Annotated in this window: 49 protein-coding genes and 1 pseudogene (2 of these 50 only partly in view); 35 read left to right on the top strand and 15 right to left on the bottom strand. The window is 59.2% G+C overall.

Translation table 11 applies throughout. From position 1 onward, the window contains the following. From HKK54_RS06470 to fic, 8 genes are all read left to right on the top strand, one after another. Window positions 1-752: the 3' end of a hypothetical protein gene (locus HKK54_RS06470; RefSeq protein WP_169386397.1), read on the top strand. Its footprint begins 1393 nt before the window's first position; the window shows 752 of its 2145 coding nt (coding positions 1394-2145); its start codon lies beyond the left edge, outside the window; it ends in the stop codon at window positions 750-752. Further along, complete coding sequence (locus tag HKK54_RS06475) at window positions 749-2290, top strand: hypothetical protein (protein ID WP_169386398.1); 1542 nt, start codon at window positions 749-751, stop codon at window positions 2288-2290. Before HKK54_RS06470 ends, HKK54_RS06475 begins: the two co-directional genes overlap by 4 nt. Continuing rightward, window positions 2283-7766 carry an ATP-binding protein gene (locus HKK54_RS06480; protein WP_169386399.1) on the top strand — a complete coding sequence of 1828 codons (5484 nt, stop codon included), beginning with the start codon at window positions 2283-2285 and terminating at the stop codon, window positions 7764-7766. The genes HKK54_RS06475 and HKK54_RS06480 overlap by 8 nt, the downstream gene beginning before the upstream one ends. A gap of 24 nt (window positions 7767-7790) precedes the next feature. After that, window positions 7791-8225 (top strand): very short patch repair endonuclease, encoded by a 435-nt coding sequence (locus HKK54_RS06485; RefSeq protein ID WP_169386400.1) that lies wholly within the window; start codon window positions 7791-7793, stop codon window positions 8223-8225. A 258-nt stretch (window positions 8226-8483) separates the two neighbouring features. Further along, a complete protein-coding gene (locus HKK54_RS06490) occupies window positions 8484-9101 on the top strand; it encodes a deoxynucleoside kinase (RefSeq protein WP_169386401.1) in 618 nt (205 codons plus the stop codon). Continuing rightward, a complete protein-coding gene (locus tag HKK54_RS06495; RefSeq protein WP_169386402.1) occupies window positions 9094-11271 on the top strand; it encodes a hypothetical protein in 2178 nt (725 codons plus the stop codon). Before HKK54_RS06490 ends, HKK54_RS06495 begins: the two co-directional genes overlap by 8 nt. Continuing rightward, window positions 11258-11524 carry a DUF3850 domain-containing protein gene (locus HKK54_RS33945; protein WP_202026890.1) on the top strand — a complete coding sequence of 89 codons (267 nt, stop codon included), beginning with the start codon at window positions 11258-11260 and terminating at the stop codon, window positions 11522-11524. Before HKK54_RS06495 ends, HKK54_RS33945 begins: the two co-directional genes overlap by 14 nt. Before the next feature lie 576 nt (window positions 11525-12100). Beyond that, complete coding sequence (fic, locus tag HKK54_RS06505; RefSeq protein WP_169386403.1) at window positions 12101-13222, top strand: protein adenylyltransferase Fic; 1122 nt, start codon at window positions 12101-12103, stop codon at window positions 13220-13222. A gap of 123 nt (window positions 13223-13345) precedes the next feature. Here fic and HKK54_RS06510 read toward each other — a convergent pair whose 3' ends face one another. After that, on the bottom strand, window positions 13346-13657 hold the full coding sequence (locus tag HKK54_RS06510) for a DUF6124 family protein (protein WP_010174728.1): 312 nt from the start codon (window positions 13655-13657) through the stop codon (window positions 13346-13348). Between the two features lie 402 nt (window positions 13658-14059). Here HKK54_RS06510 and HKK54_RS06515 point away from each other — a divergent pair, with 402 nt between their 5' ends. From HKK54_RS06515 to HKK54_RS06550, 8 genes are all read left to right on the top strand, one after another. Beyond that, entirely contained in the window at window positions 14060-14704 is a 645-nt protein-coding gene (locus tag HKK54_RS06515) for an NAD(P)H-dependent oxidoreductase (protein ID WP_169386404.1), read from the top strand. Beyond that, complete coding sequence (locus HKK54_RS06520) at window positions 14643-14999, top strand: MerR family transcriptional regulator (RefSeq protein ID WP_169386405.1); 357 nt, start codon at window positions 14643-14645, stop codon at window positions 14997-14999. The genes HKK54_RS06515 and HKK54_RS06520 overlap by 62 nt, the downstream gene beginning before the upstream one ends. Window positions 15000-15199: 200 nt before the next feature. Further along, entirely contained in the window at window positions 15200-16144 is a 945-nt protein-coding gene (locus HKK54_RS06525; RefSeq protein WP_169386406.1) for an ATP-binding protein, read from the top strand. A 19-nt stretch (window positions 16145-16163) separates the two neighbouring features. Next, the gene (locus HKK54_RS06530) at window positions 16164-17414 is read left to right on the top strand and encodes a hypothetical protein (RefSeq protein ID WP_169386407.1); all 1251 of its coding nucleotides are present in this window, start codon (window positions 16164-16166) and stop codon (window positions 17412-17414) included. After that, a complete protein-coding gene (locus HKK54_RS06535; RefSeq protein ID WP_169386408.1) occupies window positions 17411-19363 on the top strand; it encodes a hypothetical protein in 1953 nt (650 codons plus the stop codon). The genes HKK54_RS06530 and HKK54_RS06535 overlap by 4 nt, the downstream gene beginning before the upstream one ends. A 10-nt stretch (window positions 19364-19373) precedes the next feature. Further along, window positions 19374-20018 carry an OmpA/MotB family protein gene (locus HKK54_RS06540; RefSeq protein WP_169386409.1) on the top strand — a complete coding sequence of 215 codons (645 nt, stop codon included), beginning with the start codon at window positions 19374-19376 and terminating at the stop codon, window positions 20016-20018. A 44-nt stretch (window positions 20019-20062) separates the two neighbouring features. Further along, entirely contained in the window at window positions 20063-20803 is a 741-nt protein-coding gene (locus tag HKK54_RS06545) for a DUF3944 domain-containing protein (protein WP_102369978.1), read from the top strand. Continuing rightward, entirely contained in the window at window positions 20803-21699 is an 897-nt protein-coding gene (locus HKK54_RS06550) for a hypothetical protein (protein ID WP_169386410.1), read from the top strand. Before HKK54_RS06545 ends, HKK54_RS06550 begins: the two co-directional genes overlap by 1 nt. A 51-nt stretch (window positions 21700-21750) precedes the next feature. Here the strand turns inward: HKK54_RS06550 and HKK54_RS06555 are convergent, their stop codons facing one another. Next, entirely contained in the window at window positions 21751-21984 is a 234-nt protein-coding gene (locus HKK54_RS06555; RefSeq protein ID WP_102369980.1) for a hypothetical protein, read from the bottom strand. 122 nt (window positions 21985-22106) lie between these two features. Between HKK54_RS06555 and HKK54_RS06560 the strand changes: the two genes are divergently transcribed. The 10 genes and pseudogenes from HKK54_RS06560 to HKK54_RS06605 all read left to right on the top strand — a co-directional run bounded on the left by HKK54_RS06560 (window position 22107) and on the right by HKK54_RS06605 (window position 35962). Then, entirely contained in the window at window positions 22107-22979 is an 873-nt protein-coding gene (locus tag HKK54_RS06560; protein WP_010174717.1) for a WYL domain-containing protein, read from the top strand. A 204-nt stretch (window positions 22980-23183) separates the two neighbouring features. Beyond that, window positions 23184-27791, top strand: coding sequence for an RHS repeat-associated core domain-containing protein (locus tag HKK54_RS06565; RefSeq protein WP_169386411.1), 4608 nt, complete (start codon window positions 23184-23186; stop codon window positions 27789-27791). Then, window positions 27788-28177, top strand: a complete 390-nt coding sequence (locus HKK54_RS06570; RefSeq protein WP_169386412.1) for a hypothetical protein — start codon at window positions 27788-27790, stop codon at window positions 28175-28177. The genes HKK54_RS06565 and HKK54_RS06570 overlap by 4 nt, the downstream gene beginning before the upstream one ends. A gap of 226 nt (window positions 28178-28403) precedes the next feature. Beyond that, window positions 28404-28550 (top strand): annotated as a pseudogene (locus HKK54_RS33950) (sigma factor-like helix-turn-helix DNA-binding protein); the annotation flags it as partial. Continuing rightward, on the top strand, window positions 28547-29479 hold the full coding sequence (locus HKK54_RS06580) for a FecR family protein (RefSeq protein WP_169386414.1): 933 nt from the start codon (window positions 28547-28549) through the stop codon (window positions 29477-29479). The pseudogene HKK54_RS33950 and the gene HKK54_RS06580, both read left to right, overlap by 4 nt. A gap of 89 nt (window positions 29480-29568) precedes the next feature. Then, on the top strand, window positions 29569-30708 hold the full coding sequence (locus HKK54_RS06585; protein ID WP_169389256.1) for a Fic family protein: 1140 nt from the start codon (window positions 29569-29571) through the stop codon (window positions 30706-30708). An 88-nt stretch (window positions 30709-30796) separates the two neighbouring features. Then, the gene (locus tag HKK54_RS06590; protein ID WP_010174693.1) at window positions 30797-31039 is read left to right on the top strand and encodes an exodeoxyribonuclease VII small subunit; all 243 of its coding nucleotides are present in this window, start codon (window positions 30797-30799) and stop codon (window positions 31037-31039) included. Beyond that, complete coding sequence (gene ispA, locus HKK54_RS06595) at window positions 31036-31923, top strand: (2E,6E)-farnesyl diphosphate synthase (protein ID WP_010174691.1); 888 nt, start codon at window positions 31036-31038, stop codon at window positions 31921-31923. Before HKK54_RS06590 ends, ispA begins: the two co-directional genes overlap by 4 nt. Before the next feature lie 110 nt (window positions 31924-32033). Then, window positions 32034-33932 (top strand): 1-deoxy-D-xylulose-5-phosphate synthase, encoded by a 1899-nt coding sequence (gene dxs / locus HKK54_RS06600; protein WP_010174689.1) that lies wholly within the window; start codon window positions 32034-32036, stop codon window positions 33930-33932. A 134-nt stretch (window positions 33933-34066) separates the two neighbouring features. Further along, a complete protein-coding gene (locus tag HKK54_RS06605) occupies window positions 34067-35962 on the top strand; it encodes a TonB-dependent receptor domain-containing protein (RefSeq protein WP_169386415.1) in 1896 nt (631 codons plus the stop codon). Window positions 35963-36069: 107 nt separating this feature from the next. On the opposite strand, the gene HKK54_RS06610 is transcribed toward HKK54_RS06605, so the two are convergent. The 10 genes from HKK54_RS06610 to nrdR all read right to left on the bottom strand — a co-directional run bounded on the left by HKK54_RS06610 (window position 36070) and on the right by nrdR (window position 43473). Then, window positions 36070-36867 (bottom strand): cobalamin-binding protein, encoded by a 798-nt coding sequence (locus tag HKK54_RS06610; protein WP_169386416.1) that lies wholly within the window; start codon window positions 36865-36867, stop codon window positions 36070-36072. After that, window positions 36867-37286: a nuclear FMR1 interacting 1 family protein gene (locus tag HKK54_RS06615; protein WP_010174683.1), complete on the bottom strand. Its 420-nt coding sequence runs from the start codon at window positions 37284-37286 to the stop codon at window positions 36867-36869. The genes HKK54_RS06610 and HKK54_RS06615 overlap by 1 nt, the downstream gene beginning before the upstream one ends. Beyond that, a complete protein-coding gene (gene ribA, locus HKK54_RS06620) occupies window positions 37283-37900 on the bottom strand; it encodes a GTP cyclohydrolase II (RefSeq protein WP_010174681.1) in 618 nt (205 codons plus the stop codon). Before ribA ends, HKK54_RS06615 begins: the two co-directional genes overlap by 4 nt. A 128-nt stretch (window positions 37901-38028) precedes the next feature. Next, window positions 38029-38982, bottom strand: coding sequence for a thiamine-phosphate kinase (gene thiL / locus HKK54_RS06625; RefSeq protein ID WP_169386417.1), 954 nt, complete (start codon window positions 38980-38982; stop codon window positions 38029-38031). A gap of 18 nt (window positions 38983-39000) precedes the next feature. After that, entirely contained in the window at window positions 39001-39501 is a 501-nt protein-coding gene (gene nusB, locus HKK54_RS06630) for a transcription antitermination factor NusB (protein WP_010174665.1), read from the bottom strand. Further along, on the bottom strand, window positions 39498-39974 hold the full coding sequence (gene ribH, locus HKK54_RS06635) for a 6,7-dimethyl-8-ribityllumazine synthase (RefSeq protein WP_003209986.1): 477 nt from the start codon (window positions 39972-39974) through the stop codon (window positions 39498-39500). The genes nusB and ribH overlap by 4 nt, the downstream gene beginning before the upstream one ends. Before the next feature lie 90 nt (window positions 39975-40064). After that, window positions 40065-41156, bottom strand: coding sequence for a bifunctional 3,4-dihydroxy-2-butanone-4-phosphate synthase/GTP cyclohydrolase II (gene ribBA / locus HKK54_RS06640; protein WP_169386418.1), 1092 nt, complete (start codon window positions 41154-41156; stop codon window positions 40065-40067). 16 nt (window positions 41157-41172) lie between these two features. Next, window positions 41173-41835 carry a riboflavin synthase gene (locus HKK54_RS06645; protein WP_010174663.1) on the bottom strand — a complete coding sequence of 221 codons (663 nt, stop codon included), beginning with the start codon at window positions 41833-41835 and terminating at the stop codon, window positions 41173-41175. Between the two features lie 34 nt (window positions 41836-41869). Continuing rightward, window positions 41870-43006, bottom strand: coding sequence for a bifunctional diaminohydroxyphosphoribosylaminopyrimidine deaminase/5-amino-6-(5-phosphoribosylamino)uracil reductase RibD (gene ribD, locus HKK54_RS06650; protein WP_169386419.1), 1137 nt, complete (start codon window positions 43004-43006; stop codon window positions 41870-41872). After that, complete coding sequence (nrdR, locus tag HKK54_RS06655) at window positions 43003-43473, bottom strand: transcriptional regulator NrdR (protein ID WP_010174661.1); 471 nt, start codon at window positions 43471-43473, stop codon at window positions 43003-43005. Before nrdR ends, ribD begins: the two co-directional genes overlap by 4 nt. Window positions 43474-43612: 139 nt before the next feature. On the opposite strand from nrdR, the gene HKK54_RS06660 reads away from it, so the two are divergent. From HKK54_RS06660 to trxA, 3 genes are all read left to right on the top strand, one after another. Continuing rightward, window positions 43613-44071: a YbaY family lipoprotein gene (locus HKK54_RS06660; protein WP_169386420.1), complete on the top strand. Its 459-nt coding sequence runs from the start codon at window positions 43613-43615 to the stop codon at window positions 44069-44071. After that, complete coding sequence (locus HKK54_RS06665) at window positions 44068-44724, top strand: class I SAM-dependent methyltransferase (RefSeq protein ID WP_169386421.1); 657 nt, start codon at window positions 44068-44070, stop codon at window positions 44722-44724. Before HKK54_RS06660 ends, HKK54_RS06665 begins: the two co-directional genes overlap by 4 nt. Before the next feature lie 152 nt (window positions 44725-44876). Next, a complete protein-coding gene (gene trxA / locus HKK54_RS06670; RefSeq protein WP_010174655.1) occupies window positions 44877-45749 on the top strand; it encodes a thioredoxin in 873 nt (290 codons plus the stop codon). Window positions 45750-45752: 3 nt separating this feature from the next. Here trxA and HKK54_RS06675 read toward each other — a convergent pair whose 3' ends face one another. Continuing rightward, entirely contained in the window at window positions 45753-46100 is a 348-nt protein-coding gene (locus tag HKK54_RS06675; protein WP_169386422.1) for a hypothetical protein, read from the bottom strand. Between the two features lie 135 nt (window positions 46101-46235). On the opposite strand from HKK54_RS06675, the gene HKK54_RS06680 reads away from it, so the two are divergent. The 5 genes from HKK54_RS06680 (at window position 46236) to HKK54_RS06700 (ending at window position 50303) form a co-directional block, all read left to right on the top strand. Then, window positions 46236-46847: a DUF2796 domain-containing protein gene (locus HKK54_RS06680; RefSeq protein ID WP_169386423.1), complete on the top strand. Its 612-nt coding sequence runs from the start codon at window positions 46236-46238 to the stop codon at window positions 46845-46847. Window positions 46848-46997: 150 nt separating this feature from the next. Further along, on the top strand, window positions 46998-47708 hold the full coding sequence (locus HKK54_RS06685; RefSeq protein WP_010174649.1) for an ABC transporter ATP-binding protein: 711 nt from the start codon (window positions 46998-47000) through the stop codon (window positions 47706-47708). 1 nt (window position 47709) lies between these two features. After that, complete coding sequence (locus tag HKK54_RS06690) at window positions 47710-48975, top strand: ABC transporter permease (protein WP_003210004.1); 1266 nt, start codon at window positions 47710-47712, stop codon at window positions 48973-48975. 11 nt (window positions 48976-48986) lie between these two features. Further along, complete coding sequence (locus HKK54_RS06695; RefSeq protein ID WP_169386424.1) at window positions 48987-49508, top strand: DUF3299 domain-containing protein; 522 nt, start codon at window positions 48987-48989, stop codon at window positions 49506-49508. A gap of 96 nt (window positions 49509-49604) precedes the next feature. Further along, window positions 49605-50303 carry an OmpW/AlkL family protein gene (locus HKK54_RS06700; protein WP_010174644.1) on the top strand — a complete coding sequence of 233 codons (699 nt, stop codon included), beginning with the start codon at window positions 49605-49607 and terminating at the stop codon, window positions 50301-50303. A 166-nt stretch (window positions 50304-50469) separates the two neighbouring features. On the opposite strand, the gene HKK54_RS06705 is transcribed toward HKK54_RS06700, so the two are convergent. Next, window positions 50470-51354, bottom strand: a complete 885-nt coding sequence (locus HKK54_RS06705; RefSeq protein WP_010174642.1) for a sugar nucleotide-binding protein — start codon at window positions 51352-51354, stop codon at window positions 50470-50472. A gap of 200 nt (window positions 51355-51554) precedes the next feature. Here HKK54_RS06705 and HKK54_RS06710 point away from each other — a divergent pair, with 200 nt between their 5' ends. Beyond that, window positions 51555-55835, top strand: a complete 4281-nt coding sequence (locus HKK54_RS06710; protein ID WP_169386425.1) for a DEAD/DEAH box helicase — start codon at window positions 51555-51557, stop codon at window positions 55833-55835. A 116-nt stretch (window positions 55836-55951) separates the two neighbouring features. Here HKK54_RS06710 and HKK54_RS06715 read toward each other — a convergent pair whose 3' ends face one another. Then, window positions 55952-57671: the 3' portion of a mechanosensitive ion channel family protein gene (locus HKK54_RS06715; RefSeq protein ID WP_169386426.1), read on the bottom strand. The gene runs 398 nt beyond the window's last position; 1720 of the gene's 2118 nt are visible here — the last part of the coding sequence; its start codon lies off the right edge, out of view; the stop codon is at window positions 55952-55954.

Raw genomic sequence — 57671 nt, forward strand, 5'->3', positions numbered from 1 at the left:
ACATTCGCTTTAGTCGCTCCCTCGCCGGCGGAATAGAGTTCATCCGCAAATATAAAGTGTTATCGCGAAACGAGATTGAGCTACTCAAGCGACTCTCCAATGCAGACGAAATGCTTTCTATGCCAATTGTCCGACGAAGGAGACCCGTCGCAGCCAGTCGTGTTCAACATTTACTTCGCGACTTTGCTTGCCGCCTAGTCCGCAGAAGCATTTGCACCCGAACGGCAGTAGTTGCCGATTTCAAGATCCTGCAGGCTTTCCAACTAGTCGTCGAAGAGAATGACAAGCACCAGCTTTACGAGGTTGTGCAGCAAGTGAAGGGCCTGCTGAATACCGGTCAGGAATTCGAGGTCTCGCTGACCACTACATTTGGACAACCACTTCCACCCAAGCAACGTCAGGCGACATTGGTTGTGCCTCTACGTCAGGTCAGGATGCTGCCCCAGAACACTTCAGGGCGACCTCGCTCCCCAATCTGTTACCTCGGAGTCGGCCATGTGCAATCGGCGCAACCAATCCCTCTTACCTATGACTTGTTCAAGGCAGTGAAGGAGCTAGAAAGGGGGTTATCCCCTGCCTCCCTCCCTCGTACAGTCTTGGCCCTATTGGATACAACAAAAGCTCGTCTTTCTGGTTCCATTGTCCGGGATGAGGAACTTCTCGAGCATGCCAAAATTCGTATCGGGTCAGACGGCACTGTAGTAGCTCGTTCATGGGATGGCTTAGTTGCGAGCAAGGAGGAGGTCGTATGAGCCTTATGGAATTCAAGCAAGCACCTTGGCGCTTCTCCAATAGCATTTATCAGAAGTCGGCCCTAGCTATGAGCCCTGCGCCGGAATACGCAAGTTCAGAGGTCCTGCTAGCCTCGCTCTACCGGACGATAGGCTTTGGATCAGCGAGCGAAGGCAGCGTGCCACAGGCGGGACGAGATCTAGATAGGCGCATACAGAAGCTTCGAGAAAAGAGCCAACTGCCGCCAAGTGGAGCGGTGATTGGCGTGGATGCCTGGCATACCGTGCTTCACGGGATATTGGAGAGCCCAAAACTTCCTAACCAATCCTCTAAACGCTTTGTGCAGGTTACTCCTCTCGTACCAGGAGCAGCGATCTTCTCCGGCTCCGCTCGTCTAAGTAGCAACTCCTGGCCTGCCGGCAGCTTGATACGCCGGATGGTCTGCCTGGGTTCAAAGGATCAGGAATCAGCGCAGCGCCTTTGGGAACATCTCTTTGACTCTCTAAGTGTCAATGATAAAGACGACTTCTTCGCCCGCTGGCTTGAGCAGGAGACATCGTCGTGGAATCAAGGCGGAGGTACATGGTCTCTAGTGCGGATTCCGGAAGAGGAAGCGGCAACACTGACGGCATCCGACTTTCAGGAAATTCACTTCCTGCCAGCCAGACGATTTGCCAAAGACCTGCAAGCCATCATGCAGGCGAAAGACTCCATGACTCGCCGGCAATGGACTAGTTTATTAGAGGCTGTGTTGCGTCTAGGAGCAGTGTCCCATGTAACGTGGTTATGTGACGTCCACGCGAGAATTTGGAGCTGTCTCTCTACAGCACTTAACGAAGGCGCGGCGCCGAACGAGCAAGAGGTGAGGATCGCAATTTTCCCTGAGGCCCCGCAATACATGGCTTACGGCGGAAAGGCTCTTCAAGGTATCAAAGACAAGGTTTCCAGCTACCTAAACGCCAGGCTGGGGATCAATACGCTCCTTTGGTCACTCAAGCAAATAGGAGCCCCCTACGAGGGCGACTTCTCCTCAAGTAAAGGAGTTGCCGCACTTTGCCAGCATATCCAAAACCATAGAAATACACTCCTTCGCGCAGGGACTCTCGAAACCATTATCGATATACGCGAGCAAGAAGCTCGCGCGTTGCTATGCAGGAAAGGCATAGGCTCAAATCTGCTCGAGTTCGCGAGGCACGCGCTAGGGCAACGCCAGACTGCAGTCCCGTTGCTCAGAGGGTATGACCAGGGATATATCCTCAAGAAGAAAGGGAGCAGTCCATCCAGTCCATGGATCGTATCCCTTGGACCTGTAGCTGTGTTGGCTCTAGTCCACTGCGCCCTCGCCGGGATGGGTGGACCTCGCTCAATCCATAGACTAGGGCTACATCTCGAAGCCTACGGCGTTACCGTAGATAAGCACGATATAGCCAGGAATGACTTGGGGCACCAGCTAAGGATGCTCGGTCTTGTGCTCGATAGCCCAGATGCCGAGAGCGGCATGCTGCTATTGCCACCGTTCCACACGAGCCAAGTCCTTCAGGAATACGAACATGAATAAACTCGCAAACTGGCTCGCAACAATTGTCCGTGAAAAAGCGTCGGGGGCAACGCAGGGGCTTAGCGGCAAGAAATTTGAGTACCGGCTGATTTTCCGCGGCCCACCCCTCGAGATTCTCGAGCAAGTGTACGAGGAGCTCGCCCGTGATGGGGGAATTCAAGTTATGTCTGGGATAGACGGTAGTATGGTGACTCTACCGGTACTGCTCCAGTATCCAACCGACGAGATGAATAGCCATAAGCTTCGTATCGGGGAGTCTGGCAAATGCGATAACGACCACTTGCTGGATGTACGAAATGATCCAAATAATTCCAGTTTCGTTGCGCTAGTTCCTGCTGGCCAGCACAACAACCTTTCGATCGAATCTTCAAGTGATGTCTTCGGCATGAGTGCCGATCTCGAAAAATGGTGGGACGACGGTTTTGTGCAGCAATCGGTAAATGTGGCACTGACCGTCGCAGGTATCGTAGATTCGCAGAGAGACGATGCGAAGCAATTAATCCGTGCAGCTGCAAACTCCATCGACGAAGTGGATTCAGAACACGCCAACCACGCCGCTTCATGGCGCATGCTATCTCGCATATTTTCGATAGAGACCGCCCAACTACATCTCTCATCTGGAAATGCGCTTGCTCTGGCATGCGGTCTCCCCCCAATGGCAGACAATGGGGTCTCGTCGAAGGCACAGCTCTCCGTCATAGCTAAAATTGCAGATGAGCTTGCGGATGGTTTCAAGACTGGTATTGAACGTCTAGCACACGGTGCCCCTAACGATATTGTTCAAGCTCTTCGAGAATTGCTCCACCACCTTCAAACAAGCTGCGACGTACCTACAGCCTTTGAACGAGCAACCCAGGCTTTTTATTTGCCAGGGAAAACTCTATCCCTAGTTTCTCCGCCCCGTTGGTGGACGTTGCTAACTATAGAGCAATGGACTGATCTGCTTGCCGACGAGCCCGATGAAGTCATCGGAGAGATCAGCATTCGATGCACGAATAGTATTATTCCCGCAACCAAGGGCTTACCAGCGATCGTGCGCGACAAGGTGGAACTAGCCATCTCTACGAGCGAAAGCGGTCAACCAGAAGAGTTTCTACTGACGGGAGGTTCCTATGGTAAGGCGCCAACCCCGTTACTAGCATCCTCTAGCGGAATTAATGAATACACAGATCGTCTCCCTCCCGCACATAAGACACCGATAACCTATAAGGTCACCTCTACGGGGTGTAAGCCTGCAAGTATCCGGGTTATTTCCTTAATAAACTGGAAGCCAGGGATACTGGTAACCTGCCGGCTAGCGACAAAACTATCGCCGCCTAAGAAACCTAGTAAAAAGACTGCAGCGATGGACTGGGAGACATCCCTTTCGCTGCCTGGTTCGGGTCGATATGAGCTGCGTCTCCATCTGTCACCAGGAGCAACCATCGGCAACGTGGAGGGAATGCCTGACGATGCTACTGAACTAGAAGGGCAGCAACAATCCCTCGACGCGCGCCTCGTAGGAGAGGATGAATATCTAGTAGAAGTGGAGGCCGACGGTAAGTATCAATTAGATATAGCCTTCAACCTCTTGGGCGATACCTCCCCTCAAACTTGCAGAGTTTACCTTGCTTGCGATGAGGCAAAGGAGGAAGGCTGCCGGAGCGAGTTCGAGCGCCTAATCAAGTTGAACCGTCGACATCTCGAAAAATTCGATACCAAGGCCGTCGTGCATCTGGACCGGAATGCGCGCGCCTCAAGCCTGCAGTCTTGGATACTTGAGGAGCAGAACGTAGCCGAATCGTTCAGACCCCTAGTGATAGCAGATGACTACGTATCTAGTTGGGTTCCACCCAACTGGAATGCCCCTAATGGCCCCATTCTCTCGCAAGGCCGCTTCCTGCATGACCCGCGCCCCAATATCCTGAGCTTCCAGCCACCAAATGGATTCGTGGAAACTCGCCAAGAGATTGCAAAATACATACGAGGCGAAGACCAAGCGGGGCTCATCGAGTCTGCGACGCTAGGAGCCTGGCTCTCGGAAGACACTGAGTTTCGCGTTCTCGCCGAAACCTATCTCGATGCTTACATGTCTTGGCTCGACACTGACCCGGACATTGCTTGTTGGATAGATACCGTTGCAGTCTGCTCGCTAGAACTAGACGAACGAACCCTGAGTAGAATTCCAGAAGCAATCATCCTTTCCCCCCTTCATCCATTACGACTTGCATGGCATTGTCTTGCTCAGAAAGTCCTACGGGACGAGGTGGAAGGCGATTCACCCTTGCCCTGTCCGGCGGCAAGTATTTTTGACCCAGATTGTGTTCCCGACCTGCTGACCATCTCGCTTCAGTCTCCGAGTGGCGTTGAGCGGATAGACTTCTTGTCCGTCGAATGCAGTTCCGACTACTGGTCTGTTCTTTGGAATGGCTCTCGCCTGGGCCAGCTACCAGCCCGTACCCGCCGCCCCCCATTCGACAACACCTTCGGCCTAACTGTCGGCGGTATCTCAAGTGGATTCAGCCCCGCTCAGGTTTCGCGCGCACTCGACGATGTAACCAACCTTCTTGCAGCAAAGCCCATTATCAGTCTAGTAGTGTCTAGCGCAGGCGGTACCACCGATGCCTGCAACGAAGGTTTGACCAACTGGTGTACAAAGCGGTTTGGTAACGGAGGCGCGAACACACCTATGCAAAGCGTCGGTGCGAAGATTTTGGAAGTTTTCGACACTAGGCTTTCAGGAAGGCCTGACCAGGCCACTATCGCCAACCTCTCCGAGGACACCGATAACCACGTTCGCTGGTATGACAAACAACCGTTAGGCGCCACGCCGGATCTAGGCATTATTGCACAACTGGATTCGGCAGAACCTGGCTCCAAGGATGTAGGCATGCTCTCACCGATGGGCGTTGGCGGCCTAATCAGACACAGGGTCAGGCGTCAGCTTCAAGGCTCATTCTTAAGTGAATCCCGTCAAGGCCGGCAGATGCCTCCCTCTGGCGAACAATTCGCCGACAAGGTTTCAGCATGCATGCTTATGGTTGAACGGATGAGGGACCGTAAGGTTGGCCTGCAGTTCTCGCCTAGCGTCCACGCAGTGTCCGACATGCTTAAGGAAAATAGCGCCGGCTATGTTGCAGTCTCGTCTTCTGCAATTGACCCAGCTTGCTTTTTGGGTGGTTGGATCGAAGGCACTTACCTATGGGACTACGACCTCCCTTCGTACTCCCATCGCGCAGGCGATACCAGCGGCTACTACCTCTTGTCACAGGTCAAGCAAGCCGATCGTGATGCCTTACGCCGTGTTCTGAAGCCCCTTCCAGGATGCGACAACTTAGACGACTCAAAGATCGAGCAGATTCTCCTAGAGGTCGCTAGAAGAGGAATCCCCACCGTTCGCGGTCTCTCCGGAGACGATACAGGCGCTACAGGCGACCTGGGCTTATTCCTAGCGGTCCGACTCCTTCAAGACCAGTTCCGGACCGAAGGAAACCTGAACAGCTTGTTACCAGTGCTCGCGGGTTCGCCAGAGGAAATCACAATCGCAATAATCGTTCCCGTCGACCCGTTCAGAGGTTATCTTGCCGACCTTGCACGCTCCCTCGGCAAGGAGCGCAAAGACACCTCCCTTTCACGCCCCGACCTGCTTGTCGTCGGCGTGCGAATCAGCAGCGGCAAAGTTCACCTGCATCTGACGCCGATAGAGGTCAAGTGCCGCCAAGGAAGCGTGTTCGGAGTCACCGACTCCGTCGAAGCCCTTTCTCAAGCCAGAGCACTCTCAAAACTCTTGCAAGCCATCGAGGAACGCGCCAACAAATCTTTGGCATGGAGCCTGGCCTACCAACATCTACTACTCTCGATGATTGGCTTTGGCTTACGAGTCTACAGTCAGCATCAGGCAGTAGAAGGACATTCTACCCGCTGGGCCGGGTACCACGAGCTAATCGCCGCAGCGATCCTCGATCCTGACTCGAGACCTACTCTAGACTTACGGGGACGACTTATCGTCGTCGACGAATCAAGCCTCAGCGGCCCACATAATCGTGATGGCGACAATTTCGACGAGACGATTGTCATTTCAAGTAAGGATGCAGGTCGTATCGTACTCGACGGTGATCCACAGTCATTCTACGACGCCGTGCGGGCCAAGGTGGGCGATTGGGGATTATTACCTCCCCTGCTAGCCCAGAATACCAGCTCGCCTCCTTTCGACAGTTCTGCGGCGGAAAGCGAGCGGTCGGTAGACCCTTCGATAATTTCAAACAACGAACCCGTTGTGCAGTTAATCAATGAAGAAACATCCTCCAGCAATTCAAATGGAGAGATCGCACCTTCCTTAACACCTGACGAGTTTGGCGCAGGCGTAATCCTCTCCGTAGGCAAAACAGTTGATGGTTTCGAGCCAAGACAGCTAAGCCTGAACATATCCGATACTCGACTCAATCAGTTGAACATCGGTGTGGCAGGTGACCTCGGCACAGGTAAGACCCAATTCCTCAAGTCGCTTATCCTGCAGATATCCAGAGCCAGTGATGCAAACCGTGGGATCAAGCCACGCTTCTTGATCTTCGATTATAAGAGCGACTTTAGTAGTCCGGATTTCGTAGAGGCTACCGGGGCAAAGGTGGTGAAGCCCTATCACCTTCCCCTGAACCTCTTCGACATCACTGGAATGGGGGAATCTTCAGCACCATGGCTGGATCGCTTCCGGTTTTTCGCAGATGTCCTCGACAAGGTTTACTCGGGAATAGGCCCCGTGCAGCGGGACAAACTCAAAGCAGCTGTCCGTAACGCGTACGAGGCAGCTAATGCTCAAGACCGCCAGCCTACGATCTACGACATCCATGCAGAGTACAGAGAAATACTTGGCGGGAAGTCGGACGCACCAATGGCGATCATTGACGATCTGGTGGACATGGAGGTGTTTGCAAAGGCCAAAGGGGAAACAAAACCTTTTGACGAATTCTTCGATGGCGTTGTGGTGATATCCCTAAGCTCCATGGGACAAGACGACCGCAGCAAAAACATGCTCGTTGCCATCTTACTAAACATGTTTTACGAGAACATGCTCAAGGTACCCAAGCGAGCTTTTACTGGCACCGACCCGCAGCTCAGGGCGATCGACTCCTACCTACTGGTGGACGAAGCCGACAATATCATGCGTTACGAGTTCGACGTTCTACGCAAGCTTTTGCTGCAGGGCCGGGAATTTGGCACTGGCGTGATCCTAGCATCGCAATTCCTTAGGCACTTTAAGGTCGGCGCGACCGACTACAGGGAACCACTACTCTCCTGGTTTATCCACAAGGTACCAAACATCACGCCAGCCGAACTGGGAGTCCTCGGCTTTACATCGGATCTTGCCGAACTATCAGAACGTGTGAAGACGCTACCTAATCATCACTGCCTGTATAAGTCTTTCGATGTTTCGGGAGAGGTAATTCGTGGGCTTCCTTTCTACGAACTGGTTAAGGAGGGAGATGAAAGCCCGGCCTAAGAGCTCTGCGCCTGGAGGTCGGATATGACCGACTTCCTCTCCCCTAAAGAGCGGTCAGAACGGATGGCGCGGATCAAGGGGAGTAACACTCGCCCAGAAATAGCACTGCGTAAGGCGTTACATAGTCTCGGCCTCCGCTACCGGCTAAATGGGGCTGACTTACCCGGAAAGCCCGACCTTGTGTTTCCTAGGTACAAGGCCGTGGTTTTCGTTCACGGTTGCTTTTGGCATAGGCATGTCGACTGCAACATCGCCACGATACCGAAAAGCAACACAGCATTTTGGGTTGAAAAATTTGAGAAAAATGTCGCTCGAGATGACCGAGTGACAAAGCTGCTCGAAACAGCCGGATGGAGAGTATTTGTCGTCTGGGAATGCCAGCTTGGGTCGGCCAGAAGGGCGAAGGCAACTGGTGAATGCATGGCGGAACTGATAAGAGAAAAACATGGGAATTTTTAAAATAATCAAAAGGGTAAGGCGAAAAGCCTCATCTCATGACGTTGGTTTTTTCTTGAAATATTCTTTTAATCGAAAAACTGACCTGACCTGCCAGAATTTAGGTACGCGGCACAGCATTCCCATGTAAAGCGAGGAGCCATGCTTTATCATCTCGCTTCGAGCGCCTGGCATCGACCACTTGGCTATTTTCGATGCTGGCTATCCGCGCAATTGTGATCCAAGATCACACAGTAAATAGCTTACTACTAAGGATTATTGATGGTCACTCTAGCCCCCAAAGAGACACCCGAACAGTTATCGGGGCGGAGGATTGAAATCCTTGGAGTGTTCGGCTCCGGCAAGACAACGCTCGCCAGGAAGCTTGTCGCGGAGTCTAACGAGACTCAGCCACTGCTTGCCGAGCAACACGAACAAAACCTATTCTGGGGCGCCGAACGTCATAACCAAATTCTCGGTTACCTTCCCTACGATCTTTCTTTTCTGATGCAACACGCACATTTGGTAGCGAGCATCAACTCCGACGTAATTCACTTTTGCGATTGGTCTTTCGGATCCGATAGAGTTTGGGCGTCAATGCGCCTCGATAGTGACTTTTCCGCATATGAAGTTGTTTCAGACATCATCCTGAAAAAGCTACCTTCGCCTCTAGGTTACCTTTATCTAAAACAACCTGTAGAGTTGATTTCGAAACGTCTCGGTTTGAGAGGACGAGTTGAAGAACGAAACTTTTTAAATTACGTGAAAGCGGCTGCCGAACAGCTAGATGAATTTGCCCGAACACTTTCGTCGAATCAAGTCCTGGAGGTCACAGATGATGTCTCGCTTGCTGAGATTTATGCTTGGCTTGAAAAGCGAGAGGAGAATGGCGATGAATAATATCGCTACCCCCCCCGCAACGGAAGCACTTAAAGCGTATAAAGTTGATGGCACGGCCCTGTATTTAGTCGGTACTTTTGATACTGGCGTAACGGTGTTTAGCCAGCAAACGCGTGCGCTTAACCTCGCTTGGGCGGCGGTAGAATCAGGGCTTGTACCTACTACATCAATGGAGCCGACCGACATAACAGCTCCATTGTTTAAAATAGCAATAGTGGGTGCTGGCTTTGCAGGATTATCAGTTGCTGCAGGATTAATTTCAAAAGGTGCAGTCGCGGATATCACAATATTCGAACAAAGAGACACACTTCTCCCACTTCAGCAGGGAAGTGACTCGCGATGGTTACACCCTCGCATTTATGATTGGCCTCGAGAAGGCAGCCAGGCAAGCGTGGCAATGTTGCCCGTCCTGAATTGGACAGCGGCTCGAGCTTCTGATGTAGTGGTTCAGGTACTTTCTGAGTGGAAAAAAACTCTTGTCGGCTCAGATAGGAAACCTACTCTATATTGCAACACCCGACACCTCCAAATACACGAATGTGCTGATGGCACGGCTCGTTTGAAACTTGAATGGGTTGGTGAAAAAAGAACAGCAATAGATGGCACTACTGTTCAGGACAGTTCGCAGAGCAATGTCGGTCGATCCGATACTTTTGATCTGGTTATTCTAGCAATCGGGTTCGGAGTTGAACGGGACGGCGCGCTTTCTTACTGGCGAAATGAAACGATGGGACAGCCGAGCTTAGACCAACCTCGCCGCACATTCTTGGTTTCCGGCCAAGGAGATGGGGCAATGATTGACGTGCTGCGTCTCCGCATCTCACAGTATCGACAAGATCGTATCCTTGAAGAGCTCTTCAATGATAAAAAAAGCCTGTTCACTCTCATTCAAAAACTACACACTAAGTATACAGATGACGAGCATCGAAAAGGACTATTCGCTGACTTTGAAGCTTTAGAATGCAACGAGAACACTAGTGCCGCGTTCGAGGAGGTAATAAAACAGCTTTCAAGGCGCCTTCGACGAGATACAGATGTAATATTACATCTACAAGTAAAGAACCTGTCGCAGTTACTCGACCCACCAACCTCTCGAATTTCTTTTCAAAATAAAGCTCTTATATTTTTTCTCTATAAATGCGGTGGCTTTGTACCTTCGACCTTAGACGAAGAAAAGTTAATTAAGCAACACTCTATTCATAAGAGCAACATTGTGCGGCGTCATGGTACACACCGCGATGACCAACTTATGGCGATTTTGTCTGACCACCTCTATAAAGCAATAAACACTAGGCGTGGCGACGCTAAGCCGGATCCATTCTCTCAGCCTGACCGTGCACGCTGGCCAGGCGGTTACTTCGACACGCGGGGTAAAAGCCAAGACAGCTTTATGGTCAATGATACTCAGCGTGCACACTGGCGAAAAGAATATTTACCCGGCCCGACGGAACTGATGGCGACCGCTTTCTGCGCTACACTCGCCGGGTTGATTTGTTCCCGCCACACAGAGCCAGGGCGTCTAAGAGTAACCTTACATCGCGCGATATCTTTCGGGGACGAAGAGCTACTACAGCAAGCTTGCGATTATCAGGGGACAGACACGGCCAGAGGAGACAAAACAGCGGCAGCAAGAACTTTTCCAGCGAATAATGGAACGATAGGAATTGCATACCGCTGTCGAAAAATTGTCAGATCCGTATCAAAAATAGCTTCCGAGCAATTAAGTGAAGCAATGGACTCATTGCAACTCAACGAAGCATCGAGAACAATGTCTAGCGGGGTGAAATTCGTGCTGGCCATTCCACTACTAGAGCCAGATAGTTCATCCACCGGCGCACCTGCCGTAGCCGGAGTTATATATATTGACAGCGAAGCAGAAAACTTCTTTATAAAAAACGAAGAGCTTGTTGAGCTTGTGCGAATGACCGCAGAATTACTTGACGCACTGACCAGAGCAAATAGACAGCCTTTCGACAGAATTAGGAATATTGAACTTTCCAGTACAAGCAACCAGTCAAAATCAGCTGACGACCTACCTCCGAAAGCAGAAAATACTTTGGAACTTGTAACCGAAATAGCTCCACCACAAACTATGGAATCACTAAACCTGAATTTCGATTACTCGGACTTTTCTCCTGCACTCGAGGAAAATAAAGTTGAACACGCATGAACTAAAAAGCTGGCCTAAATTTTTTGGCCAACTGTCTATCGGTCTTCGAACACACGAGCTACGTCGAAATGATCGAAACTATCAGATTGGGGATTATGTTAACCTTCGCGAGTACGATCCTAAAACCCAGAAATATACAGGCCGCAACTGCATAGTCGAGATTACTTCAATGACTTCAATTGACGAGCCTTGTGCCGTTTCTGATGTGGCCTTGCATCAGGAGTTTTGTATTTTTAGCGTGAGACTGATCTGACCACAAATATTTTGCTGTAGGTAGAATCTTTGGGGGCGAACGCCCTAGGAAAACCGTAACATCAAAGCATCAAGACGAAGATCTGCTGCTCGGCAAAAGAACGGACCAAGCAGGAAGCATGGATGAGATTGGCATTTGCTCAATACCAAAACCCCTCACGCGCGCGCTGGATGGGGGGACAATTGGGGGAACAGAGAGCGTATTATAAAAATTTATCTTTAAAATCAACAACTTATCTATCAAAAAAGCCGACCACAAGCCGGCTTTTTAATGCTTGGAGAAAAGTACTGCACTTATCAAGCATCAGACTCTTTGGGGAACTTGCCAACCGCCCCAACGAGTACTCAAGCACTCTCTTCCATTCGCAGAACCTCCGCCCTATACGTCGCTAAAACCTCTTTTCAAGAACACGTTGGGTGAACGTGTCGCCACCAACGACACAAAAACATATCGTGTCGCAGAAATCAAAATCCAGCGACACGTAAGGCACGCATGTTTACACTGACGCTACGAAAGGGTGCTCTGATGAGCCCTCCTTGCCTTTAGATGGAAACTTCAAAGACCAGGCCCCCATCCATGACCACATCCCACCTTCCCTGGCAGGCTGACAAGCCCTATAACCAGCTTCCCCCCTTGCCTCCGACCACTGAGCTGGAAACCCGTGCAGTGCTCAAACGTTGCATTGAGGCCCGCACAGCCTTGGCCGAGCTGAAGCAGGCGGCGGAGTTGATCCCAAACCAGACAATGCTGATCAACACCATCCCATTGCTGGAAGCCAAGGACAGTTCGGAGATCGAAAGTATTGTCACCACCACGGACTTGCTTTTTCAGCATGCTCAAAATGGAGATAGCCATGCCGATCCGGCGACCAAGGAAGCACTGCGCTACCGCAGAGCTCTGCAAAAAGGTTATCAATCGTTGGCCGAACGCCCACTCTCCACAGGTACTGCAGTCGAAATCTGCCGCACGCTGAAGGGCGTGAACATGGATATACGTCGGGTGCCAGGTGTCCAGTTAGCCAATGACCGAACCGGAGAGATTATCTATACACCACCGGAAGGCGAAGATCGCTTGCGTGACATGCTCGCCGACTGGGAGCGTTTCCTGCACAACGAGACCGACCTGGATCCACTGGTACGTATGGCAGTAGGTCACTATCAATTCGAAGCCATTCACCCCTTCACCGACGGCAATGGCCGTACCGGGCGAGTGCTCAACACTCTGTACCTGATCCAGGAAGGCCTGCTGAATCTACCGATTCTCTACCTTAGCCGTTACATCATTGCCCATAGGGCCGATTACTACCGCTTGTTGCTAGACGTCACTCGCGAACAAGCCTGGGAGCCCTGGCTGCTGTACATGCTCAGCGCCGTGGAGGAAACAGCACGCTGGACCTGTGCAAAAATTGCCGCTATCCGCAGCCTGTCCGAGCACACCTCTCAGTTTGTTCGTGAGCAGTTGCCGAAAACCTATTCCCGCGAGCTGGTAGACGTCATTTTCGAACAGCCCTACTGCCGTATCAGCAACGTAGTCGACAAACAGATTGCACAGCGTCAAGCGGCCTCCCGCTACCTCAAAGAGCTAGTCGCCATTGACGTTCTGCAAGAGGTGCAGGTTGGAAAGGAAAAGCTCTTCATTCATCCCAAACTGATGCAGCTACTCACTCGCGACCGCAATGACTTCAAGCCATACGCCTGAGGGGACCGCTTTAATCCATGGCGATCGTCTGCCGGGATTTCCGCCCCTGAGCCATGATGATAAGCATTTGGTCAGTAGATCGCTGACCAAATGCATCGCAACCTCAGCGTGGGCTTAGGATCCTCACCTCGGCTGCAAACAATCCAGCGCTCGATCCACCACCACCTTCGACATTTCCACCAAATGCATCACCGCCCGCTGCGAACCATTCAGCGGCTCGGTCGACGCCTGGGCGGTCGCCACGGCGCAATGCAACAGCTCGGCAGCATGAGCCAGCGCATCTTCGAAACTCAGTTCGTCATCAACGGTAAACGGGTTGGGTGAAGGCTGCGCATCCGGCGCTTTGAGGTAGCGATCAATCACTCGGCGCGAGGCATCAGTGTCGCGGAGTAAGGCTTTGTGGAAGGCGGGTGGATCGGGGGTAACTTTGACCATGGTAGAACTCCTAGCAGTGAGTTGAACCACTAACTTCTCGCGACTAAACGATCAGAAGGTGGCAGCTGTACGCAGGTTAGTCGACCGGCCGCTAGGCACCGGCGCACCCGAAGGTGCCCTGCGCACAGCCACCATAAAGTGCAGGCGATAAATACCTGGCTTTGAGATGGCGCTGTGCGCCTAGCGTTGTCCGGGCGACTAAACCCGATCACCGAATATGCAGTGACGGAACGCAGACTAGTCGCGGGATTTTGCTGGCGCAAGCGCTTGGAATTCTCTAGGAAACGTCCTGCAAATGAAAGGGATGAGTCTTCCTGGCCATTCCCAATCACTGCCACTTCTTGACTCTCCCCTTAAGGTCACACCTCACCCTGAACGCCCAACTTTCAGGACTCCACCACCATGAGCCAAAGCATCCTGGTCATCCTCGGCCATCCTTCGAGCACCAGCTTCTGCTCTGCCCTCACCGACACCTACATCACCCGGGCCAAAACTGCCGGCCACGAAGTACGCGTTCTGCGCCTGGGCGACCTGACGTTCGACCCCATCTTGCACAACGGCTACAGCCAGGTCCAACCCCTGGAGCCGGACCTGCTCAACGCCCAGTCCGACATCCTGTGGGCCAATCATCTGACATTTGTTTTCCCCATCTGGTGGGGCGGCATCCCGGCGTTGATGAAGGGTTTTATCGACCGGATTTTCCTGTCCGGTTTCGCCTTCAAATATCGCAAGGGCAAGGCCTTCCCCGAGAAACTCCTGAAGGGCCGAACCGCGCATTTGCTGGTGACCCTCGACTCGCCGCAGTGGTATTACAGGTGGTTCTACCGCATGCCTGCGCTGCATCAGATGCGCAAGACGACGCTGGCGTTCTGTGGCATCCACCCGATCAAGACGTTGCAGTTCGGACCGGTGCTGGGCTCCACGCCAGCGCAGCGGGAACAATGGCTGAAACAGGCCGGCGCACTCTTTGGGAAAAGGACTTTTCATGTACATCGGCAAAGCCGCGCAATTGTCGGGCACCACGATCAAGGCGATTCGTCACTATGAGGCGATCGGCCTGTTGCCGCCGCCGCAACGGGAAGGCCGTTATCGGATTTACTCCGCAGAGAGCGTCGAACTGCTGAAGTTCATCAAGTGTGCTCAACAGTTGGGTTTCAAGCTCAAGGAACTGCTGGGCATTCTGCATAGCGCCCAGGGCGATGAGCTGCCTTGGCATAAGGCAAATAAAGCGATTGCAGACAAAAAACAGCAACTGTCCCATCAGATTGAAGCTCTCCAACGTGTATATACGGACCTGGTCAAGTTTGAAGCGAGCTGGACTGGTCACTGTCAGCCTGAGTAATCTCCGGTTGCCAATAAATGACCTTCGCCTAAAGGATGGTAGCAACTAGCCACCCCCTGTAGTAGGCTCCTATCCAATTGACAACATCTCCCAGGCCCGGCAGTACAAGGCAGTTACCATGTCACAGCGAAGGATCCGCTCTGTTGGCCCAAGGCTCTGCTGCACCTGCCTAACGGCCCCCGCTCACTCCAGGCTCTCCCATGACTGATATTCCCCCTTCGATCGCCCATCGGCGTTTATCGGAGGCGATGCCCCCTGCGCTGCAAACACCTCTGCGCGAAGCGCGTTTCAACCTTTCGCGGGATGTGGTGCTGCCCGCGCGCACCCGCCTGCAGTTGGATGAGTGCCTGGCACGCCTGCGCTTTCATACGAAGATCTATCAGGACTGGGGCTTTGCTGCCGTAGACCCAATGGGCATGACCGCCATCTTGAACTTCTATGGCCCGCCCGGGACCGGCAAAACCTTATGTGCCGAGGCCCTCGCCGGTCAGCTTGGGCTGCCGTTCATGGCGCTGGGTATTGCTGAGCTGGAAAGCAAATTCATGGGCGATACGGCCAAGAACATTCAGACGACCTTCGAACAGGCCCGGCAAACCGGGTCTCTGCTGTTCTTCGATGAAGCCGACACGTTGCTGGGCAAGCGCTTGTCGTCCGTAACCCAGGGCGTGGACAACGAGGTCAATGCCATGCGCTCGACCTTGCTGATCGAGCTGGAGCGTTTCGAGGGCATCGTGGTGTTTGCCACCAATTTTGCCAAGAATTATGACGAAGCCTTTCGCAGCAGGATCGGTTACCACGTCGAATTCTGTTTGCCCGACCTGGGCGCCCGGCAACAGCTTTGGGAGCGTTTTCTGGTGCCGCAGATTCCGCTAGCCGGGCCGCGCGAAGCGTTGATCGACAGTGCCAGCCTACGTTCCGACGGGCTATCTGGCCGAGAAATCCGCACGTGCATGCGCCTGGCACTGCCCAAGTCTTTTCTTGCCGCCGAGAAAAACGGCGTGCCCCCGTGCCTGCACGCCGAGCACTTGCACGCCGCTATCGATGAAGTCCTGGCCAGTCACCACCAGGTAGCAACACCGCCTTCCACCCGAATACACAGCGAGCAGGACGTGGCCCGTGCCAAGAGCCTGCTAGGCCTTCAATAACTTAATAATGAGCAACGTCATGGGATTTCTTTCAAAAGTGTGGGGCGGCATCAAAAAAGTTGCCTCGTCGGCCTGGGAAAAAACTAAAGAGGTCGCCAGCAAAGCGATTGGCTTGATGGCAGAAAAGGCTGAGACGTTTGTCGGGACGGTCAAAAGCGTCTGGCAGAAAGTGAAGCCCTTTATTGAAAAGGTCGTACAGCCGGCTCTGAAGCTCGCTGTGCAATGGACTTCGGCCGCGTTGCCCGCCTTTCCTTGGGTCGCCGGAGCCATCGCGGCCTTCGACAAAGCGCTGGATGCCTTGGTGGCCTGGGACAAGACCTCCATGGCGAAAAAACTCGATGCCGCCATCCACTGGGTCATTCAGAGAGCCAAGGACCTGCACGACATAAACCTCAGTAAAGAAGAAATGGCCACCGCGGCGGAACACGAAGAAACCTTCCGCGAGGCCCGCAGCGAGGTGCGTGGCGATGCCGCCAAGGCCATCGACCTCGCCAGCCTGATTACCAGCTATGCGCAGCTCCACACGCGTATCACCCACGTCATGGAAAACAACAACATTGAGGACTTTGAGCACTACCTGCGCTTGCGTGCCGCGCAAAAGTTGCTCAAGGACACCGAAAAACGCCTGATGCTGGCGCAAGACATCCACGTTATCAATGCCGACGACCTGTTCCTGATGGAGATAGGCGCCGAGCTGCTGAAGAAGACCCCGAGCATCAGCGACACCGACACCCAACGCCTGGACGAAGTCATCTACGCGCGCTTCCAGCAGAAGTTGATCCCGTTCGTGTTCGAAGAAATGATCATGGCCTGGGGCTGCAACCTGGACACCATGGAACAGGAATGGAAAGCCCACAGCCAAGCCATCGCCAAGGACCAGGTACTGCTGCGTCGCCTGGAAATCGGCCAGCGCCTGTCTGAACTGGATGCTGAAGAGGCCACCATACTGGCCGACCTGCAGGCCAAAGTGCCGGCCCTCAAAGCCCAGATGGACAGCAAGCGCAAACGCGCCAACGAAATGCGCAGCTACGTGTTTGCCGCTGAAGGTTTCCTGCAAATGCTGGAGAAAAATCCCGAGGATTTCGCCGACAAGGAATACCTGCTCGAAGACAGCAGCGCTGCCGGGATGATCATCATCGAGTGTGCCCAACACGGCAAACAATGGGAGGAGCTCAGCGAGTCCGAGCAGTTCCTGATCATCGACTTCGCCAATATCTTTGAGGAAGCCAGTCGCGCCCGGGCTGCCAGGCTAGTCGAGGTGGTGGCGTGAAGTTCGACGAAATCATCGCGTTCCTGATCCCAGGAAACGACCCTATCCAGCTGTTTTTTGGCGGCCTGTTTCTGATCCTGATCGCCGCGACGCTGATCGGCGTATGGCGTGGCGCTACCTCCGAGTCCTGGGAAAAGCGGTGGAACGGCAACGGTCAAGTCGATGACTTGGACGTGGAACACGGTTCGGTCAATGAGATCAGTGCTGCCGTGGCCAGCCCCGGCGAAAAACTCGCGGACATCATGCCTGGTATCCTGCTGATTCTGGGGCTGCTCGGTACGTTCCTCGGCTTGGGTATCGCCCTGAACAAGGCCTCGACCATCCTGCTCGAAGCCAATGCAGGGGGCGGCATGGACAATGCCATGGCTAACCTGATGGGCATGATGGAAGGCCTGGGCACCAAGTTCAAAACATCCACCTGGGGCATCATGGCCTTCCTGCTGCTCAAGGCATGGTCGGCTCGCAACGGGTACGAAGAGCGGCGCCTGCGTTGGTGTGTCGGCAAGATGAAAGCCGCCTTCGACTTTAGCCGCCTGGCTCAACAGCAGGAACGCCAGCAAACCCAATATGCACTGATCGAGGCCTTGGGCAGAATTGACCAGACACTGGTCAGCCAAGGACAAGCGAATCACGCGCTGCTTGAAACCCAATGCACGCTGAACAAGCATTCTGGTGCCATCCAGGTTGCCACTCACAAGGCTGTCCAGGCATTGCAGCAGGCCTTGGCGCCCGAGATGCAGGCCCTCAACGCCAGCAATGCCCAGGCTCGTGATGCACTGCAAGAGACGCTCACTCACCTGCAGCAACACGGCGTCAAGCTGGGGGCGACCCACTCGGCCATCCATGACCTGCAACAAACCCTGTTACCTGAAGTGCAGACGCTTAACACCAGCAATAACCAGGCACGCGACGCCCTGCTGGAAACCGTCACGCATCTACAACAACAAGGCGTCACGCTGCACGCGACCCACTCCGCCATCCAGGACCTGCAGCAAGCCCTGCTGCCCGAAGTTCAGACCCTCAACAACCACACCGAGCAAGCCCTGGACGCTTTGCGCGACACCGCCAGCACTCAGCAACAGAACAACGAAGGGCAGAAACAACAGCTCAAGGCCGCCCATGCCGCGCAAAAAAGCCTGGAGCATATGGAGGCCAATATCAGCAACCTGGCAGCGATTTCCGAGGCGGCCACGCAGATGGCCGGTGCTGCCAGCGACGTGGGCCTGTCAGCCAAGGAACTGCAGTCAGCTATCGGTGGTTTCAAGGATGGTGTTGCCGATGTACTGGGCAGTATCAAGCAAGACTTGGGCAGTACCATCGGCCAGATGGGAGACAGTTTCACAGACAACATGGCCACTATGTCCGCGACCATGGCCAACGCCACCGGCGGTATTTCAACAGCTGTCACCAACCTGTCCAGTAGTGTCGGCCAGACGATGGACAAGATACAGAAGTCCAACGAAGACTCGATGGCAATCCAGAAGAATGCCCAAATCGAATTCCTGGGGACCAGCGAAAACCTGAACATAAACATTGGGAGCATGACCGACCTGGTCGGGGACCTGCGTGAACGCATTGTCTCTGGCCTCAAGGCCGTGTCGGAAAGTAGTCGGGGTATGATCGCCGTCAACTCTAAATTCCAGGACGTCACTGAAAAAGCCGCCCGTAGCGCCGTCGCAATCGAGGAACTCGTCGCTGAACTGCAAAAGCTCCAACACGCCAGCCCCTTGCAACCCGTGATGGATACCGTCGCCGGCCGGGTCGAGATGATCGGGCATAGCCTGCAGCGCCTGGACGAGCACCTGCTCGCGCTCAAGTCGGCTGCCGACGACGAGCGACAGTTACACGCGATTGGCCAATTGCAGGGCCCGCTGCAACGGATTGTAGAGCGGCTTGAAAACCCCGCCCAGCGCCTCGAGCCCTTGAGTCTAAGTGCCGAAGAGGCATGAAGGTTTCATCATGAAAGACAAACCAAATGAATGGGTGTCCATCGCTGACCTGATGGCCGGAGTCATGGCCGTGGTCATGTTGCTGCTGGTGATGTCGGTGCTGCAAAAGACCTACTCCGACCTCAAGCACAAGCAGGAGATGGAAAAAAGCAGCACTTCACAACGCGAAATGGTTGGCGCGATTCTCAGCCAACTCAAGGCCTCGCTGGAGACCAGTGATAACGACGGGTTGGTCGTGCTGGACATCAACGCGCAGAAGATGACCCTGCGCGACGGTATTTTCGGCCGCGGGAGCGCCTGCGTCACGGACGAGGCCAAACTGGCATTCGCCAGCATCGAGGCGCGTATCGCTGACTTCCTGGCCACCTTCAGCAGCGGGAAAGTGTACGTCGAAGGCCATACCGACAACTTGCCCGTATCACGCCCAGTGACCAACTTCGAAGCGTTTTGCACGGTATACGACGATAACTTCACCCTGTCCGCCGCCCGCGCCCGAGAGGCGCGCAAGTTGATCATCGGTGACCTAGACACGGCCAGTGCCAAACGCGTGGTGGTGGCCGGCTACGGCGACTCCCAGCCCATTCCCGGCATCGCCCCCGAGGACGCCCAACAACGGCGCATCGAAGTGCGCTGGGTGATTCAGGAGGATCGCTAGGCAGGCGCTCTCCCACTTTTCATTACAGACAAAGGATTACAGCAATGGGTATCACCTACCGACCGGATGATGACCTGGCGTTTCTCCAGTACTGCACAGAAGACGACATCCGCCAACTGGCCAAGTACCTGATGTTCGATAACGACGGCGAAAAACGCGTGGCCAGCGAGATTGCCGACGACCCGCAATTCAAACAGCTTGAGGGGCAACCGGACCAATGGCGTCAATGCTGGAAGTTGGTCGCCGGTGAGCTGCAGCATTTTGCCGGCGACTCCATCGTCAACCTGTTCCGCCGCCAGGGTGTTTTGTACCGGGAAATGCTCAGCGACGTCTGCGACAAGGCAAAAGCCAAATACGACAGTAAAGCGTCGGCCTATGACATTGAAAACACGCTGATCGAACGGCTGGTCGCACAGTCCTGGGACAGCATGTCCGATGCTGAAAAACGCAAGGCCATGGAATCGATGAACCTTCCAGACGCCATTGATTCGATGCCGATAGTGGCCATCATCAAGGCGATCAGCTCAGGCGGTAAAGGCTCGTTCGAGTGGTCGGCGTGGCTCGCGAGCTCCGCGCGCCAGTTCTTCGGCAGTGCTGCTGCCATGGGCGCGGGCGGCGCCGCTGCGTTGATAGGCGGGCGTGCCGTGGCCGCTTTCGCAGGGCCGGTCGCGGCGTTGGCCATCACCATTCCTATGTTCAGCGGCGCCGCCTACCGAGTCACGATTCCGGCGGTTATCCAGATCGCCTATATGCGTCGAAAATACGAAAAAGAGGACCGTTTCTAATGCAAGCCGCCGCCGACCTGCTGCAAAAAATCTGGGTGCTCGATGAGTCCGCCTTCTCCAAAAAACTGCTGGATGCGCTGGCACAGGGCAAGGCCGTCATCCATGACGGAGTGGCCTACTGGAAAGCAGGCAGCGGCGAGACCGGCATCATCCAGCACTTGCCGTTCAAGGAGACGCTGATCAAGTCTGCTGAAGAGGCGATCAAAGCCGCACAAATGACCACGGTCCTGGCTACGGCCGCCTCGACGTGCGTGATCTTGGGCGCCCTGATCATCCAGACCAAATACCTGGCCGCCAAACTCGATAAGATCCAGAGCACTGTCGACGAAATCTCCAAAGACCTGCACTCGCAAAACATCATCTACTACATGGACAAGGTCACCGACTACATCGGCGCCATAGAGGTCGCCCGTACGCTGTTGAAAGATCGCAGCTTGGCCCATGAAATCAAGGAAGTGGCCCACCCGCTCCTGGCCACGGCAGCCGCCAAGCGCAACCACGCATTGTCGTTCATCGATAACATTCTGAACCTTGCGCACAACAGCAACGAGCTGACCAACAAGCACTATGAGCTGGTGGTCAACTTCGCTCACATGATGCTGGAAATCATGCCGCTGGGCATGCACACCGAGTATCTGCTGGCTGCTCGTGTCGGCAAACCGCAATTGGCACAACAAATTCTGGAGGATGGTTCCGAACGCTATCTAGGTGCTATTGGTCTCTATAAAGGCTTCCTCAATGACCAACATCGCCAACTGGTCCGCGGCAGCATCGGCGATAAAGCTGAAACCTTCCACCGTATTGAACACCGAGCCAAACAGCTGATCGACTCGGAAGAGAACCGGCTGCTACTGTCGCTGCCCAGCGGTCGCATGGCGGTGCTCCAGGCTGCTTAATGTGGCTCCAACCCTGATCGCTTGCCCGCAAGCGATCAGGCATGTATAGCCTCACGTGACCTCAAGCCTTCCCCGCAGCTCGGCCACCCGCGCCCTTTCCGCCCGCAACGCCCGCTTCAACTCACGATTCTCCATCTCCCGGATCTTCGCCCAGCGTGTCGCGGTGCGACAGCCCATCACAAACTTCCAGATCTCCCGCAGCCGCAGATACTGCATCAACAGCACCAGCAGAATCACACCGATCAACACCAACGCACCTGTCGAAATCAACTCCGACATACCCATGTCCTTTTTCCTTTTTTTAGCTCCGAGCAATCCCGAAGACAGCCACACGATATGTAGCCTTTGATTACAGGTCCATACTGTGGACAGATACAGGTAAAGTAATGGCACACATGGGAGGGGTCATGAAACGCAAGCAATCCATTGAGCAAGTACGCTGGGACCTGGCACTTCGCTATCGCCTGATCGAGACCGTCGCCTGGTGGGAAGGGCGCCTGACCACGGGGCACTTGATCCAGAGCTTCGGCATCAGCCGGCAGCAGGCCTCGAAGGACATCAACACGTACATCAACGAGCATGCGCCCCGAAACTTGACATATGACAAGCAGCTCAAGGGCTATGTCCCGAGCAAACTGTTCAAGCCGAGGTTTATCGACGACAGCGCCAGCGCCTATTTGCACCTGCTGTACCAGAACAATGAACGAGCGCCGCATATTGAAGGGCTGGCGTTGGCCTATGCCCATACCAAGGTGCTGGAGGTGCCTGACCGCAGCATTCGGCCACAGATTTTGCGCCCGCTGCTCAAGGCCTGCCGCGAAGGGCTGCGCCTGGAAACCGAGTACGTTTCCCTGGCCAACCCGGAGCCGGAGATTCGCCTGATTGCGCCTCATACCCTGGTGTACACCGGCATGCGCTGGCATGTGCGGGCCTACTGCGAGAAGAATCGCAAGTACCGCGACTTCGTACTCAGCCGGCTGAGGGGTGAGCCGGAGTTACTGGATAAGTCAGAAAACCTGATCAGCGAGGACACGGTGTGGGAGACCGCCGTGGACCTGGTGATTGCCCCGGACCAACGATTATCACCCACCCAGCGGGCGATCATCGAGACCGACTTCGGCATGGTCGACGGACAGTTGGTAATCCCCAGTCGTCAGGCGTTGGTGAAATATGTTTTGCAGCGTTATCAGATCGATCCGAAGAATCTGGACCCTAAACCCGAAGCCCAGCAGATCGTGGTGAAGAACCTGCAAGAGCTGAAACCTTGGCTGTACGATTGATCGATACGGGTTCCTCTCGGCGCAAGGCCGAGGGGATCGCTGTGGTCAATGAGCTGAATCGCTGTTCTACGTAGTGCCGGGCACCAGCTCGGCACGGAAAAAATCTCCCTCCTCGTAAGCCCAATCTGATTTTCCCGACCACTCGTCCAGCCCCTATTTTGCTGTCGCAGACTCCGACGCCTCCCCTTTGCAGAGACGTCACGGATGACTGCTTCTTCGTCCCACATTGCCCATATCGAACACGAACTGGATGGCTTTCATCAGAGCCTGGCGGTGTATCGCCAGCAGGTGGGCGCCTGGTATTCGCAGGCACTGGACAAGGTCAGCCATGGGGCAGATTTGCCGTCGTTGCTGGGGATGGATCGAATCATTCGGGTGGGAGATTCGAGCAAATCGGTGAGCATGACCGATGACCATTTCTCGACGGTGGTGCGCTGTGAGCTCGGCGGCGTACTGGAGATCGAGAGCAAGTTCGAGTCGGTGTATGACGTGCCGCTGGGAGGTATTCCGGTTGAGGTGATTGGGCTGGATGACGGCAGCTCTACCGTCGTCATGCTCGATGAACAGGGGAAAGGCTCTCACCCCTGTGTGGCCGGCAAACGTTATCGGGTGCGGGTGCAGGGTGGGGTTTCGCAGGAGCAGGTCGAGGCGCTGTTTTCGTCTTACGACGGTTTGACCGCTGACCTGGAAAGCTGGCTTCGCAAGCAATGGGACGGTTTCAGACCGCATTGGGAAAGGTCCACTTCAAGCGCGATTGGCACTGGCGTGCTGGTGGGAAGTTGGGCAGCAATTACTGGCGTGTGGGACGCCATCAAGCAGGTGCAGGAGATCTTCAAGGATCCGGGCAAGCTGTTTGAAAGCCTGGGAGCCAAAGCCAGCGAACTGATGGAGTTGGCCCGCACTGCGCCAAAGGTGATGGAACAGGCGATGTTGCTGGCCAGTGATGAGGCGGCGCTGTACCTGATGCTGCGCACGGCGATGATTTGGCTGTCGGCGTTGCCACCAAGTGAGATCGCCGGCAGTACCGCCGAGGCGGTGGCCGGGATTGTGGTGTCGTTGCTGATCGATTTGTTGGTGGCGGCTTTGCTGACGGTTGTTTTGCCGGCGGCGGGTATCGCCTATTTGAGTTCGCGTGCGCTCAGGTATGGCACCCGGATTGTTGAGGCGGCCATTCGGTTTGTGAAGGGCATATTCAGTGTTCTTCAGAGCTTTATGGGAGCAGTGGGACGGTACAAGACAGTAGCGGTTCGGGGCGCTGTTGATGGGTTGAAAAAGGGTGGTGTGCAGATGCGCTGGGGGCCGCGTCAGAACACCGTGGTTCGGGAGAAAGCGCATGTCGATGATGCGCCCTCCTCTGCCAAGAACCCCGGCGGCGATGCAGCCGCTCCCGCAGACAAGACCGCAACCAATGGCTGCCCGGTATCGATGGTTACCGGTGAGGAACTGCTGACGCTTACGGATGGCTCGTTGGAGGGCGTGCTGCCGTTTGCCTGGACGCGGTTGTATCGCAGCAGTGCGGTGGAAGTGGATTGCGGGTTGGGGTTTGGCTGGAGTCATGCGCTGGCTCAGCGGTTGGTGGTTAGCGGCGAGTTGGTGATCTGGACCGACCATGAAAACCGCAGTACGACCTTTCCCCTTCCCTCTGCTACGCGGCCAGCCATCACCAATAGCCTGGCGGAAGCCGCGATTTATCTGGGCGCTTTGCCTGATGAATGGGTACTGGCTCAAACCTCCCTTTTCTATCACTTCCGCGACGGTGTGCTGACGTCGATCAGCGACGCGTACGACAACCGGCTGCGCATTTCCCGCGATTATTCCGGGCGGATTCAGCGGATCGATAACCACGTCGGCCAGGGATTGCTGCTGCGGTATGACCGTGGACATATCGTTGCCGTCGACTATCAGGTGCAGCGGGAACTGGACTGGGTTACCGAGCAGAACGTTGTTTCCTACCGGTACGACGATGCCTGGCGGTTGATTGAAGCGACCAACGCGGTAGGCGAAAGCGAGCGTTATCGGTACGACGATCAGCAGGTGATCCTGGAACGGCAACTGGCCGGTGGGGCAAGTTTCTTCTGGGAGTGGGAACGGTCCGGTAAATCTGCAAGGTGTATCCGCCACTGGGCCAGCTTTTCCCAAATGGACACGCGGTACGCCTGGGACGACAACGGCACTGTCACCGTCCACAACGCCGATGGCAGCCAGGAAGTCTACGTCCACGACCAGCGCGCACGGCTGGTGCAACGGATTGATCCGGACGGCGCGGAGCACTTCAAATCCTACGATGACAAAGGCCGGCTGACAGTCGAGCAGGATCCGCTCGGCGCGGTGACGGCGTATCAATACGACGAAGCCGGTCGGTTGATTGCGCTGTTTCCCGGTGACGATGCGCCCACGTCCTACGAGCATGACAACGGTTTCGTCCGAGTTGTACGCCGTGGCGATGCAGTGTGGAAATATCAGCGCAACGACCAGGGCGATATCACCCGCAAGACCGATCCGGACGGCAACTACACCGAATACACCTACACCAAACACGGAAAACTCTCCGGCGTCTGGCACCCGGACAACAGCAGCCAGCGCTTTATCTGGAATGAGCGTGGCCAGCTCACCGAAGAGAAATTGGCGAATGGCGGTGTGCGGCGCTATCGCTATGACGACCTTGGGCGGCAGGTAGCCTGCGAGGATGAGCACGGTGCGCTGACCCAGTATCAGTGGGACGCCGTAGGGCGTTTGCTGAAGGTGATTCAGCCGGGCGGTGCCTCTCGCGAATTCAGCTACAACCCGTACGGAAAAATCACCGCCGAGCGCGACGAACTGGGGCGGGTTACTCGCTACGAATATGCCGACGGCCTGCACCTGATCAGCCGCCGCATCAACCCCGACGGCACACAGCTCAAATACCGTTACGACAATGCCCGGTTGTTACTGACCGAGATTGAAAACGAAGTCGGCGAAACCTATCAGCTCGACTACCACGCCAACGGCCTGATCCAGCAGGAGACCGGCTTTGATGGCCGCCGCACGGCTTATGTCTACGACCTCGCCGGGCATCTGCTGGAAAAGACCGAGTACGGCGACGATGGCAGTCAGCTGGTTACCGGTTATCAGCGAGACAGCGCCGGTCGCCTTGTACGAAAAACCCTGCCCGACCGCAGCGTTGTCGGATACGCCTATGACCGCCTCGGCAACCTCCTCAGCGTCGACGACGGCCATTGGCCGCTGCACTACGAATACGACCTGCAAAACCGCCTCACCGCTGAACACCAGGGCTGGGGCACCCTGCGCTACCGCTACGACGAATGCGGGCAACTCAACTACCTGCGCCTGCCCGACAACAACCGCCTCGCCTTCCATCACGACAAAGGTGGCGACCTTGCCACCATCGAGCTGAATGGCAACCCGCTCACCTCACACCTGTTCAAATCCGGCCGCGAACACCAGCGCCAGCAGGGCCAGCTTCTCAGCCACTACCACTACGACGACCAGGGCCGCCTGCATGCCCATGCCATTACCCAACAGGAACAGCGCCATCAGCGCCGCCAATACGACTATGACAAACGCGGCAACCTCACCCGCATCCTCGACACCCGCAAAGGCCAGCACGACTACCACTACGACCCACTCGACCGCCTGACCCGCGCCAACCACTCGCAAGACCTGCAGGAACGCTTCTTCCACGACCCGGCGGGCAACCTGCTGATGCAAGACCGCGTCGGGCCGAGCGTAGTCAAAGGCAACCGCCTGCTGATGCAAGGCGATCGTCATTACGACTATGACGCCTTCGGCAATCTCCTACGGGAACGGCGGGGCCGCGACCAGCAGTTAGTTACCGAATACCGCTACGACTGCCAGCATCGCCTGATCGGCGTCATCCAACCCGACGGCAGCCAGGCCAGCTATCGCTATGACCCGTTTGGACGGCGGATCACCAAAACCCTCGACGGCCAGACCACCGAGTTTTTCTGGCAAGGCGACATGTTGGTCGCCGAGCACAGCGCCGATCACCACCAAAGCTATATCTACGAACCCAACAGCTTCCGCCCGTTAGCGCTGCTGAAAGGCTACGGCCCGGAAGCAGCAGAACCCTTCCACTACCAACTCGACCACCTCGGCACGCCACAAGAACTCACCGCCCCCGACGGCGAAATCGTCTGGTCCGCGCACTACCGCGCCTACGGCCAAATCGCGAAGCTGGACGTCAATACCGTCACCAACCCGCTGCGCTTCCAGGGCCAATATTTCGACCCGGAAAGCGGGCTGCACTACAACCGTCATCGCTACTACAATCCGGATATTGGTCGCTATCTGACGCCTGATCCGGTGAAACTGGCGGGTGGGCTGAACGGATACCAGTACGTGCCCAACCCGACGGGGTGGGTAGACCCGTTGGGATTAGCATGTACACCTACAGACTGCCCACAGGCAGCTGGCGGGACATGGAAATTTAACTCTGATGTAGATATTGATTGGAGAACAGAAAAGGGGAATCCCTATCAGCAAATGCATAAAGCACTGGACGAGGGATTTCAAAAAACTGGCATATCAAAAGACGACTACACCGTGACCAAGTGGGGAAAAGATCAACACGGTAAGTCATGGCCGACAGAGTGGAGGGTATTAAGAGGAGCAAACAAAGGAGCAGAAGTGAACATCGACGATCCATCGCTGGTCCCATCGAATAAAGGTCCAGCCGCACCACACGTTGGTTACCAGACCGCAGGAAAAAGAAGCGGTGGCGGAGCCGTAAGAGGGCATATATTGCTTGAGCTAACTCCTGTTAGCCGTTCAAAAATCGGTACATCTCAATGAATTATCTAGAAGAAGAAATTGATGAAGCCTTAATTACCCTGGGTATAGAGGGCAGGAAGCTGAACGCTAGCCAGCTTAGTTCACTGATCACATCTCTTAGCGAGAGCTTTTTCAGAGCTAAACAAAAGACACTTGACCCCAATGATCTCAATGTAAAAACCGAACAGCACAATCCGAATTTTTGGAAAGAGATACAAGACCTGATTCATAGTGACAGGCTAATTTTAATTGTTTTCGATTCAGCCCACAGGGCGTGGGAGATAGGTAACGCCAAAAGCCTTGCTCTTATTTTATCTGAGACCACGGGCTATCCTTTCTGGATAACTGATCGAGACCTAACGTTCTTAGTCCACATGGATGACCACGACTGCATAAGCTGGGCCTAGACTGCTTCTGAGAAGCATCAATGGCTATGTGGCGCTGCCATACCCTTCTTGCGACAAATTCTCATCCCCTCTACCATCCCCACCTCAACCACTCCCCCAAAAGCGCCGCCCCGCCATGCCCGACTCCCCTGGCAACCGCAACCTCGGCCCGCTCTACCGCCGTCATCGCAGCGAACTCCTCGCCTCCTCATCCGCCGGGTAAACTGCCGCGAAACCGCCTACTCGCGAAGTGTTTCTGCTGGCTCGGGTTGAGCAATTGAGCTACAAGGAGATTGCCGTCCGTCTGAATATTGATGCCCGGGCGGTGGAACCACATTTGAACAAGGCCATGGCCCATTGCATCGCAACCCCGCAAGCCACCGAGTCCCGATGAACGATCAGCCAACCCCTTCGCCGTCCGAACGTGACCAGCAAGCCCTGGACTGGTTTACCCGCCTGCGTGGGGAAAACGTGACGTTTCAGGAGCTCAATACGTTTGCGCAGTGGCGCGAAGACCCGCTGAATGCCCACGCCTACCAAAACGCGGAAACGCTATGGCAGTTGCTGGATCGCCCCACCCGGGCAGTACGCAAACCAGATCGCCGGCGTCCGATCTCCCGACGCCGAACCTACGCCACCGCTGCCTGCCTGATACTCGCCGCCGGCGCGATATGGCTGGGAACCCCGCCGATCAGCAGTTGGGGCAGTGACTACACCACCCGCACCGGGCAACAACAGGACATCACCCTGGCCGACGGCTCACACCTGCATCTGGACAGCGACAGCGCGCTCGATATCGACCTCACCTCCGATGAACGCCGGGTAAATCTGCGAAGAGGCCGTGTGTATCTGCAAGTCAGCCACGACAGTCGACCCTTTATTGTGCAAGCCGGCGGCACTCGGATTCGGGCGTTGGGCACCGAGTTTTCCGTCGCGCATAACGACAAGTCGGACGAGGTCATTCTGCTGCTTGGCAGTGTGGAAGTGGCCGCCGCCGGACAACATCAAGTGCTGCAGCCGGGCGAACAGTTGCGCGTGGTGAGCGGGCAAGTTCAAGCCCCCCAAGCCGTCGACGCCGAACGCCTGCTGGCCTGGCGAGACGGCCAGCTACGTGTGCGGGACGCACCATTGCGCGAGGTGCTTGAGGAGTTGGTGCGCTATCAAGGCGGCCATGTGATCTGGCTCGACGATAAAGTCGGGCAACGCACCATCAACGCCAGCTTCAACCTGAATCAAGTCGACAGTGCCTTGGACGCCCTGATCAGCAGCCAGAACCTGCGCACCACTGCCCTCACCCACCGAGTGTTGATCGTGCGCGGCTGACTGGACGATGAGCCGAATAGCTTGCACAATCGGCTCACCAAATGAGCCGAATAAGCCTTCTATTCGGCTCACCCACCGAGCACACCGCCATGGATCACCCGAACCGGATCTGGCAACAACCTGACTGGCCGCACTTTCACTGGCAACCGGAGCGCCTCGCACCAGTGTTGCGCGAGTGCACGCAGGCGCAAGGAAAGTTGCTGGGTATGCTCGGTTCGGTCAGCCAGGCGCAGAGTTCGGAGAATGAACTGGATGCCTTGCTGCAAAATATCCTGACCTCCTCGGCAATCGAGGGTGAGCAACTCAACGTCGGCTCGGTACGATCTTCCCTGGCCCGTCGCCTGGGCCTTCAGCAATTGCAGGATGGCTCCGTGAGCCGGCGCAGCGAGGGCCTGGCGGACTTGATGGTGGACGCCACACAACAGTTTGCTCAGCCGTTTACCCTAACCCGTCTATTTAACTGGCATCGATGGTTATTTCCCGCCGAGGAAGCCCGCTTTTCCACGCACGCCTTGAACGTAGGCGCGCTAAGGGGCGATGAGCCGATGCAGGTTGTGTCGGGACGACTGGACCGACCCACTGTGCATTTCGAGGCGCCACCTCGCCAAGGGCTGGCGCAGTCGCTGGGCGATTTCATCGAATGGTTTGAAGCCAGCCGGAATCATGCGGCCCTCGACCCATTGCTGCGCGCAGGCCTCGCGCATTTCTGGTTCGTCACACTGCATCCCTTCGATGATGGTAACGGTCGTCTGACGCGGGCGATTACTGACCTCGCGCTCGCCCAGGCAGAGAACCAGGCGATCCGCTTCTACGCGATGTCGGCGAGCATCCTTGAAGACCGGGCGGGCTATTACCGCGCACTGGAAACCAGTCAAAAAGCCACGCTGGATGTCACCGGTTGGCTTGAGTGGTTCCTGCAAACCCTGCTTCGTAGCCTGCAGCAGGCCATGGCGCGAATTGACCGGGTGCTGGGCAAAAGTCGCTTCTGGCAACGGCATCGGGACCACGCACTAAGCGCTGAACAGACCAAAGTCTTGAATCGCCTGCTCGACGGCGGCGACAAGGGCTTTGAGCACGGGATCAGCGCCGCCCAGTATCAGGCCGTGGCCAAAGTGTCCAAGGCCACGGCGACTCGACATCTGGCCGACCTTCTGGAAAAAAACTGCCTGGTTCGGTTACCCGGCGGCGGCCGTAGTACCCGTTACCAAATCAATACCCAAGGTGACTGATTTACAAGGCAATCCCGCCCACTCATTTGCCCCAATCCCCCATGTCTGCTAGTGTCGCGCCGGTTTACCGTCTACCGGAATAGCCGCCATGGCCCGCAAAAAAGTTGCACTCGATTTCGAACAATCCCTCGCCGACCTGCAAGCTCTGGTCGAGCGTATGGAGAACGGCGAGTTGTCGCTGGAAGACTCGTTGACCGCATTCGAGCAAGGCATCGGCCTGACCCGCGACTGCCAGAGCGCCCTGGCGCAGGCGGAGCAGAAGGTCCAGGTGTTGCTGGAACGCGACGGGGAGCTGGCGGAAGAACCTTTCGATGCGGAACAGCCTGAATGATCGACGCTTATCAGGCCGGCAGCCAGGCCCGGGTCAATGCTGCGCTGGAACCACTGTTTGTTGCGCCTACCCCTGAATTGGCCCGCCTGTATGAGGCCATGCGCTATAGCGTGATGAACGGCGGCAAGCGCGTGCGCCCGTTGCTCGCCTATGCGGCCTGTGAAGCCCTCGGCGCTCAGGCGGAGGAAGCCAACGGCGCCGCCTGTGCGGTGGAGCTGATTCACGCTTATTCCCTGGTGCACGACGATTTGCCGGCGATGGACGACGACGATCTGCGTCGCGGCCAGCCCACCACTCATAAAGCCTTCGATGAAGCCTGCGCGATTCTCGCCGGTGACGGCCTGCAAAGCCTGGCGTTCAGCGCTCTGCTGGACCCGCGCCTGAGCAGCGTCAACGCCGAGATCCGCTTGCGCATGGTCACCGCGCTGGCCTTGGCGGCAGGCCCGGCCGGGATGGTCGGCGGCCAGGCGATTGACTTGGGTTCGGTCGGTTTGAAGCTCGATCAGCAAGCCCTGGAATACATGCACCGCCACAAGACCGGCGCGCTGATCGAGGCCGCCGTGCACCTGGGCGCCCTCGCCAGTGGCCGTGCCGAAGCGGCGCAACTGGCGGCCTTGCAGACCTACGCGCGGGCCATCGGCCTGGCGTTCCAGGTGCAGGACGATATTCTCGACGTTGAAAGCGATACCGCGACCCTCGGCAAACGCCAGGGTGCCGATATCGCACGGGACAAGCCGACTTATCCTTCGCTGCTCGGCCTGGAAGCCGCCAAGGCCTACGCCCTGGAGCTGCGGGACCAGGCACTCGATGCCCTGCGACCTTTCGACGCGGCTGCCGAGCCACTGCGTGACCTGGCGCGGTATATCGTCGAACGCCGCCACTGACAGCACCGGCCTTTTCCACCGCATATCAGCCAAGTTCGGCGCTCTGCGTGGGCAGTTTGCGATGCTTGAGGTAAACTGCCGCCTCTTCTATACCTATAACGATTCGCCTGATGCCCACGACGTTCCAAGAGATTCCCCGCAAGCGCCCGGCCACGCCCCTGCTGGACCGTGCCAACACGCCAGCCGGCCTGCGCCGCCTGGGTGAAGCCGAGCTGGAAACCCTGGCCGATGAGTTGCGCCTGGAATTGCTCTACACGGTCGGCCAGACCGGTGGGCATTTCGGTGCCGGCCTGGGCGTCATCGAGCTGACCATTGCGCTGCATTACGTGTTCGACACCCCGGACGACCGGCTGGTGTGGGACGTGGGTCATCAGGCCTATCCGCACAAGATCCTCACCGGACGCCGCGAGCGCATGGCCACCCTGCGCCAGAAGGACGGCATCGCCGCCTTCCCGCGCCGCTCCGAGAGCGAGTACGACACCTTTGGCGTCGGCCACTCCAGCACCTCCATCAGCGCAGCGCTGGGCATGGCCATTGCCGCCCGCCTGCAGAACAGCGATCGCAAGGCGATTGCGGTGATCGGTGATGGCGCGTTGACCGCCGGCATGGCCTTCGAGGCGCTGAACCATGCGCCGGAAGTGGACGCCAACATGCTGGTGATCCTCAACGACAACGACATGTCGATTTCGCGCAATGTCGGTGGCCTGTCGAATTACCTGGCAAAAATCCTCTCCAGCCGCACTTACGCCAGCATGCGTGAAGGCAGCAAGAAGGTGCTCTCGCGTCTGCCCGGCGCGTGGGAAATTGCCCGTCGTACCGAAGAATATGCCAAGGGCATGCTGGTTCCCGGCACCCTGTTCGAAGAGCTGGGCTGGAACTACATCGGCCCGATCGACGGCCACGACTTGCCGACCCTGATTGCCACCCTGCGCAACATGCGTGACCTCAAGGGCCCGCAGTTCCTGCACATCGTCACCAAGAAAGGCAAAGGCTTCGCCCCGGCGGAAGTTGACCCGATTGGTTACCACGCGATCACCAAGCTTGAACCGCTGAACGCCCCGGCCGCCGCGCCGAAGAAGCCCAGCGGGCCAAAGTATTCCGGTGTGTTTGGCGAATGGCTGTGCGACATGGCCGCCGCCGACCCGCGCCTGGTGGGCATCACCCCGGCGATGAAGGAAGGTTCCGACCTGGTGGCGTTCAGCGAGCGTTTCCCGCTGCGCTATTTCGACGTAGCCATCGCAGAACAGCACGCGGTGACCTTCGCCGCCGGTATGGCCTGTGAAGGCGCCAAGCCGGTGGTAGCGATCTATTCCACGTTCTTGCAACGCGGTTATGACCAATTGATTCATGACGTCGCGGTGCAAAACCTCGACGTGTTGTTCGCCATCGACCGTGCCGGCCTGGTGGGCGAAGACGGCCCGACCCACGCCGGCAGCTTCGACCTGTCGTACTTGCGTTGCATCCCCGGCATGCTGGTGATGACCCCGAGTGACGAGAACGAACTGCGCAAGATGCTCAGCACCGGCCACCTGTACAACGGCCCGGCGGCTGTGCGTTACCCGCGCGGCAACGGCCCGAATGCGGTGATCGAGAAAGACCTTGAGCCTATCGAAATCGGCAAGGGCATTGTCCGTCGCCAGGGCAGCGGCGTTGCCTTGCTGGTGTTCGGCGTGCAACTGGCCGAAGCCTTGAAAGTGGCCGAGAAGATCGACGCCACCGTGGTGGACATGCGTTTCGTCAAACCGCTGGACGAAGCCCTGGTGCGCGAGATCGCTGGCAGTCATGAACTGCTGGTGACCGTCGAAGAAAACGCCATCATGGGCGGTGCCGGTGCGGCAGTCAGTGAGTTCCTGGCGCGGGAGAACATCCTCAAGTCGGTGCTGCACCTGGGCTTGCCGGATGTGTATGTCGAGCACGCCAAGCCTGCGCAGATGCTGGCCGAATGCGGGCTGGATGAAGCGGGGATTGAAGCTTCGGTTCGTCAGCGCATGGCACTCTTGAACCTGTAAACAACAATCAAATGTGGGAGCTGGCTTGCCTGCGATAGCATCACCTCGGTGTTACTGACAAACCGAGGTGCCTGCATCGCAGGCAAGCCAGCTCCCACATTGGTTTTGTATTGGCTTAACGCTACGGACAGCCCATGAATCGCCTGCGCTTTGCCCTGCCCCTTCTTCTGCTCCCCGCCACCGACCTGCTCGCCGACAGCTTTGAACGCGACGACGCCCTGAAGCTGCCCGACGTGGTGATCAGCGCCAACCGCCAGGTCCAGGCGCGCAACGATAGCAGTGCCGCCAACACCGTCTTCACCCGCGACGACATCGACCGCCTGCAGCCCACCAGCGTGAGCGACCTGCTCAGCCGCGTGCCCGGTGTGCAGGTGGCGCAAAGCGGAGGGCGCGGCAGCCAGACGAACGTCTACATTCGCGGCACTTCGACCGCCCAGAGTCTGGTGCTGGTGGACGGCCAGCGCATCAGCAGTTCCACCAGCGGCACCAGCAACCTGCAATACCTGAATATCCAGCAGGTTGAGCGCGTGGAAGTGCTGCGCGGTTCGCGCTCGGTGATCTACGGCAGCGATGCCATTGGCGGGGTGATCCAGATCTTTACCCGGCGCAATACCGAGCCTGGCGTACAACCCCGGCTGCATGTGGGATTCGGCAGCAACCAGACGTGGGAACGCAGCCTCGGCCTGTCCGGCGGCGACGAACAAACCCGCTTCAACCTGGGCGCCAGCCTGGATGACACGGCCGGGATCGATCGCACGCACACCTCCTACCCCAGCGATCGCGACCATGATGCCTATCGCAATCAGGCTATCAGTTTCAGCCTGAGCCATGCCTTCAACGATGACCTGGAAGCAGGCGTGAACGTGTTGGATAACCGCGGCAAAAGCGAATTCGATAGCCCGTTCGGCCGCTTTGATACGACGACCTACCAAAGCTTCCAGCAGCAGCCCTACACCGACTTCACCGTGAGCAGCGTCAGCAGCTATATCGACGCCCTCATCAATGACGTGTGGAAGTCTCGGCTGGAAGCAGGCCACAGCGAAAACCGCGAAAAGACCCTGGACAAGCTCAGCACCGAACGCAGCGTGTTCAACACCTACCGCAATTCGCTGAACTGGCAGAACGACCTGACGCTGAACGACCAGAACAGCCTGATCCTGGGTGGCGACTGGTACGAGGACCAGGTCAACAGCAGCGCCCACCTGAATGAAGACAGTCGCTGGAACCGCGCTGCGTTTATCCAGCACCGCTTCCAGGCGCAATCCTTCTCCACCGAACTGGGCCTGCGCCGCGACGATAACCAGCAATTTGGCGGCCACAACAGCTGGAGCGGCACGTTCACGCTGCCGCTGAACCCGGACAATGATCTGTTGCTGAGCTACAGCGAGGGCTTCCGGGCGCCGACGTTCAATGACCTTTACTACCCGGACGACAGCTACGGGATAAACAGCAACCCGAACCTGAAACCCGAAACCTCGAAAAGCTACGAAGTGCAGTGGCGCAGCCAGCTCAGCGACACCAGCCGACTCGAAGCCTCGCTGTACCGCACCGACATTCAGGACGCGATCGTGTTCGCCAGCGGCGGTCCACAAAACGTCAGCTCAGCACGCATCAACGGCTTCGAAGCGGCGCTCAAGCAAGAGCTGTTCGGTTGGCAAAGCAGCCTGGGCATCGCCCTGATCGACCCACGGGACCGCGACACCGGGCGCACATTGGCGCGTCGAGCAAGGCGCACCGTGAGCCTGGACCTGGATCGCCAATTCGACCGGTTCAGCGTCGGCGCCAGTTGGCAGGCGGTGAGCAGCAGCTACGACGATCCGGCGAACCAGCAACGCCTGGGCGGGTATGGCTTGCTCGGTCTACGGAGCAGTTGGGCGGTGAATCACGAAATCACCCTGGAAATGAAGCTCGATAACCTGCTGAACAAGGGCTACAGCCGGGCGCTGTATCAGTACCAAGGCCAGCAATATGGCTATCGGGAAGAAGGCCGGGCGTTGATGTTCGGGGTGACCTGGACGCCAGAACTCTAAGTCGTCTGCACCGGCCCCATCGCGGGCAAGCCCGGCTCCCACATTTGACCGCGTCGCATGAATGAACTCGGTCAAATGTGGGAGCTGGCTTGCCTGCGATAGCGGTCTCACAGCCCCGGCGCAATCACCTGACACAACCGCGCCACCGCCTCCAGCATCTGCCCGCTGGGCCGTTCCAGGCCCTTGTCCGGCACCACCAGCAAACGCCCGGCAGCCACAGCTGCCACTTGGGGCCAGGCCTTCCAGGCATCCAGTTGCGCTTGATCGCCCGCCAGAATCACCTCGGGATTGCGCTGCAACACTGACTCGATGCTGACCTGCGGCGCCGGCAGCTTGAGATCATCGAACACATTGCGCGCCCCGCACACACCCAACGCATCGCTGATGATCTGCCCGCCGCCCACGGTGTACAGCGGCTGGTTCCACACCTGATAAAACACTCGCAACGGCTCGGCCCGGTGATAGCGCGAGCGCAACTCGGCCAAGCGCTGACGCAACTGCGCGGCCAGTTGCCGGCCGGCGTCAGCCCGCCCGAGTTGCCGGGCAATGGTTTCGACTTGTGAAGTGAGTTGTTCGAGGCTGTGGGGTTCGGCGACAAACACCGGGATGTTCAGGCGTTGAAGCTGTTCACGCTGGGCCGGGCCGACGCCGCCGGGCCACAGCAGGATCAAATCCGGGTTGAGGCTGAGCAGGCGCTCCATGTCCAACTGCCCGTAATTCCCAACCGACGGCACCTTCGCCAACGCCTGTGGCCGCTCGCCGCCATCCAGTACGCCCACCAGCAAATCGGCGGCACCCAGTTCAACGACGATTTCAGACAACGACGGTGCAAGGCTCACAACCCGCTCAACCGCCACAGCCTGGGCCGCGACCACCAGCAGCCACACCGCCAGCCAGGCGCGCATCAACCCAACTGACGCGGGATGCGATAGAGGTAGAACAGCACCAGGGTCGACAGCGCCAGCAGAAACAGCGGCACCGCCTCCAGCCCGACAAACACCGCCAGCGCGCCGACCCAGGCCGGCAGCGCGGCCACCAGCAACGCCACGCGGCGACGGGCCGCGAGGGTGATCCAGGCAGCCGGTTCTTCGGGGGTATCGAGGGCTTTTTCGGTGGCGATCAGCGCGTGTTTATAGCCATGGAAGTAACGCAGGCTGACAAACATCGAGGCCACGCCGGCGATAAAAAACGGCATCGCCAGCACTGGCAGCAAGGGCTCGGCCTTGCCAAACACCAGGTTGACCACAAACAACGGCGCCAGCGCCAACGCCAGGTATTGCCACCAGTTAAACGACAGTCGCCGCTTGACCTGGCCGCGCGTCACGCCCGGTCGGCCTCGCCCTGGTGCTCGTTGCCCATCATGTGGTCGAGCTTGCTGGCCTTGGTGGCCAGGTAGAGTTTGTTGTGCGGGTTGTGGCCGGTGTGCAGCGGCACGCGCTCGGCGACGGTGATACCCATGTCGGTCAAGGCTTTGACCTTGCGTGGGTTGTTGGTCATCAGGCGCAGGGATTTGACCCCCAGGTGCTGAAGCATCGGCAGGCAGATCGCGTAATCGCGCTGGTCGGCAGCGAAGCCCAGGCGCTCGTTGGCTTCGACGGTGTCGGCCCCGCCATCTTGCAGCTCATAAGCGCGGATCTTGTTCAGCAGGCCAATGCCACGGCCTTCCTGACGCAGGTACAACAACACGCCACGGCCTTCGCGGGCGATGGCCTGCAAGGCGGCTTCCAGTTGCGAACCGCAGTCACAACGCTGGCTGAACAGGGCATCGCCGGTCAGGCATTCGGAGTGCACGCGGCCGAGGACCGGGGCGCCGTCCGCCACGTCACCGAGGCTGAGAACAACGTGTTCGCGCCCGGTGGCTTCTTCAAGAAAGCCATTCATGGTGAACGTGGCAAAAGGGGTTGGCAGCTTGGAAGCGGCGACGAAAACGACGGGCACCTTGTGCTCCTGATTTCAGATTTCACAGGGGAGGGATTGTAACAGTAGGTTCCTACAGACGCTTAAGCTGAATTATCGCTGATAAAGATCAATAGGTTCGATTGGCCTTCAGCTTGGTTCTATGCCTTTCAGAAATGTTGATAGCCACGAATGGCTGGCGTGATGTCCTGACCAGACGCATCCAGCAGGGTAACGCCCTGCCCCGCCTCGACCCGGCCGATCACATGCACTGGCACACCGGCAGCCAACAACGGCGCCAGTTCGGCGGGCGGCAAGGTGAACGCCAGTACGTAGTCGTCCCCCCCGCTCAACGCGGCCACCCGGGCATCCGCCTCGCCGACGAACGCCAGCAAGGCGGCCGACAACGGCAGTTTTTGCTGTTCGATCAACAAGCTGACAGCCGACGCCTTGGCGATATGCCCGCAATCGGCCAAAAGGCCGTCGGAAATATCCATCGCGGACGTGGCCTTGCCCCGCAGCGCCAAGCCCAGCGCCAACTGCGGTTGCGGCGACCAGTAATGGGCCAGCAGCGGCTCGGCGATAGCCGCCTCTGCCGTGCGCTGCCCCAGCACCAGCGGCAATGCGCCCGCTGCGTTACCCAGTTCACCGCCCACACACAGCACGTCGCCAGGCTGCGCGCCGCTGCGGGTCAAGGCCTGGCCCGCCGGCACCCGCCCAAACACGGTCATGGTCAGGCTCAGGGGCCCACGGGTGGTGTCGCCGCCTACCAGAACCACACCGCAACCCTGGGCCATGGCATTCAAACCCTGGGCATAGCGTTGCAGCCAATCGGCATCAACCGTCGGGGTGGTCAGGGCAAGGGTAAACGCGAGGGGGTTGGCGCCCATCGCCGCCAGATCGCTGACTGCCACGGCCAGCGAGCGCTGGCCGAGCAGAAACGGGTCGCAGGGGTCGGCAAAGTGCACGCCGGCCACCAGGGTATCGGTAGAAATCGCCAGCTGCTCCCCGGGAGGAACCGCCAGCAGGGCGCAGTCATCGCCAATCCCCAGTGCAATACCTTCGCCGCCCTGCGCACAGGGCGCGGCGGCGAAGTAGTTGCGGATCAGCTCAAACTCGCCCATTGCGTCAGCAAGCGCCGGTTAGCGCTTGTACGCCTTCACTTCGGCTTCACGCAGGCGCGGGGCCAGCTTGTCGAGCACGCCGTTGACGAACTTGTGACCGTCGGTGGAACCGTAGACTTTCGCCAGTTCGATCCCTTCGTTGATCACCACGCGGTACGGTACGTCGACGCGCTTGAGCAGCTCCCAGGTGGACAGGCGCAGTACGGCCAGTTCAACCGGGTCCAGCTCTTCGATCGCCAGGTCCAGGCACGGCGTCAGTGCAGCGTCGATCTCTGGCAGGTTGGCCGGAACGCCGTGCAGGATGTCGTGGAAGTAGCTGGCATCGGCCATGCTGAAATCGTTGTCGACGCGAAACTGCGCCTCGATTTCGTTCAGCGAGGTTTTGGCCATGTGGCGCTGGTACAGCGCCTGGGTCGCGAGCTGGCGGGCCGCACGACGCTTTTCGCTTTTCGATGGCTTGCCGGCGTCTGCTGGGCGCGGGTCCTGGGGGTTGAACTGATCGCTGTCGTCGCTAATCACTTGGCCTCCAACTGTGCCAGCAGGCTGACCATTTCCAGGGCGGACAGGGCAGCTTCAGCACCTTTGTTACCGGCCTTGGTGCCGGAACGTTCGATGGCTTGCTCGATGGAATCAACGGTCAGCACGCCAAAGGCGACCGGCACGCCGAACTCCATGGACACCTGGGCCAGGCCCTTGGTGCATTCGCCAGCCACGTATTCGAAGTGCGGAGTACCGCCACGAATGACCGCGCCCAGGGCGATGATCGCTGCGTATTCACCCTGCTGTGCAACTTTCTGCGCAACCAGTGGAATTTCGAAGGCGCCAGGAGCGCGGATGATAGTGATGTCGCTTTCGCTCACACCGTGGCGAACCAGGGCATCCACGGCACCGCTTACCAGGCTTTCAACCACGAAGCTGTTGAAGCGGCCAACCACCAGGGCATAGCGGCCTTTGGGGGCGATGAAGGTACCTTCGATGGTCTTCAGGGTCATTCGACAAATCTCTTAAAGAGCCGGGACGCGCTTAGTGCGCGCCCCTCAGTGATATTTGAACCGCGAACAAGGGGCAAACAACGCCGGCCTTTATTCGGAGGGCACGTATTCTACTACTTCCAGGTCGAAACCGGATATGGCATTAAATTTCATTGGCGCACTCATCAGGCGCATTTTGCGCACGCCCAGGTCCCGCAGGATCTGCGAACCGGCACCGACGATGCTGTAGGTGGTCGGTTTTTTCACCGGCGCGTGGTCGGCGGTTTCACGGATATGCGCCAGCAACACGTCGCCATCCAGCGGATGGCCCAGCAGCAACACCACACCGCTTCCGGCCTCGGACACCGCGGACATCGCGGCCCGCAGGCTCCAGCGCCCCGGTTGCTTGACCATCAGCAGGTCACGCAGCGGGTCCATGTTGTGCACCCGCACCAGGGTCGGCTCTTCAGCGCAGATGGTGCCCAGTGTCAGGGCCATGTGCACGTCGCCTTCCACGGAATCACGATAGGTCACCAGGTTGAACTGGCCCAGTTCGCTGTCCAGCGGCTGCTCGGCAATCCGCTGAACGGTACGTTCGTGGATCATCCGGTAGTGAATCAGGTCGGCAATGGTGCCGATTTTGATGTGGTGCAGCGCGGCAAACTCTTCCAGCTCGGCGCGACGGGACATGGTGCCGTCGTCGTTCATCACTTCGCAGATCACGCCGCTCGGCTCGAAACCGGCCATGCGTGCCAGGTCGCAGGCCGCTTCAGTGTGGCCGGCGCGGGCCAGGGTGCCACCCGGTTGGGCCATCAGCGGGAAGATGTGGCCGGGGCTGACGATATCTTCAGCCTTGGCGTCTTTCGCGGCGGCGGCTTGTACGGTGCGGGCGCGGTCAGCAGCGGAGATGCCGGTGGTCACACCGGTGGTGGCTTCGATGGACACGGTGAACTTGGTGCCAAACCCCGAACCATTGCGCGGTGCCATCAGCGGCAGCTTCAACAGCTCGCAGCGCTCGCGGCTCATCGGCATGCAGATCAGGCCACGGGCGTGCTTGGCCATGAAGTTGATGTGTTCCGGCTGGCAGCACTCGGCGGCCATGATCAGGTCGCCTTCATTCTCGCGGTCTTCGTCATCCATGAGGATGACCATCTTGCCTTGGCGGATGTCTTCAACCAGTTCTTCGATGCTGTTGAGCGCCACGCGGCACCCCCTTGGGTCAGGATTTAAGGTAGCCGTTAGCGGCTAAAAAACTTTCAGTGATGTTACTCCCGGTCGGCTCTGCGGCCTTATCGCCCAACAACAGGCGCTCCAGGTAACGGGCAAGCAAGTCCACTTCCAGGTTCACCCGGCGACCCGGCTGGTACGACGCCATGATGGTTTCGCTCAGGGTGTGGGGAATGATGGTCAGTTCAAATTCGGCGCCGTTCACGGCGTTCACGGTCAGGCTGGTGCCGTCGACGGTGATCGAGCCTTTGTGGGCGATGTACTTGGCCAGCTCTTTCGGTGCGCGGATACGGAATTCCACGGCACGCGCGTTTTCGCTGCGGGCGACGACTTCGCCCACCCCGTCAACGTGGCCGCTGACCAGGTGCCCGCCGAGACGGGTGGTCGGGGTCAGGGCTTTTTCCAGGTTCACCGGGCTGCCGCTCTTGAGGTCGTTCATCGCGGTGCAGTCCAGGGTTTCCCGGCTGACATCGGCGGCAAAGCCGTTGCCAGGCAACTCGATGACGGTCAGGCACACACCGCTGACGGCGATGCTGTCGCCCAGTTTGACGTCGCTCAGGTCGAGCTTGCCGGTTTCAACCAGCAGGCGTACGTCGCCACCTTTTGGGGTCATTGCACGGATGCTGCCGATGGATTCGATAATGCCGGTGAACATGCCGTTCTCCTGAAGACGTGGCGCAGGCCGGGAATTATACGCTCGCTGATGGCACAGGAATGGCAGTGACTCGCCAGTCGTCGCCCACAGCGCGCATTTCAGTGATCTTGAGTTGGGGGGCGTCGGCCAGTTTCTCAAGCGGCCAGTCCAACAAAGGCCGGGCAGCGGAGCCGAGGAACTTGCCGGCGACGAATATCACGTACTCGTCCACCAGGCCTTGCTGGGCGAAGGCGCCCGCCAGACTCGGGCCGGCTTCCACCAGCACTTCGTTGACGCCACGGGCGGCCAGGGCCACCAGCGCGGAACGCAGGTCGACCTGGCCGTCGACACCCGGCACCACCAGGCACTCAGGGCCTGTGGGGTACTGGTTGTCCGGCGTCACGCAGGTGATGACCAACGCAGGGCCGGCCTTGAAGAACGGCGCATTCAGCGGCACCCGCAAGCGGCCGTCGATCAGCACGCGCAGCGGCGGACGGGACATCGCCAGGGCAGTGGTTTCTTCATCCAGGCCGAGCTCGGCGGCGCGTACGGTCAGGCGAGCACCATCGGCCAGCACCGTGTCGGCACCGGTCAGCACCACACTGGCCTGGGCCCGCAAACGCTGCACAGCGGCACGGGCGGCCGGGCCGGTGATCCATTGGCTTTCGCCGTTGGCCATCGCGGTGCGACCGTCCAGGCTCATGGCCAATTTGACCCGCACAAACGGCAGGCCATGTTCCATGCGCTTGAGGAAGCCCGGGTTAAGCGCCCGCGCCTCATTCTCCAGCAAGCCGCTGTAAGTCTCGATCCCGGCCTGGGCCAGGCGACGCATGCCACGCCCGGCGACTTCCGGGTTCGGGTCCTGCATCGCCGCGACCACACGGGCCAAACCGGCATTCACCAGCGCATCGGCGCACGGCGGCGTGTGCCCGTGGTGGCTGCACGGTTCAAGGGTCACGTAGGCGGTGGCGCCCCGGGCTTTATCGCCCGCTGCCCGCAGGGCGTGGACTTCCGCATGAGGCTCGCCGGTGCGCACGTGCCAGCCTTCGCCGACAACTTGCCCGTCACGCACGATCACACAGCCAACCCGTGGGTTGGGGTGCGTGGTGTACAGGCCCTTGCGCGCCAATTCCAGGGCACGGGCCATGTAATGGGCGTCGAGCACCGCTTGTTCTGCCGAAGGTGGGTTCATTCTTTTACCGGCTCACGGGCCAGGCGGTCGATCTCTTCGCGGAACTCGTTGAGGTCCTGGAAGCGTCGATACACCGAGGCGAAACGGATATAGGCGACTTCGTCGAGCTTTTGCAGCTCGGCCATCACCAGTTCTCCAACGACCAGGGATTTGACTTCGCGCTCGCCGGTAGCCCGCAGCTTGTGCTTGATATGCACCAGCGCCGCTTCCAGCCGCTCGACACTCACCGGGCGTTTTTCCAGGGCGCGCTGCATTCCGGCGCGCAGTTTTTCTTCGTCGAAGGGCTGGCGACTGCCGTCGGTCTTGATCAGACGTGGCAATACCAGTTCGGCGGTTTCGAAGGTGGTGAAACGCTCACCGCAGCCAGAAGCCAGGCATTCACGCCGGCGACGCACCTGTTCGCCCTCGGCGACCAGACGCGAGTCAATGACCTTGGTGTCGTTGGCACCGCAGAAGGGACAGTGCATGGTGGCAGGCAACAAAAAATGGGAGGGCCATGGTAGCGCATCCCCGTGGCAAGACAAGCCATAGCCTTTACGGTATATAGGCTGACTATTATGTTTCATATTTTTTAAGCCACGGATTTTGTCCTTTCTGGAGCCGTACATGCAGTTACGACCACTTGTTTTACTCACGTTGCTTGGTTTCCTGGTCGCCTGCAGCAGCCATACCCCAAAACCCGCACCGCCCGCTCCGGCGCCGCAACAAGAGAAAAAATTGCCGGGTGTGGAAGAAGACCTCGGCCCGCTGCCCGCCTACCAGCGTGAAGTCAGCGGCCAATTGAACGGCGTACCGGCCGGGGCTGAAGTCGAATTGGCGCTGCTGGTGATCGACGACCGTTCGCGCCCGCAACAACTGCTCGCCAGCAGCGTGCTGATCGGCAACAACAAGCCGTTGGCGTTCCGCCTGCGCTTCAACCCCGAGGCTTTCCCGGCAGGCGGACGCGTTGAGCTGCGTGGCCGCGCCAGCCAGTCCGGCCAGTTGATCCTGCACCTGCCGCCCGTACGCATCACCCAAGCGATCACCCAGACCACCGGCCCGCTGCAACTCGTTCCCGCACCATGACGCCACCGCTGGACTTGCAACGCGCCCTCAGCGACCTGATCGGCGATGCCCAACTGGTGCCCTGCCCGCTGCCGGGCACCGCGTTGTCGCTGTGGCTGCTGGACGCCGACAACATGGACCGCGCCTTCAGCCCCGAAGAAACCCGACGCATCCTGCATGAGCCGCCGTACTGGAGCTTTTGCTGGGCCAGCGGTTTGGCGCTGGCACGATACCTGGCGGCCAATCCCGCGTGGGTCGCGGGCAAGCGGGTGCTGGATTTTGGCGCAGGTTCAGGCGTTGCCGGGATTGCTGCGGTAAAGGCCGGAGCGCTGGAAGTGGTGGCATGCGACCTTGATCCACTGGCCCTGGCCGCCTGCCGGGCGAATGCCGAACTCAACGGCGTAACACTGGGCTATTCAGAAGACTTCTTCGCCGAAGCCGACCGGTTTGACCTGATCCTGGTCGCCGATGTGCTGTACGACCGGGCGAACCTGCCGCTGCTGGACCAGTTCCTCACCCGGGGCCGCGAAGCGCTGGTCGCCGATTCCCGGGTTCGGGACTTCCAGCACCCGGACTACCAGCGCCTGGAAATCCTCGACGCCCTGACCCTGCCCGACCTGGCCGAGCCCTGGGAGTTTCGCAAGGTGAGCCTGTACCATTCGCAGCGCGCTTGAGAGCATCGCGGGCAAGCCCGCTCCCACATTTGAAATGCATTCCCCTGTGGGAGCTGGCTTGCCTGCGATAGCGATCCTGAGACCGCCCCGCTTTCAGCCAACCCCACCAACCCTTATAGTTGCCCCATCCCCTGCTTTCTTCGAGATACCCCATGAGTGAGCCCACGCCGTACATCTTCGACGCCACCACCGCCACGTTTGACCAGGCGGTGATCCAGAACTCTTTCGAAAAACCCGTGCTGGTGGATTTCTGGGCCGAGTGGTGCGCGCCGTGCAAGGCGTTGATGCCGATGCTCGCGCAGATCGCCGAGAGCTATCAGGGTGAGTTGCTGCTGGCCAAGGTCGATTGCGATGCCGAGCCGGACGTGGTCTCGCGCTTTGGCATTCGCAGCTTGCCGACGGTGGTGCTGTTCAAGGATGGCCAGCCGGTCGACGGGTTTGCCGGTGCGCAACCCGAGTCTGCCGTGCGCGCGATGCTGGAGCCGCACGTGCAAATGCCCCCGCCGGCGGCTGCCGATCCGCTGGAGCAGGCCCAGGCGTTGTTTGCCGAAGGCCGTATCACCGACGCCGAGGCCGTGCTGGTCACCCTGCTGGGCGAAGACAACACCAACGCCGCCGCGCTGATTCTGTACGCGCGCTGCCTGGCTGAACGCGGCGAGCTGAATGAAGCGCAAACCGTGCTCGACGCGGTCAAGAGCGATGATCACAAAGCCGCCCTGGCCGGCGCCAAGGCGCAGATCACCTTCTTGCGCCAGGCCGCCGACCTGCCGGACGCCGCAGACTTGAAAGCCCGCCTGGCGCAAAACCCGCAGGATGACGAGGCGGTGTATCAGCTGGCCGTGCAGCAACTGGCGCGCCAGCAATACGACGCCGCGCTGGACGGCTTGCTCAAGCTGTTCATCCGCAACCGCAGCTACAGCGAAGGCCTGCCCCACAAGACGCTGTTGCAGGTGTTCGAATTGCTGGGCAACGATCACCCGCTTGTCACGGTTTACCGCCGCAAGCTGTTCGCCGCGCTGTACTGATCCTTACTCGATCCAGCTGTACAGCGGCGTATCCCCGCCGCTGGCCACCTTGACCTTGGCGCTATGGCGCAGGCGCACCAGCAGGCGCTTGCCCGCCGAGGCGCTGCCGGCCAATCCTTCCAGCTGATCGAGCAATTCCAGCCCGTTGAGTTGCCCGGCCTTGCGCAGCAAGTCCTGGGCGGCCTGCCACAGGCTCTCGTCCAGGTTGCCCGCCGCCGGCGCCACCACGGGCTCGACACTCGGTGCCTTGCTGGTCTGCAACTGCGCGCCCAGCCGGGCCCAGTCACCGTCGTCCAGCTCCAGGGTCAAGTCCACCGGCAGGTCACCCACGGTTCCACGAATTCTCAACATCGCACTCACTCCCGCACTTTTCTGACAAGCATGCTCCCACGCGTCTTGCGCTACGCCAAGCAGGCGGTCAAACTCGTCGCAAAATTGTTATAAGATCACATAACAAAACTTTCATCTTTGTTCGGGAGCTCCACCATGCGCCGTTTGCTGCTCGCTTTGCCGTTTGCCCTGTTGCCACTGGCCATCGCCCAGGCTGCCGACGAGCACGACCATGACCACGAGCACGGCAGCCTCGGTGCCCACGAACACGGTGTGGGCCGCCTCAACGCGGTGCTCGACGGCCAGGCCCTGGAGCTGGAACTGGACAGCCCGGCGATGAACCTGGTGGGTTTCGAACACCTGGCCACCACGGCTGGCGACAAAGCCAAGGTCGCCGCTGCCCGCAAGCAACTGGAGCAACCGTTGGTGCTGTTCAGCCTGCCCAAGGCCGCCGGCTGTGTGATCAGCACCCAGGAGCTGAACAGCCCGCTGTTTGGCGACAAACCTGAAGCCGACCATGACGACGACGATGACGACCACGCCACCGACGGCAAAGGCGCCGCCGCCCACGAACATCATCACGACCACAGCGAAATTCACGCTCACTACCAGTTCACCTGCGCCACGCCGACCGCGTTGAGCAACCTCGACCTGACCCAGGTGTTCAAGACCTTCCCCGCCACCCAGAAAATTCAGGTACAACTCATTGGCCCGAACGGCCAGCAGGGTGTGGAAGCGACGGCGCAGGCAGCTACCCTGAAATTCTGAGTTCATGCCCCGGTTAATGTGGGAGCTGGCTTGCCTGCGATGCAAACGCCTCGGTTTTTCTGAAACACCGCGGCGATGCCATCGCAGGCAAGCCAGCTCCCACAGTTGATCAGTGTCATCATTTAAATCGAGCCAGATCACTGATTCCTTATGACCCAAGCACTTATCGAACTGTCTGACCTGGGCTTCAACTGGCCCGGTCACCCACAGTTGCTGGACATCCCGGCGTTTCGCCTGGAGCCGGGGGAAACCCTGTTCCTCAAGGGCCCCAGCGGCAGCGGCAAGACTACCCTGCTGGGCCTGTTGGGCGGTGTGCAAAAGCCCAGTCGCGGCAGTATTCGCCTGCTCGGCCAGGAGCTGACCGAACTTTCGGCCGGCGCCCGCGACCGCTTTCGCGTCGACCACACCGGCTACATCTTCCAGCAGTTCAACCTGCTGCCGTTTCTCTCCGTACGCGAGAACGTCGAGCTGCCCTGCCACTTCTCCAAGCTGCGGGCACAGCGGGCGATCCAGCGTCACGGCAGCGTCGACCAGGCCGCCGCGACCCTGCTCGCCCACCTGGGCCTGAAGGACAAAAACCTGCTGGAGCGCCGCGCCGATTCCCTGTCCATCGGCCAGCAACAACGAGTGGCCGCCGCCCGCGCGCTGATCGGCCAGCCGGAACTGGTGATCGCCGACGAGCCGACTTCAGCCCTGGACTACGACGCCCGGGAAGCCTTCATCCAGTTGCTGTTCGCCGAATGCCGCGAAGCAGGCGCCAGCCTGTTGTTCGTCAGCCATGACCAGAGCCTGGCGCCGCTGTTCGACCGCAACCTGTCGCTGGCCGAACTCAATCGCGCCGCCACGCCCGTAGAGGTTTGAGATGTATTTGTTTCGTCTAGCCATGGCCAGCCTGGCTAACCGCCGCTTTACCGCGATCCTCACCGCCTTCGCCATCGCCCTGTCGGTGTGCCTGTTGCTGGCAGTGGAACGGGTACGCACCGAAGCCCGCGCCAGTTTCGCCAGCACCATCAGCGGCACCGACCTGATCGTCGGCGCGCGCTCCGGCTCGGTCAACTTGCTGCTGTATTCGGTGTTCCGCATCGGCAATGCCACCAACAACATTCGCTGGGACAGCTACGAGCATTTCGCCGCCAACCCGCAGGTGAAATGGGCGATCCCGATTTCCCTCGGCGACTCCCACCGCGGCTACCGCGTGATGGGCACCAACGAATCCTATTTCGAACACTACCAATACGGCCGCCGGCAAAACCTCGAACTCGCCAGCGGTCGCGCCTTTGCCACCGATCCCTTTGAAGTGGTACTCGGCGCCGAAGTGGCCGATGCGCTGCATTACAAACTCGGCGACAAGCTGGTGCTGGCTCACGGCGTGGCGGTGGTCAGCCTGGTCAAGCACGATGACAAGCCGTTCACCGTGGTCGGTATTCTCAAGCGCACCGGCACCCCGGTGGACCGCACGCTGCATATCAGCCTCGGCGGCATGGAAGCGATTCACATCGACTGGCACAACGGCGTACCGGCCCAGGGCAAAGGCCGCATCAGCGCCGACCAGGCCCGCAACATGGACCTGACGCCGCAAGCCATCACCGCGTTCATGCTCGGCCTGAACAACAAGATTTCCACCTTCGCCCTGCAACGGGAGATCAACGAATTCCGTGGCGAACCGATGCTGGCGATCCTGCCGGGCGTGGCGCTGCAAGAGCTGTGGAGCATGATGGGCACCGCCGAAAAAGCGCTGTTCGTGATCTCGCTGTTCGTGGTGCTGACCGGTTTGATCGGCATGCTCACCGCGATCCTCACCAGCCTCAATGAGCGGCGCCGGGAAATGGCGATCCTGCGGTCGGTGGGCGCGCGGCCCTGGCACATCGCGACCTTGCTGATCTTTGAAGCGTTCGCCCTGGCGTTGTCGGGCGTGATCGCCGGTGTCGGGCTGTTGTACGTGTGCATCGCCGCGTCGCGCGGGTATTTGCAGGCCAACTACGGGCTGGATCTGCCGCTGTCGCTGCCGAGCGAATATGAATGGACCTTGCTCGGCGGTATTCTCGTCGCCGCCCTGCTGATGGGCAGCGTGCCGGCCTGGCGCGCCTACCGGCAATCGTTGGCCGATGGCCTGTCGATACGTTTATGAGGAAGCTGTTGATGCGTCGCGTCGTGCTTGCGTTGTTACTGCTGGTGGCCCTGCCCGCCTGGGCTGAAGAGCAGCCCAAGGACCTGTCGTGGCAGGAGATGATCCCGCCGGGCGCGCCACCGGAAATCCCCAACATGAAACCGCTGCACGACTTGTCGGGCATGGCGGATGCGCTGTCGGTGGAGTCTGCGCCGGCCGCCAAGCAAGACCTGCCCAACGCGCCAGTCGTACAGAGCCTGGACGGTAAGCACATCCGCCTGCCGGGCTATATCGTGCCGCTGGAAGTCAGCGAAGAAGGCCGCACCACGGAGTTTCTGCTGGTGCCGTATTTCGGCGCCTGCATCCACGTGCCGCCACCGCCGTCAAACCAGATCGTGCATGTGAAAAGCGAGATCGGCGTGAAGCTCGACGAGCTGTATCAACCGTACTGGATCGAAGGCCAGATGCAGGTCAAACCGTCCAGCAGCGAACTGGCGGATGCCGGTTACCAGATGGATGCCGACAAGATCTACGTGTACGAGTTGCAGGAATAACCCGTGATTGCGCTTTCATTGAGCTGAGTCAAAAGCTCGAACGTTACGATCTTTACCATTGGACACAAGCAATTAATAACGTCCTTTGGAGCTCCCATGAACAAGTCCCTGCTCGGCGCGTCGCTTGTCGCGCTCGCCCTCGTTGCCCCCGTTGCCCATGCTCACGAAGCGGGCGACATCCTGATTCGCGCCGGTGCCATCACCGTCAACCCGAAAGCGGACAGCAGCAGTGTCAAGGTTGACCAGGGCCCGCTGGCCGGGACCAACCTGGGCGGCAAGGCGACCATGAGCAGCGACACCCAACTGGGCTTGAACTTCGCCTACATGTTCACCAGCCACTGGGGTATCGAACTGCTGGCGGCCACGCCGTTCGAGCACGATGTGAAGATCAAGAACACCGCGCTGGGCGCCGCCAACGGCAAGCTCGGCTCGCTCAAACACCTGCCGCCGACCCTGAGCGTCGTGTACTACCCGCTGGACAGCAAGTCGGCGTTCCAGCCGTATGTGGGCGCCGGTATCAACTACACCTGGATCTACGACGAACACGTCGGCGGTCGCGCCCAAGAGGCCGGCTTCAGCAACTTCAAGGCTGAAAACTCATGGGGCTGGGCCGCGCAGATCGGTGCGGACTACATGATCAACGACAAGTGGATGATCAACGCCCAGGCGCGCTACATCGACATCAGCACCAAGGCCACCGTGGACAACAACGCCCTGGGCCAGGGCACTCGGGCCAAGGTCAACGTGGATGTGGACCCGATGGTTTACATGGTGGGTATTGGCTACAAGTTCTAAACACGCTTTAAGCAACGCCGCCTAACGAAATGTGGGAGGGGTTTGTGTGGGAGCTGGCTTGCCTGCGATAGCATCACCTCGGTGTAACTGACAAACCGAGTTGACTGCATCGCGGGCAAGCCCGGCTCCCACACAAACCGCTCCCACATTTTGCTTTGTGTTGTTTTCAGCTATGTCGGTAAAACCGGTCGAGCAATGCCGGCAGCCCGGCCCGCCAGGCCCGTGGCTTGATGCCGAAGGTGTGGAGGATTTTCTTGCAGGCCAGCACCGCGTGCTGCGGTTCATCGGCCGCATCCGGGCGCGCGGCGTGGGCCTGGGCGGTTGGCGCTTCCACGGCCAGCGGGTGGAAGTTGCGCGCCTCGGTGAGGATCGCCTGCCCCAGCGCCAGCGGCGTGGTCGCTTCGTGGCCGGCGTAGTGGTAAGTGCCCCACAACGGCGCTGCGCAATCGAGTTGCTTGAGCACCGAGATGATCACCCGGGCAGCGTCGTCCACCGGCGTCGGGTTGCCCCGGCGGTCGTCGGCCATCAGCAATTCGTCTGGTTTTTCGGCACGGGCCAGGAAACGCCCGAGGGTGCCGTCGACGCTGTCATCCAGCAGCCAGCCAAAGCGCAACAGCACGTGTTGCGGGCAGGTGGCGCGTACGCTCTGCTCGATGCGCCACAACGCCTGGCCACGCAGGCCTAACGGTACGGGTTCGTCTTTTTCGCTGTAGGCCGTGGCGCGGGAGCCATCGAACACGCGGTAACTGGACGGTTGCAGCAAGGTGATGCTGTGGTGCTGGCACAGTTCGGCCAGGCGCTCGATGGCGTATTCCTGCGCGGCCAGACGCGTCTCGCTGACCGTCTCCGCCTGAAACCAGTCGAAGTAATAGGCGAGATTGATCAAGGCATCGGGACGGGTGTCGTCGAGCAGTTGCGTGAGACTCGCGGCATCCCAGCCGTCTTGGGGCGGGCGCGGGGCGAGGAAGCCGATGTCTTCCTCCGCGCCGAGGCGAATCAGCGCCTGCCCGAGGGCATTCCCGCCGCCCAGTAACATAAGGCGCATTCGCATAGATTGAGCAGGCCCGGTCTGTTTGGAACGATGGTTATTATCGACAGGCTTGTGAGCCATGCCGTTGGCATTTGCCAGAATCGTTGCATTTTGCGGGTTTGTAGCGCAACCGTCACTTATAAAGTGCGGGGTTGCAGTGTGGTGAGCGGGCTTGCCCCGCGCTGGGCTGCGCAGCGGCCCCAATAAGGTAGGATTGCCCCATGAACCTTCCTGAATCAACGGACACGGTCTTGAACGGTTTCCACCCCGCCGTCAGCACCTGGTTCCGCAGCACGTTCCCGTCGGTGACCGCCGCCCAGGCCCAGGCGTGGCCGCTGATCCGCCAGCGCCGCTCGACCCTGATCGCCGCGCCCACCGGCTCTGGCAAGACCCTCACGGCCTTTCTCGCCGTGCTGGATGACCTTGTGCATCAAGGCCTGGCCAATGGCGGCCAACTGCCAGACCAGACCCTGGTGGTTTACGTCTCGCCACTGAAGGCCTTGTCCAACGACATCCAGATCAACCTGCAAAACCCGCTGGCCGGCATCACCGAGCACCTGCAGCGCCTGGGCCTGCCGCCGCTGGCGATCCGCACCGCCGTGCGTACCGGCGACACCCCGCAGAAAGACCGCGCCCTGATGCGCAAGCACCCGCCGCATATCCTGGTCACCACCCCGGAATCGCTCTACGTGCTGCTGGGCTCGGACTCCGGCCGACAGATGCTCGCCAGCATCCGCACAGTGATCGTCGACGAAATCCATGCCATCGCCGCCAGCAAACGCGGCAGCCACCTGGCCCTGACGCTGGAACGCTTGCAGGGCCTGTGCCACGAGCCACTGACCCGCATCGGCCTGTCGGCCACGCAAAAGCCCATCGAAGCGGTGTCGCGCTTTCTGGTGGGCACCGACCGGCCCTGTGCAATCGTCGATATCGGCCACGCACGCCCACGGGACCTGGATATCGAAGTGCCGCCAGTGCCGCTGTCGGCCGTGATGGCCAACGACGTGTGGGATCTGGTCTACGACCGCCTCGCCGAACTGGCCAGGCAACACCGCACCACGCTGATTTTCGTCAACACCCGGCGCCTGGCCGAACGCCTGGCCCGGCACTTGAGCGAGCGCCTGGGCAAAACCGCCGTCGCCGCCCACCACGGCAGCCTCGCCAAAGAACTGCGCCTGGACGCCGAACAACGGCTCAAGGCCGGGGAGCTACAAGTGCTGATCGCCACCGCGTCCCTGGAACTGGGGATCGATATCGGCGATGTCGATTTGGTGTGCCAGATCGGCTCGCCCGGCTCGATCAACGGTTTCCTGCAACGCGTCGGACGGTCCGGGCACCAGGTCGGCGGCACGCCCAAGGGCCGGTTGTTCGCCACCACCCGCGACGACCTGATCGAGTGCGCCGCCCTCCTCGACTGCGTGCGCCGGGGCGAGCTGGACACCTTGCTGATCCCGGTCGCGCCGCTGGATGTGCTGGCCCAGCAGATCATCGCCGAAGTCAGCTGCCAGGAATGGCAGGAGCAGGCGCTGCTCACGCTGATTCGCCGCGCCGCGCCCTACGCCGGGCTCGATGAACGCCACTACCAGGCGCTCCTGCAAATGCTCGCCGAAGGCTACAACGGCCGCCAGGGCATCCGCAGCGCCTACCTGCACCGCGACGCCATCACCCGCACCCTGCGCGGCCGGCGTGGCGCCAAGCTCACCGCCGTGACCAGCGGCGGCACCATCCCCGACAACGCCGACTACAGCGTGCTGCTGGAGCCGCAAAGCCTGAACATCGGCAGCGTCAACGAAGACTTCGCGGTGGAAAGCATCGCCGGGGATATCTTCCAGCTGGGCAATACCTCCTACCGCATCCTGCGGGTGGAAACCGGCAAGGTGCGGGTCGAAGATGCCCATGGCCAGCCACCGACCATTCCGTTCTGGCTCGGTGAAGCGCCGGGGCGCAGTGCGGAGTTATCGTTTGCCGTGGCGCGATTGCAGGGGCAACTCGACGAGTTGCTCGCCGCCACCCCGGGTAACCTGCAACCGGCGCTCGACTGGCTGACCGGCAGCCTCGGATTGAACCTCGCCAGCGCCGAACAACTGGTGGATTACCTGGCGCGGGCGCGGCTGGCATTGAGCGCGTTGCCGTCCCAGGACACGTTGATCATGGAGCGGTTTTTCGACGAGTCCGGCGGCACTCAACTGATCATCCACACGCCGTTCGGCAGCCGCATCAACCGCGCCTGGGGCCTGGCGTTGCGCAAGCGTTTTTGCCGCACCTTCAACTTCGAACTGCAAGCCGCCGCCAGCGAGGATGCGATCGTGTTGTCGCTGTCCACCAGCCACAGCTTTGAGCTGGACGAAGTGTGGCGCTACCTCAACAGCAACACGGCCGAGCACATCCTGATCCAGGCCGTGCTGGATGCGCCGCTGTTCGGCGTGCGCTGGCGCTGGAATGCCGGGGTGGCCCTGGCACTGCCGCGCTATACCGGCGGGCGCAAAGTGGCGCCGCAGATCCAGCGCATGAAGAGTGAAGACCTGATCGCCAGCGTGTTCCCCGACCAGATAGCGTGCCTGGAAAACCTCGCCGGCGAGCGCGAAGTGCCCGAGCATCCGCTGGTGGAGCAAACCCTCGACGACTGCCTGCACGAGGCCATGGACAGCGAAGGCTGGCTGGCCCTGCTGCGGCGCATGGAGCGCGGTGACATCCGCCTGATCAGCCGCGATCTGCCGGCCCCCTCGCCCCTGGCGGCAGAGATTCTCAGCGCCCGCCCCTACACCTTTCTCGACGATGCGCCGCTGGAAGAGCGCCGCACCCAGGCCGTGCTCAACCGGCGCTGGAGCGACCCGCAAAGCACCGACGACCTCGGCGCGCTGGATGCCGAGGCGATTGCCGGTGTGTGCGAGGAAGCCTGGCCGGCACCCAATGGCCTGGACGAGATGCATGAGGCGTTGATGAGCCTGGCATGCATCGCTGAATCGGAAGTCACGCCGCAGTGGGGCGAATGGCTGCACGCCCTGGCTGACGGTGGGCGGGCCAGCCGCTTGCAAATCGGCACCGACCGGGCAGTTTGGGTGGCCCTGGAACGCTTGAGTTGCTTGACCGCGATCTATCCGAATGACCTGCCGTTGTTGCCGGGTTTCGATGAACCCTGGACCTTCGACGAAGCCCTGGTGGAAGTGCTGCGGGCGCGCCTGAGCGGCTTCGGCCCGTTGACCTTGATCCAGATCGCCGCGCCCCTGGCCTTGCCGGTGGCCGACGTGTCCCAGGCACTCGCACGGTTGGAAAGCGAAGGCTACGTGCTGCGCGGCCGCTTCAGCCCGGGCGCCAGCGACGAACAATGGTGCGAGCGCCACCTGCTGGCGCGCATTCACCGCTACACGGTCAAGCGCCTGCGCCGGGAAATCGAACCGGTGGCGTTGCAGGATTTCATGCGGTTCCTGTTCGACTGGCAGCACCTGTCAGACGGCACTCGCGGCCAGGGCAGCGCGGTGTTGCCGCAGGTCGTCGCGCAGTTCGAAGGCTACGCCGCCGCCACGTCGGCTTGGGACAGCGATTTGCTCAGCGCACGGATCAAGGATTACTCGCCGAGTTGGCTGGACGATTTGTGCCGCAGCGGCAAGGTGGTGTGGACACGCCTGAGCAACAAGGCCGGCGCAACCGCTCTGCGCAGCACGCCAGTGGTGCTGTTGCCCCGCAGCCAGGTGCCGTTGTGGAGTGGGCTGACCGAGGCGCCTGACAGCGCCGAGCTGTCGCCCAAGGCACAGAAGGTCCATCAGGCGCTGCGGGAAAACGGTGCGCTGTTTTTCGATGAGTTGATCCACGAAGCCCATCTGCTGCGCAGCGAACTGGAAACCGCCTTGCAGGAACTGGTGGGCGCCGGGCTGGCGAACGCCGACAGCTTCGCCGGCCTGCGCGCACTGACTACCCCCGCGAGCAAACGCCAGGCCCGCAGCAGTCGGCGCGGGCGCGGGGCGTTTGTGGGCGGGATGGACGATGCCGGGCGTTGGGCGCTGGTACGACGGGCTCCGGTGGCGGACGGCACCCGCCCGGCGTCTCACTCGGCCGAGACACTGGAGCATGTGGCGATGACCTTGCTCCGCCGCTACGGCGTGGTGTTCTGGCGCCTGCTGGAGCGTGAGGCGGATTGGCTGCCCAGTTGGCGTGAATTGCTGCGCACCTTCCATCGGCTGGAAGCCCGGGGCGAGATTCGCGGCGGGCGGTTTGTCAGTGGCCTGGCCGGGGAACAGTTTGCGTTGCCGGAAGCGATCCCGCTGCTGCGGGAAGTTCGGCGGCGGCCTCATGATGGAAGCTTGATTGCGGTGTGCGGCGCCGACCCGCTGAACCTGGTGGGCACGCTGCTACCGGGGAGCAAGGTGCCAGCGTTGAGCGGTAATCGGCTGGTTTACCGGGACGGTTTGCCGGCTGCGGTGGAGATTGCCGGCAAGCAGCAAGTGCTATTGGAATTGGATCAGCAGGAGGCCGGGTTGGTGCGGGAAAAACTGATCAGGCACTGAAGTGTGTGGCGCCTGTGCCGACCTCATCGCGGGCGAGCCCGGCTCCCACATTTGATCGCATTCCAACTGTGGGAGCTGGCTTGCCTGCGATGAGGCCAGTACTGCCACCATAAAAACTATTGGGTTCTTGGCTGCTCAGTAAGCACCACCGGCGAAGGCACCTCGTCCTCCGGCTCATCCACCTGCTGCCCCACCCGCTGCGGCAGCATCACCTGCTGTGGATAAGTTTGCGCGAAGTGAACAAACGCGCAGTTATCCACAAGCTTTTTCAGCCGCTGGTTAAACGCGCGACTCACTGCATATTGCCCGCCCGACACCGTCCGGAACTGCGCCGTCAGCACCACGCCGTTGAGGTCCATCTTGTCCACACCAAACACCTCCAGCGGCCCTTGCAGGTTGTACTTGAGGAACACGTCATCGCGAATCGACTGCCCCGCTTCGCGGATCAATTCCACCGCCTTGTCGACGTCGGTGTCATAGGTGAACTGCACCGAGAAGAACGCATAGGCGAATTGCCGCGACTGGTTGGTAACCGCCTTGATCTGGCCGAACGGCACCGAATGCACAAATCCCTTGCCGTCCCGCAGGCGCAGGGTACGGATGGTCAGGCCCTCGACCGTGCCGGCGTGGCCGGAGTCGAGCACCACCCAGTCACCAATCGACAGGGTGTCTTCGATGATGATGAACAGCCCGGTGATCACGTCCTGCACCAGTTGCTGGGAGCCAAAACCAATCGCCAGGCCGACCACCCCGGCACCCGCCAGCAGCGGTGCAACGTTGATCCCCAGATTCGCCATGGTGGTGATCGCGCAGATCACCACCAGGATGATTTTCACCGCATTGCGCAACAGCGGCAGGATGGTTTTTACCCGCGTACTCGGCTGGCGGCTGGAGCGTTTGTTGACCGGCGGTTTCAACGCTTCCTGGATCGCCGTGTCGAGCACCACCCAGAACAACCAGGTCACCAGCAGGATCAAACCAATGCTGCTCAGGGAGTCGCTGATGGCCCGGCCCACGGAGTTGCGCTGGGCAAATTCGAACAGCGAGACGCCCCAGATACGCCCGAGGATTTCGATAAAGGCGATGGCCATGACGATGCGCAACAGCGCGTGCAGCAGGCTGAGGAACCGCTCCTTGTAGGCGCTGCTGCGCTGCACCGCCACCGTGCTGCGAGACTGGAACAGGTGCTGCAACACGGTGCTGAGGAACACCGTGCCGATCAGCAAAATCGTGGTAAAAAGCGCACAGCGCAGGGCTTTCTGGCTGTCGTCGCCGGCGCCGATCAGGTTGATCGCCGAGACCAGCACCATCAGCAAAATCGGCCAATACCACAGGCCGGAAAACACCCGCAGGGATTGCTGCACCGCCGGGTGTTTCAAGCGTTGGGCGAGTGGCCGGTTGCGGATCAAATGCGCCACCGGGCGACGCAGGCGAATCACCAGCATGCCGAAAATCACCGAGGCAAACAGGCCCGTGAAGATCGCGACGCTGGCGGTGATATTGCCGCCCAGTTGGCGGGCGATCTGCGGGCTGGTCAATGCGTCGCTGAGGGCGGCGAGGAAGCCGATCAGGAACAGCGGCTTGGGGCAGTAGTCACGAATAATCTGCACGGCCGGGCGCTTGTGGCCGACGTTGAACATGACGATGACGCACAGCAGCATCGAGGTGGAAAAAATACCGCTGCTGGTGGCGTAGGCAAAACACAGCGCCAGCGCACGCCCCACGGAGGTGGGCAGGAAGTGGCTGACGTAAAGCGTCAATGGCAGGCAGATCAAGGCCGGGACGGTGTAGGGAATCAGGTAGCCCAGCAACGCCTGAAGGCGCTGGCGCGTTGCG

It is taken from the genome of Pseudomonas sp. ADAK13, from assembly GCF_012935715.1.
GTDB lineage: Bacteria > Pseudomonadota > Gammaproteobacteria > Pseudomonadales > Pseudomonadaceae > Aquipseudomonas.

Coding starts and splice junctions, on each gene's coding strand:
- HKK54_RS06475 (WP_169386398.1), top strand. CDS start 749: ATGAGCCTTATGGAATTCAAGCAAGCACCTTGGCGCTTCTCCAATAGC.
- HKK54_RS06480 (WP_169386399.1), top strand. CDS start 2,283: ATGAATAAACTCGCAAACTGGCTCGCAACAATTGTCCGTGAAAAAGCG.
- HKK54_RS06485 (WP_169386400.1), top strand. CDS start 7,791: ATGACCGACTTCCTCTCCCCTAAAGAGCGGTCAGAACGGATGGCGCGG.
- HKK54_RS06490 (WP_169386401.1), top strand. CDS start 8,484: ATGGTCACTCTAGCCCCCAAAGAGACACCCGAACAGTTATCGGGGCGG.
- HKK54_RS06495 (WP_169386402.1), top strand. CDS start 9,094: ATGAATAATATCGCTACCCCCCCCGCAACGGAAGCACTTAAAGCGTAT.
- fic (WP_169386403.1), top strand. CDS start 12,101: ATGACCACATCCCACCTTCCCTGGCAGGCTGACAAGCCCTATAACCAG.
- HKK54_RS06510 (WP_010174728.1), bottom strand. CDS start 13,657: ATGGTCAAAGTTACCCCCGATCCACCCGCCTTCCACAAAGCCTTACTC.
- HKK54_RS06515 (WP_169386404.1), top strand. CDS start 14,060: ATGAGCCAAAGCATCCTGGTCATCCTCGGCCATCCTTCGAGCACCAGC.
- HKK54_RS06520 (WP_169386405.1), top strand. CDS start 14,643: ATGTACATCGGCAAAGCCGCGCAATTGTCGGGCACCACGATCAAGGCG.
- HKK54_RS06525 (WP_169386406.1), top strand. CDS start 15,200: ATGACTGATATTCCCCCTTCGATCGCCCATCGGCGTTTATCGGAGGCG.
- HKK54_RS06530 (WP_169386407.1), top strand. CDS start 16,164: ATGGGATTTCTTTCAAAAGTGTGGGGCGGCATCAAAAAAGTTGCCTCG.
- HKK54_RS06540 (WP_169386409.1), top strand. CDS start 19,374: ATGAAAGACAAACCAAATGAATGGGTGTCCATCGCTGACCTGATGGCC.
- HKK54_RS06545 (WP_102369978.1), top strand. CDS start 20,063: ATGGGTATCACCTACCGACCGGATGATGACCTGGCGTTTCTCCAGTAC.
- HKK54_RS06550 (WP_169386410.1), top strand. CDS start 20,803: ATGCAAGCCGCCGCCGACCTGCTGCAAAAAATCTGGGTGCTCGATGAG.
- HKK54_RS06555 (WP_102369980.1), bottom strand. CDS start 21,984: ATGGGTATGTCGGAGTTGATTTCGACAGGTGCGTTGGTGTTGATCGGT.
- HKK54_RS06560 (WP_010174717.1), top strand. CDS start 22,107: ATGAAACGCAAGCAATCCATTGAGCAAGTACGCTGGGACCTGGCACTT.
- HKK54_RS06565 (WP_169386411.1), top strand. CDS start 23,184: ATGACTGCTTCTTCGTCCCACATTGCCCATATCGAACACGAACTGGAT.
- HKK54_RS06570 (WP_169386412.1), top strand. CDS start 27,788: ATGAATTATCTAGAAGAAGAAATTGATGAAGCCTTAATTACCCTGGGT.
- HKK54_RS06580 (WP_169386414.1), top strand. CDS start 28,547: ATGAACGATCAGCCAACCCCTTCGCCGTCCGAACGTGACCAGCAAGCC.
- HKK54_RS06585 (WP_169389256.1), top strand. CDS start 29,569: ATGGATCACCCGAACCGGATCTGGCAACAACCTGACTGGCCGCACTTT.
- HKK54_RS06590 (WP_010174693.1), top strand. CDS start 30,797: ATGGCCCGCAAAAAAGTTGCACTCGATTTCGAACAATCCCTCGCCGAC.
- ispA (WP_010174691.1), top strand. CDS start 31,036: ATGATCGACGCTTATCAGGCCGGCAGCCAGGCCCGGGTCAATGCTGCG.
- dxs (WP_010174689.1), top strand. CDS start 32,034: ATGCCCACGACGTTCCAAGAGATTCCCCGCAAGCGCCCGGCCACGCCC.
- HKK54_RS06605 (WP_169386415.1), top strand. CDS start 34,067: ATGAATCGCCTGCGCTTTGCCCTGCCCCTTCTTCTGCTCCCCGCCACC.
- HKK54_RS06610 (WP_169386416.1), bottom strand. CDS start 36,867: ATGCGCGCCTGGCTGGCGGTGTGGCTGCTGGTGGTCGCGGCCCAGGCT.
- thiL (WP_169386417.1), bottom strand. CDS start 38,982: ATGGGCGAGTTTGAGCTGATCCGCAACTACTTCGCCGCCGCGCCCTGT.
- ribH (WP_003209986.1), bottom strand. CDS start 39,974: ATGACCCTGAAGACCATCGAAGGTACCTTCATCGCCCCCAAAGGCCGC.
- HKK54_RS06645 (WP_010174663.1), bottom strand. CDS start 41,835: ATGTTCACCGGCATTATCGAATCCATCGGCAGCATCCGTGCAATGACC.
- ribD (WP_169386419.1), bottom strand. CDS start 43,006: ATGAACCCACCTTCGGCAGAACAAGCGGTGCTCGACGCCCATTACATG.
- nrdR (WP_010174661.1), bottom strand. CDS start 43,473: ATGCACTGTCCCTTCTGCGGTGCCAACGACACCAAGGTCATTGACTCG.
- HKK54_RS06660 (WP_169386420.1), top strand. CDS start 43,613: ATGCAGTTACGACCACTTGTTTTACTCACGTTGCTTGGTTTCCTGGTC.
- HKK54_RS06665 (WP_169386421.1), top strand. CDS start 44,068: ATGACGCCACCGCTGGACTTGCAACGCGCCCTCAGCGACCTGATCGGC.
- trxA (WP_010174655.1), top strand. CDS start 44,877: ATGAGTGAGCCCACGCCGTACATCTTCGACGCCACCACCGCCACGTTT.
- HKK54_RS06675 (WP_169386422.1), bottom strand. CDS start 46,100: ATGTTGAGAATTCGTGGAACCGTGGGTGACCTGCCGGTGGACTTGACC.
- HKK54_RS06680 (WP_169386423.1), top strand. CDS start 46,236: ATGCGCCGTTTGCTGCTCGCTTTGCCGTTTGCCCTGTTGCCACTGGCC.
- HKK54_RS06685 (WP_010174649.1), top strand. CDS start 46,998: ATGACCCAAGCACTTATCGAACTGTCTGACCTGGGCTTCAACTGGCCC.
- HKK54_RS06690 (WP_003210004.1), top strand. CDS start 47,710: ATGTATTTGTTTCGTCTAGCCATGGCCAGCCTGGCTAACCGCCGCTTT.
- HKK54_RS06695 (WP_169386424.1), top strand. CDS start 48,987: ATGCGTCGCGTCGTGCTTGCGTTGTTACTGCTGGTGGCCCTGCCCGCC.
- HKK54_RS06700 (WP_010174644.1), top strand. CDS start 49,605: ATGAACAAGTCCCTGCTCGGCGCGTCGCTTGTCGCGCTCGCCCTCGTT.
- HKK54_RS06705 (WP_010174642.1), bottom strand. CDS start 51,354: ATGCGAATGCGCCTTATGTTACTGGGCGGCGGGAATGCCCTCGGGCAG.
- HKK54_RS06710 (WP_169386425.1), top strand. CDS start 51,555: ATGAACCTTCCTGAATCAACGGACACGGTCTTGAACGGTTTCCACCCC.